The 52,285-nt window shown below is 47.8% G+C and carries 56 protein-coding genes (1 of these 56 running past the window's edge); 27 read left to right on the plus strand and 29 right to left on the minus strand.

The annotated features are described in order from the left end of the window. From ACOI06_RS09700 to ACOI06_RS09725, 6 genes are all read left to right on the plus strand, one after another. Positions 1 to 547: the final stretch of an adenylosuccinate synthase gene (locus ACOI06_RS09700; protein ID WP_420662370.1), read on the plus strand. The gene continues 749 nt to the left of window position 1, outside the view; only the last 547 of its 1,296 coding nucleotides appear in the window; the start codon falls outside the window, past its left edge; its stop codon occupies positions 545 to 547. A 7-nt stretch (positions 548 to 554) separates the two neighbouring features. Continuing rightward, positions 555 to 1,079, plus strand: coding sequence for a phosphoribosyltransferase (locus ACOI06_RS09705; RefSeq protein WP_420662371.1), 525 nt, complete (start codon positions 555 to 557; stop codon positions 1,077 to 1,079). 104 nt (positions 1,080 to 1,183) lie between these two features. Beyond that, on the plus strand, positions 1,184 to 1,396 hold the full coding sequence (rpsU, locus tag ACOI06_RS09710; protein ID WP_420662372.1) for a 30S ribosomal protein S21: 213 nt from the start codon (positions 1,184 to 1,186) through the stop codon (positions 1,394 to 1,396). Between the two features lie 435 nt (positions 1,397 to 1,831). After that, positions 1,832 to 3,685: a DNA primase gene (gene dnaG, locus ACOI06_RS09715; protein ID WP_420662373.1), complete on the plus strand. Its 1,854-nt coding sequence runs from the start codon at positions 1,832 to 1,834 to the stop codon at positions 3,683 to 3,685. A 461-nt stretch (positions 3,686 to 4,146) separates the two neighbouring features. After that, positions 4,147 to 6,573 (plus strand): RNA polymerase sigma factor RpoD, encoded by a 2,427-nt coding sequence (rpoD, locus tag ACOI06_RS09720; protein WP_420662374.1) that lies wholly within the window; start codon positions 4,147 to 4,149, stop codon positions 6,571 to 6,573. A gap of 123 nt (positions 6,574 to 6,696) precedes the next feature. Beyond that, on the plus strand, positions 6,697 to 7,431 hold the full coding sequence (locus ACOI06_RS09725; protein ID WP_420662375.1) for an SIMPL domain-containing protein: 735 nt from the start codon (positions 6,697 to 6,699) through the stop codon (positions 7,429 to 7,431). Positions 7,432 to 7,532: 101 nt separating this feature from the next. Here the strand turns inward: ACOI06_RS09725 and ACOI06_RS09730 are convergent, their stop codons facing one another. From ACOI06_RS09730 to ACOI06_RS09750, 5 genes are all read right to left on the minus strand, one after another. Beyond that, entirely contained in the window at positions 7,533 to 8,120 is a 588-nt protein-coding gene (locus tag ACOI06_RS09730) for an HdeD family acid-resistance protein (RefSeq protein WP_420662376.1), read from the minus strand. 865 nt (positions 8,121 to 8,985) lie between these two features. Then, positions 8,986 to 9,558 (minus strand): FumA C-terminus/TtdB family hydratase beta subunit, encoded by a 573-nt coding sequence (locus ACOI06_RS09735; protein WP_420662377.1) that lies wholly within the window; start codon positions 9,556 to 9,558, stop codon positions 8,986 to 8,988. Between the two features lie 14 nt (positions 9,559 to 9,572). Continuing rightward, positions 9,573 to 10,415: a fumarate hydratase gene (locus ACOI06_RS09740; protein WP_420662378.1), complete on the minus strand. Its 843-nt coding sequence runs from the start codon at positions 10,413 to 10,415 to the stop codon at positions 9,573 to 9,575. Positions 10,416 to 10,447: 32 nt separating this feature from the next. Next, complete coding sequence (locus tag ACOI06_RS09745) at positions 10,448 to 11,605, minus strand: enolase C-terminal domain-like protein (protein WP_420662379.1); 1,158 nt, start codon at positions 11,603 to 11,605, stop codon at positions 10,448 to 10,450. 29 nt (positions 11,606 to 11,634) lie between these two features. Then, positions 11,635 to 12,600: a Bug family tripartite tricarboxylate transporter substrate binding protein gene (locus ACOI06_RS09750; protein ID WP_420662380.1), complete on the minus strand. Its 966-nt coding sequence runs from the start codon at positions 12,598 to 12,600 to the stop codon at positions 11,635 to 11,637. A gap of 158 nt (positions 12,601 to 12,758) precedes the next feature. Between ACOI06_RS09750 and ACOI06_RS09755 the strand changes: the two genes are divergently transcribed. Continuing rightward, positions 12,759 to 13,484, plus strand: coding sequence for a GntR family transcriptional regulator (locus ACOI06_RS09755; protein ID WP_420662381.1), 726 nt, complete (start codon positions 12,759 to 12,761; stop codon positions 13,482 to 13,484). 77 nt (positions 13,485 to 13,561) lie between these two features. Here the strand turns inward: ACOI06_RS09755 and ACOI06_RS09760 are convergent, their stop codons facing one another. The 5 genes from ACOI06_RS09760 to ACOI06_RS09780 all read right to left on the minus strand — a co-directional run bounded on the left by ACOI06_RS09760 (position 13,562) and on the right by ACOI06_RS09780 (position 16,859). Next, entirely contained in the window at positions 13,562 to 14,050 is a 489-nt protein-coding gene (locus ACOI06_RS09760; protein WP_420662382.1) for a DUF2501 domain-containing protein, read from the minus strand. A gap of 212 nt (positions 14,051 to 14,262) precedes the next feature. Continuing rightward, on the minus strand, positions 14,263 to 14,835 hold the full coding sequence (locus tag ACOI06_RS09765) for a YceI family protein (protein ID WP_420662383.1): 573 nt from the start codon (positions 14,833 to 14,835) through the stop codon (positions 14,263 to 14,265). A gap of 93 nt (positions 14,836 to 14,928) precedes the next feature. Further along, positions 14,929 to 15,504: a YceI family protein gene (locus ACOI06_RS09770; protein ID WP_420662384.1), complete on the minus strand. Its 576-nt coding sequence runs from the start codon at positions 15,502 to 15,504 to the stop codon at positions 14,929 to 14,931. Positions 15,505 to 15,576: 72 nt separating this feature from the next. Further along, entirely contained in the window at positions 15,577 to 16,131 is a 555-nt protein-coding gene (locus ACOI06_RS09775) for a cytochrome b (protein ID WP_420662385.1), read from the minus strand. 26 nt (positions 16,132 to 16,157) lie between these two features. Beyond that, positions 16,158 to 16,859 carry a pirin family protein gene (locus tag ACOI06_RS09780; protein ID WP_420662426.1) on the minus strand — a complete coding sequence of 234 codons (702 nt, stop codon included), beginning with the start codon at positions 16,857 to 16,859 and terminating at the stop codon, positions 16,158 to 16,160. 153 nt (positions 16,860 to 17,012) lie between these two features. On the opposite strand from ACOI06_RS09780, the gene ACOI06_RS09785 reads away from it, so the two are divergent. The 16 genes from ACOI06_RS09785 (at position 17,013) to ACOI06_RS09860 (ending at position 33,416) form a co-directional block, all read left to right on the plus strand. Next, positions 17,013 to 18,029, plus strand: coding sequence for a LysR family transcriptional regulator (locus tag ACOI06_RS09785; protein ID WP_420662386.1), 1,017 nt, complete (start codon positions 17,013 to 17,015; stop codon positions 18,027 to 18,029). Positions 18,030 to 18,235: 206 nt separating this feature from the next. Beyond that, positions 18,236 to 18,796 (plus strand): NADPH-dependent FMN reductase, encoded by a 561-nt coding sequence (locus tag ACOI06_RS09790; protein ID WP_420662387.1) that lies wholly within the window; start codon positions 18,236 to 18,238, stop codon positions 18,794 to 18,796. 105 nt (positions 18,797 to 18,901) lie between these two features. After that, positions 18,902 to 19,348 carry a D-aminoacyl-tRNA deacylase gene (dtd, locus tag ACOI06_RS09795; RefSeq protein WP_420662388.1) on the plus strand — a complete coding sequence of 149 codons (447 nt, stop codon included), beginning with the start codon at positions 18,902 to 18,904 and terminating at the stop codon, positions 19,346 to 19,348. A 282-nt stretch (positions 19,349 to 19,630) separates the two neighbouring features. Further along, positions 19,631 to 19,858, plus strand: coding sequence for a hypothetical protein (locus tag ACOI06_RS09800; protein WP_420662427.1), 228 nt, complete (start codon positions 19,631 to 19,633; stop codon positions 19,856 to 19,858). Positions 19,859 to 19,878: 20 nt separating this feature from the next. Next, on the plus strand, positions 19,879 to 21,573 hold the full coding sequence (locus ACOI06_RS09805) for a hypothetical protein (protein ID WP_420662389.1): 1,695 nt from the start codon (positions 19,879 to 19,881) through the stop codon (positions 21,571 to 21,573). Continuing rightward, positions 21,570 to 22,427 (plus strand): hypothetical protein, encoded by an 858-nt coding sequence (locus ACOI06_RS09810; RefSeq protein WP_420662390.1) that lies wholly within the window; start codon positions 21,570 to 21,572, stop codon positions 22,425 to 22,427. Before ACOI06_RS09805 ends, ACOI06_RS09810 begins: the two co-directional genes overlap by 4 nt. 23 nt (positions 22,428 to 22,450) lie before the next feature. Further along, positions 22,451 to 23,140, plus strand: coding sequence for a hypothetical protein (locus ACOI06_RS09815; RefSeq protein ID WP_420662391.1), 690 nt, complete (start codon positions 22,451 to 22,453; stop codon positions 23,138 to 23,140). A 14-nt stretch (positions 23,141 to 23,154) separates the two neighbouring features. Continuing rightward, positions 23,155 to 23,997 (plus strand): Flp pilus assembly protein CpaB, encoded by an 843-nt coding sequence (gene cpaB / locus ACOI06_RS09820; protein WP_420662392.1) that lies wholly within the window; start codon positions 23,155 to 23,157, stop codon positions 23,995 to 23,997. Between the two features lie 32 nt (positions 23,998 to 24,029). Then, positions 24,030 to 25,544: a type II and III secretion system protein family protein gene (locus ACOI06_RS09825; protein WP_420662393.1), complete on the plus strand. Its 1,515-nt coding sequence runs from the start codon at positions 24,030 to 24,032 to the stop codon at positions 25,542 to 25,544. After that, on the plus strand, positions 25,541 to 27,178 hold the full coding sequence (locus tag ACOI06_RS09830; protein ID WP_420662394.1) for an ATPase, T2SS/T4P/T4SS family: 1,638 nt from the start codon (positions 25,541 to 25,543) through the stop codon (positions 27,176 to 27,178). The genes ACOI06_RS09825 and ACOI06_RS09830 overlap by 4 nt, the downstream gene beginning before the upstream one ends. A gap of 2 nt (positions 27,179 to 27,180) precedes the next feature. Continuing rightward, on the plus strand, positions 27,181 to 28,041 hold the full coding sequence (locus tag ACOI06_RS09835) for a type II secretion system F family protein (RefSeq protein ID WP_420662395.1): 861 nt from the start codon (positions 27,181 to 27,183) through the stop codon (positions 28,039 to 28,041). A 23-nt stretch (positions 28,042 to 28,064) separates the two neighbouring features. Continuing rightward, positions 28,065 to 28,928 carry a type II secretion system F family protein gene (locus ACOI06_RS09840; RefSeq protein ID WP_420662396.1) on the plus strand — a complete coding sequence of 288 codons (864 nt, stop codon included), beginning with the start codon at positions 28,065 to 28,067 and terminating at the stop codon, positions 28,926 to 28,928. After that, complete coding sequence (locus ACOI06_RS09845) at positions 28,915 to 29,307, plus strand: DUF192 domain-containing protein (protein ID WP_420662397.1); 393 nt, start codon at positions 28,915 to 28,917, stop codon at positions 29,305 to 29,307. The genes ACOI06_RS09840 and ACOI06_RS09845 overlap by 14 nt, the downstream gene beginning before the upstream one ends. Before the next feature lie 190 nt (positions 29,308 to 29,497). Then, on the plus strand, positions 29,498 to 30,478 hold the full coding sequence (locus ACOI06_RS09850) for a tripartite tricarboxylate transporter substrate binding protein (RefSeq protein WP_420662398.1): 981 nt from the start codon (positions 29,498 to 29,500) through the stop codon (positions 30,476 to 30,478). Between the two features lie 30 nt (positions 30,479 to 30,508). Next, a complete protein-coding gene (locus ACOI06_RS09855) occupies positions 30,509 to 32,611 on the plus strand; it encodes an acetate--CoA ligase family protein (RefSeq protein WP_420662399.1) in 2,103 nt (700 codons plus the stop codon). 28 nt (positions 32,612 to 32,639) lie between these two features. Then, positions 32,640 to 33,416 carry an enoyl-CoA hydratase/isomerase family protein gene (locus ACOI06_RS09860; protein WP_420662400.1) on the plus strand — a complete coding sequence of 259 codons (777 nt, stop codon included), beginning with the start codon at positions 32,640 to 32,642 and terminating at the stop codon, positions 33,414 to 33,416. On the opposite strand, the gene ACOI06_RS09865 is transcribed toward ACOI06_RS09860, so the two are convergent. After that, positions 33,413 to 34,231: an IclR family transcriptional regulator gene (locus ACOI06_RS09865; protein WP_420662401.1), complete on the minus strand. Its 819-nt coding sequence runs from the start codon at positions 34,229 to 34,231 to the stop codon at positions 33,413 to 33,415. The genes ACOI06_RS09860 and ACOI06_RS09865 overlap by 4 nt on opposite strands. Before the next feature lie 142 nt (positions 34,232 to 34,373). Here ACOI06_RS09865 and ACOI06_RS09870 point away from each other — a divergent pair, with 142 nt between their 5' ends. Beyond that, complete coding sequence (locus tag ACOI06_RS09870) at positions 34,374 to 35,378, plus strand: Bug family tripartite tricarboxylate transporter substrate binding protein (protein ID WP_420662402.1); 1,005 nt, start codon at positions 34,374 to 34,376, stop codon at positions 35,376 to 35,378. A 218-nt stretch (positions 35,379 to 35,596) separates the two neighbouring features. On the opposite strand, the gene ACOI06_RS09875 is transcribed toward ACOI06_RS09870, so the two are convergent. After that, positions 35,597 to 36,388 carry a BPSS1780 family membrane protein gene (locus ACOI06_RS09875; RefSeq protein ID WP_420662403.1) on the minus strand — a complete coding sequence of 264 codons (792 nt, stop codon included), beginning with the start codon at positions 36,386 to 36,388 and terminating at the stop codon, positions 35,597 to 35,599. After that, a complete protein-coding gene (locus tag ACOI06_RS09880) occupies positions 36,388 to 37,365 on the minus strand; it encodes a homoserine kinase (RefSeq protein WP_420662405.1) in 978 nt (325 codons plus the stop codon). Before ACOI06_RS09880 ends, ACOI06_RS09875 begins: the two co-directional genes overlap by 1 nt. Before the next feature lie 303 nt (positions 37,366 to 37,668). Here ACOI06_RS09880 and ACOI06_RS09885 point away from each other — a divergent pair, with 303 nt between their 5' ends. From ACOI06_RS09885 to ACOI06_RS09895, 3 genes are all read left to right on the plus strand, one after another. Then, complete coding sequence (locus ACOI06_RS09885; protein ID WP_420662406.1) at positions 37,669 to 37,881, plus strand: heavy-metal-associated domain-containing protein; 213 nt, start codon at positions 37,669 to 37,671, stop codon at positions 37,879 to 37,881. Between the two features lie 362 nt (positions 37,882 to 38,243). Beyond that, positions 38,244 to 38,903: an ATP-binding protein gene (locus ACOI06_RS09890; protein ID WP_420662407.1), complete on the plus strand. Its 660-nt coding sequence runs from the start codon at positions 38,244 to 38,246 to the stop codon at positions 38,901 to 38,903. Between the two features lie 8 nt (positions 38,904 to 38,911). Then, positions 38,912 to 40,285: a hypothetical protein gene (locus tag ACOI06_RS09895; protein WP_420662408.1), complete on the plus strand. Its 1,374-nt coding sequence runs from the start codon at positions 38,912 to 38,914 to the stop codon at positions 40,283 to 40,285. Positions 40,286 to 40,382: 97 nt separating this feature from the next. On the opposite strand, the gene ACOI06_RS09900 is transcribed toward ACOI06_RS09895, so the two are convergent. The 16 genes from ACOI06_RS09900 to ACOI06_RS09975 all read right to left on the minus strand — a co-directional run. Continuing rightward, positions 40,383 to 41,909 (minus strand): catalase, encoded by a 1,527-nt coding sequence (locus tag ACOI06_RS09900; protein ID WP_420662409.1) that lies wholly within the window; start codon positions 41,907 to 41,909, stop codon positions 40,383 to 40,385. A 172-nt stretch (positions 41,910 to 42,081) separates the two neighbouring features. Further along, entirely contained in the window at positions 42,082 to 42,954 is an 873-nt protein-coding gene (locus ACOI06_RS09905; RefSeq protein ID WP_420662410.1) for a F0F1 ATP synthase subunit gamma, read from the minus strand. Positions 42,955 to 42,965: 11 nt separating this feature from the next. Then, positions 42,966 to 44,510 carry a F0F1 ATP synthase subunit alpha gene (locus ACOI06_RS09910; RefSeq protein ID WP_420662411.1) on the minus strand — a complete coding sequence of 515 codons (1,545 nt, stop codon included), beginning with the start codon at positions 44,508 to 44,510 and terminating at the stop codon, positions 42,966 to 42,968. After that, positions 44,482 to 45,273: a F0F1 ATP synthase subunit delta gene (locus ACOI06_RS09915; RefSeq protein WP_420662412.1), complete on the minus strand. Its 792-nt coding sequence runs from the start codon at positions 45,271 to 45,273 to the stop codon at positions 44,482 to 44,484. Before ACOI06_RS09915 ends, ACOI06_RS09910 begins: the two co-directional genes overlap by 29 nt. Positions 45,274 to 45,279: 6 nt before the next feature. Continuing rightward, complete coding sequence (locus tag ACOI06_RS09920; protein ID WP_420662413.1) at positions 45,280 to 45,558, minus strand: F0F1 ATP synthase subunit C; 279 nt, start codon at positions 45,556 to 45,558, stop codon at positions 45,280 to 45,282. After that, positions 45,555 to 46,250 (minus strand): F0F1 ATP synthase subunit A, encoded by a 696-nt coding sequence (locus ACOI06_RS09925; protein WP_420662414.1) that lies wholly within the window; start codon positions 46,248 to 46,250, stop codon positions 45,555 to 45,557. Before ACOI06_RS09925 ends, ACOI06_RS09920 begins: the two co-directional genes overlap by 4 nt. A 12-nt stretch (positions 46,251 to 46,262) precedes the next feature. Beyond that, positions 46,263 to 46,586 carry an ATP synthase subunit I gene (locus ACOI06_RS09930; RefSeq protein WP_420662415.1) on the minus strand — a complete coding sequence of 108 codons (324 nt, stop codon included), beginning with the start codon at positions 46,584 to 46,586 and terminating at the stop codon, positions 46,263 to 46,265. Then, positions 46,583 to 47,029 carry an AtpZ/AtpI family protein gene (locus tag ACOI06_RS09935; RefSeq protein WP_420662416.1) on the minus strand — a complete coding sequence of 149 codons (447 nt, stop codon included), beginning with the start codon at positions 47,027 to 47,029 and terminating at the stop codon, positions 46,583 to 46,585. The genes ACOI06_RS09930 and ACOI06_RS09935 overlap by 4 nt, the downstream gene beginning before the upstream one ends. Next, positions 47,026 to 47,454 (minus strand): F0F1 ATP synthase subunit epsilon, encoded by a 429-nt coding sequence (locus ACOI06_RS09940; protein WP_420662417.1) that lies wholly within the window; start codon positions 47,452 to 47,454, stop codon positions 47,026 to 47,028. The genes ACOI06_RS09935 and ACOI06_RS09940 overlap by 4 nt, the downstream gene beginning before the upstream one ends. Continuing rightward, positions 47,444 to 48,832 carry a F0F1 ATP synthase subunit beta gene (atpD, locus tag ACOI06_RS09945; protein ID WP_420662418.1) on the minus strand — a complete coding sequence of 463 codons (1,389 nt, stop codon included), beginning with the start codon at positions 48,830 to 48,832 and terminating at the stop codon, positions 47,444 to 47,446. Before atpD ends, ACOI06_RS09940 begins: the two co-directional genes overlap by 11 nt. A 164-nt stretch (positions 48,833 to 48,996) precedes the next feature. Then, positions 48,997 to 49,581, minus strand: coding sequence for a DUF937 domain-containing protein (locus ACOI06_RS09950; protein ID WP_420662419.1), 585 nt, complete (start codon positions 49,579 to 49,581; stop codon positions 48,997 to 48,999). Further along, positions 49,581 to 50,015, minus strand: a complete 435-nt coding sequence (locus tag ACOI06_RS09955) for a DUF3597 domain-containing protein (RefSeq protein WP_420662420.1) — start codon at positions 50,013 to 50,015, stop codon at positions 49,581 to 49,583. The genes ACOI06_RS09950 and ACOI06_RS09955 overlap by 1 nt, the downstream gene beginning before the upstream one ends. Positions 50,016 to 50,191: 176 nt before the next feature. Further along, positions 50,192 to 50,959: a Fic family protein gene (locus ACOI06_RS09960; protein ID WP_420662421.1), complete on the minus strand. Its 768-nt coding sequence runs from the start codon at positions 50,957 to 50,959 to the stop codon at positions 50,192 to 50,194. Between the two features lie 57 nt (positions 50,960 to 51,016). Further along, entirely contained in the window at positions 51,017 to 51,244 is a 228-nt protein-coding gene (locus tag ACOI06_RS09965; RefSeq protein WP_420662422.1) for a Fic family protein, read from the minus strand. 102 nt (positions 51,245 to 51,346) lie between these two features. Then, complete coding sequence (locus ACOI06_RS09970) at positions 51,347 to 51,898, minus strand: Bug family tripartite tricarboxylate transporter substrate binding protein (RefSeq protein ID WP_420662423.1); 552 nt, start codon at positions 51,896 to 51,898, stop codon at positions 51,347 to 51,349. Next, positions 51,867 to 52,285, minus strand: a 419-nt coding sequence (locus tag ACOI06_RS09975; protein WP_420662424.1) for a Bug family tripartite tricarboxylate transporter substrate binding protein, incomplete at its 5' end; no start/stop codon positions are given. The genes ACOI06_RS09970 and ACOI06_RS09975, both read right to left, overlap by 32 nt.

The raw sequence follows: 52,285 nt of genomic DNA on the forward strand, positions 1-52,285 counted from the left end.
AACTGGAACAGGCGTGGGTCCGCAAGCTTTGAATTACGTGCTTGGAATTACTAAGGCTTATGCAACCCGAGTGGGTTCAGGGCCTTTCCCAACCGAACTGCACGATGAAATCGGTGCGCGTTTGGCTGAAGTAGGTAAAGAATTTGGTTCTGTGACGGGTCGTGCGCGTCGCTGCGGTTGGTTTGACGGTGCAGCACTGAAGCGTTCCGTACAAATCAACGGCATTGATGGTCTGTGCATTACTAAGCTGGATGTGCTGGACGGGATTGAGACTGTGCGTTTGGGTGTGGGTTACCGCATTGACGGCGAGTTTACAGAATTGCTTCCTTATGGTGCAGAAGCTGTAAGTAAAGTCGAACCAATCTATGAAGAAATGCCTGGTTGGACAGAATCCACCGTGGGTGTGACTGAGTTTGATAAACTGCCTGCCAATGCGCGACAATACCTAATGCGAATTTCAGAAATCTGCGAAGTGCCAATCGATATCGTGTCGACAGGGCCTGAGCGTGATGAAACCATTATGTTGCGACACCCATTCAAAGGTTGATTGAAGCATGAGTGATACGGATCGTGATGTCTGGGTCTCTTGGGACCAGTACCATGCGCTCATTGAAAGTCTGGCGCTAAAGGTGTATGAGTCAGATTGGAAGTTTGACCAGATTATTTGTCTGGCCAGAGGTGGAATGCGCGTTGGCGACGTGTTATCACGCTTATTTCGCATGCCGTTAGCCATTCTGTCGGCCAGTAGTTATCGAGAAAATGCAGGACGTGATCAAGGTCAGCTTGATATTGCTCCCTACATCTCAATGGCTTATGGCAAGCCTTCAGGACGGGTTTTGCTGGTCGATGATATGGTGGATAGCGGTCTGACCTTTGGGAAGGTTCGAGGGCACTTGCTTTCTTCTTATCCGCAGATTACTGAAATGAGAACCGCTGTGATCTGGTGGAAAGCTCGTTCAGTTGTGACACCTGATTATTATGCGCAGTATCTGCCAACCGATCCGTGGATTCATCAACCTTTTGAGAATTACGATGAAATGACGCTTGAAGAGCTGCGTCGACTTCATGATGTGAAGTAAAAAGCATTGTTTTTGTTGTGTAATACCGTTAGTTTGTATTAAAACTTTTCGTTCCATGCTATAGTGCATGGCTAATCTAACCATAATTAGAGTTGTGATTTTATATGCCAATTGTCCGTCTGAAAGAAAATGAGCCCTTTGAAGTGGCTCTGCGCCGTTTCAAGCGCACCATCGAAAAAACTGGTTTGCTGACCGAATTGCGTGCTCGTGAATTTTACGAAAAGCCAACGGCAGAGCGTAAGCGTAAGCATGCCGCAGCGGTCAAGCGTCACTACAAACGTCTGCGTAGCCAACAGCTGCCCCCACGGATGTACTAATTGATTGTTCATCTGTTTGTTTTATCAGGCAGGTGATGATCAATTCAATCAAAACACAGTCAAGGTCGTCGCTTGACGACCTGTGTTTCTGACGCTGTATTTCGCTGAGTGTCACTAGCAGTTACAACAAGTCTCTAAATCAGATTCGTCTGATAGGATGGATTGTCTGCTTATTCTTACTACCTTGTAGTCATCATTTCCCGTCAATAGTCTACTAAACCGACCTGCGTTTAAGATTGTGTGGTGTTTCTTTGTGCGTCATGCATACGTGAATTCACATGTCACGCAGTTCCTGCTAATGTGAATGCGGTGTCTTGCCAAGTAGACAGAAGCGTCCGTCCGAATACCCGAGTGTCTGATAAGCTATCTAGCGTTGTGTGCAAATGGATACAGCGTGCCATGATGCCTGTGTACTGATTTCAAGCTGAGACGATTTTGATTCCAGACGACTTTATCCAGACCTTATTGTCCCGAACCGATATTGCCGATGTCGTCGGTCAGTATGTGCAGTTGCGCAAGGGTGGCGCGAACTTATTGGGATTGTGTCCGTTTCATAAAGAAAAGTCCCCATCATTTACGGTAAGTCCGACTAAGCAGTTTTATCATTGTTTCGGTTGTGGCGCACATGGCAGTGCCATCACGTTTCTCATGGAGCACACGGGTGCGAGTTTTCCGCAAGCAGTCCAAACGCTGTCCCATCGGCTCGGTCTGTCTGTGCCGGAATCACCTAGATCGGCGAATCAGCGGGAGCAATGGGCACAGCGTCGTGATGAGCGTAAAGTTCACACGCAAGCATTAGAGCTTGCTCACGAGTTTTATAAGAAACAGCTTCGAACCTCTGAAGATGCGATCAACTATTTAAAAGGTCGCGGTGTTACAGGTGCCATTGCAGCGCGATTTGGATTGGGTTGGGTGCCCGATGACCGTCGTGCACTAAGTCGAGTCGCAACGAATTATGACGAAGCTGTTTGGGTTGAGGCTGGTCTGGTTGTTGAGCGTGAGGATGGCACGCGATATGATCGTTTTCGGGGTCGTGTCATGTTCCCGATTCATAATCAGAAGGGCGAGCTTATTGGCTTTGGGGGGCGTCTCATTGCCAAAGGTGAACCCAAGTATCTGAACTCGCCTGAAACCATCTTGTTTAGCAAAGGGCATGAGCTTTATGGTTTGTGGGAAGGGCGCCAGGCCATTTCACGTGAGCGTGAAGCCATTGTGGTGGAAGGCTACATGGATGTTGTGGGTCTTGCGCAGCAAGGTGTTGAAAACGTCGTAGCCACGTTGGGTACGGCGACCACACCCGATCATTTACGCAAACTGGTGCGTTTGACAGATCGTATCGTTTTTAGCTTTGATGGTGATGCAGCAGGCCGCAAGGCCGCGTGGCGTGCGTTACAAGCAGCATTGCCAATCTTGCGTGATGATTTGTCTGTTCGTTTTTTGTTCTTGCCAGATGGGCAGGACCCTGATAGCTATGTGCGAAGTTTTGGTCAGGCCGCATTTAAAGCGAGCGTCAATGAATCCCTCGCACTATCGACATTCTTCTTGCAAGAATTGTCGTCTCGACACCGAATGGAAGAGCCAGAAGGGCGCTCTGCATGCTTACATGAAGCTGCACCCCTAATTGCGCAAATTGCACCTGGTGCTTTTAAGAGCCAATTACTCCATGCGTTGGCTTACGAGGTGAAGCTCACTCAACAGGAGCTAGAGGCATCTTTACAAGCGACTCAGGTACGAATTGTCAAAACGATGGCTGCACCAGCAGGGGCACATGCGACCCAGAATGGTTCACAGCTACAGTCGGGTGGTGGTCGTTTTGGAGGCGAGCCGAGATTTCCTGATCGGCGGAAAAGCAATCGGTTTGAGCGTTTACATCATCGTTCAGTCACTCCCATGGCGCGACGCTTGCTCTTATTGCTGCTAACACACCCTGATTTGGCACAATCTGTTGGAGAGCAACAACTTGAAACTTTGGACAAAGGCCCCCATCTATCTTTAGTCCACGATTTTATTGTGCTCGTGCAATCCAATTCTGCCACGCACCTCGGTGCATTGTTGGAAAGTGCAGATCCTGATAGTGAGTTGGCTGAAGTGTTGCAACGCTTATCAGCCGATTTGATGACAGGTGTTGAATTGCCGGATCCACAACAAGAATGGGATGATGCGTTACGTCGTATTGAACTTGAAAGTCTGAGGATGGAGCAAGCGGGTTTAATTGAGTCTGGCTTGCAATCTGATGATGCTCGGCAGCGTTATATGGAACTTTCACAACGGATTCGGAGTCTAAGCTAAAAGGCCCGGTTCAAGTGAGTGCCATAGACGACTGAAGTCAGCTACAATAGACGGGTACTTTACGCATTTGGAATTTTTGCATCCATGCGATTCGAACTCGATAAAGTTTATTAAGATTGGGACGTTTGGTGATCTCTCTGTCAGATCCGTAAAAACACGCCCACCGACTTCATAGTCAACAGCGACAGTTCGAATAAAAAGTGTCAGTATGTCAGCGACATTTCAAGTCATTTCCGTGATGAGCGGGGATGTGTGGGTTGGTTTTGCATATCAACGAAGGATCTAAGCAGGAATTGGCTTGCCACGCAATCGCATGAAAGTTATATAAGTCGACAAATCAATTTGCGCTGAGTGATCTCAGCTAGCAATGAATTTGTCGTGATTTCGATGATGACAAACAGGGTCGATCCTTTTTCCATAATCGATCAAAGTTAAACCATAAAGGACCAGTTAGGGACACTATGAAGTCAGAATCTACGGATACGTCAGAAAAGAAAACAAAAGTAGCGGCTAAGAAAGCGGCCAAAAAGACGGTCGTGAAGGCTGTAAAAAAAGCTGCAGCAAAAAAAGTCGCTAAAAAAGCCGTTAAAACAGTTGCTGAAGTTGAAACTACGGTTTTAGACGAACAAACCGCAGTGAAGGTTGCTAAGAAGGCTGCGAAGAAAGCCGCCAAGAAAGCAACTAAAACTGTTGCGAAGAAAGCTGCTAAAAAAGCTGCCAAGAAAGCTGCAGCCAAAAAAGCAGCTACGAAAGCTACGAAATCAGCGGCTGCTGCGAAGAAAGCGGCGGCTCGTCGTAAAGCAAAAGCTGGTGAAGACGACGAAGATTTCGATGATTTTGATGATTTGGACGATGAGGTTGAAAGTAAGCCTAAAAAACGGGCTTCTAAATCAACAGGTCGCCGTCCAGGTCGTCCAGCCAAAAGCAATGACGGCGATATTGATTTCGATGATGATGTCGATGATGAAGATGGCGAAGAAATTCCAGATATTAAGCCACCTCGCCGCGGTGCAAAACGTGCTAAAGGTGAAGCAACTGAACGTTCATCAAAAGGTCCATTGACCGCTGAGGAACGCGAAGTCCGTCGTAATCAACTCAAACTTTTGATTCGTTTGGGTAAGGAGCGGGGCTACCTGACTTATGGCGAAATTAACGATCATCTGCCGGATGATTTAGTGGATGCCGAAGCTATTGATGGCATTATTTCGACCTTTAGCGAAATGGGTATTTCGGTCTATGACCAAGCCCCTGATGCTGAAACACTCTTGATGAGTGACAGTCCACCCGTGAATGCTGATGATGATGTGGATGATGAGGCAGATGCCGCATTGACCACCGTGGACTCAGACTTTGGTCGTACGACCGACCCTGTGCGCATGTATATGCGTGAAATGGGTACAGTCGAACTGTTGACTCGTGAAGGTGAGATTGAAATCGCAAAACGTATTGAGGATGGCCTCAAACATATGATGATGGCGATTTCTGCATGTCCGACCACAATTAATGAAATCTTGTCGAACGTTCAGCGTGTTAACGAAGGCACAGGTCAAGTTGAAGATATTGTTGACGGCCTGGTTGACCCCGATGATGGTTCTGAATATGCAGGCGCAGGTGCAGGCGCGGATGCAGGTGATGGTCCTGCCGGCGGCATGACCACAAAACAAGTCGAATTTTTGCGGGCTGAAGCACTCAAGAAATTCGAAAGCATCAATAAGCAGTTTGACAAGATGCGCTTGGCGTATGAAACGGATGGCTATAAGTCAGCTGGTTACATAGACGCACAAGAGAAAATCCAACGCGAGATGATGGGTATTCGTTTTACTGCCAAAATGGTGGAAAAGCTGGCCGATACGCTGCGTGAGCAGGTGGCTGAAGCTCGTTCGCTGGAACGTGCAGCACTGGCCACATGTGTGGACCGTGCCGGTATGCCGCGCTCGCACTTTATCAAATCATTCCCAGGTAATGAGACCAATCTGGACTGGGTGTTGAATGAAGTGGCAGCAGGTCGTCCTTACTCTGAAGTGCTTGAGCGTTACGTACCTGATGTCCAAGAGTTGCAACAAAGCCTGATTGATTTGCAGGCGCGTGTGGTGCTGCCGTTGAAAGACTTGAAAGAAGTCAACAAACGGATGGCAACCGGTGAAGCCAAAGCACGTAAAGCCAAACGAGAAATGACCGAAGCGAACTTGCGCTTGGTGATTTCGATTGCAAAAAAATACACAAACCGCGGCTTGCAGTTCCTAGACTTGATTCAGGAAGGCAATATTGGTTTGATGAAAGCCGTTGATAAATTTGAATACCGTCGTGGATACAAATTCTCAACGTATGCGACTTGGTGGATTCGTCAGGCCATTACGCGTTCGATTGCGGACCAAGCCCGAACCATTCGTATTCCAGTTCATATGATCGAAACGATCAACAAGATGAACCGAATCAGCCGTCAGATTCTTCAGGAAACGGGTGCAGAGCCAGATCCAGCCACATTGGCCGCAAAAATGGATCTGCCCGAAGAACGTATTCGTAAGATCTTGAAGATTGCGAAAGAGCCTATCTCTATGGAGACACCGATTGGTGATGACGATGATTCACACTTGGGCGACTTTATTGAGGATCTGAACACACTGGCACCCGCAGAAGCTGCTTTACACGGTTCGATGCGTGATGTAGTGAAAGAAGTCCTTGATTCACTGACACCTAGAGAAGCCAAAGTGTTGCGGATGCGATTTGGTGTGGAAATGAGTTCTGACCAAACGCTGGAAGAAGTTGGACGTCAGTTTGATGTGACCCGTGAACGGATTCGTCAGATTGAAGCCAAAGCATTGCGTAAGCTTAGACATCCAAGTCGTGCAGACAAGCTTCGTAGCTTCTTACAAAGCAACGAGGATTAAGGGGGGCTTGAAATTGTGTAAGCCGATGGTTAGGTGACTACACAATTTAAAAAACAACCTGAGCGCATATTGACAGATTAAGGTAATCTGGCGATATGCGCTTTTTTCTTGGAGGGTTATTCCATGAGTATCGGTAAATCAACGGCCTGGGTGGCAAGTCTTTTAGTGGCGATCGGTTTAGCTGTCGGTGGATGGTTTGTCGGCCAAGGCATTGAAGGTTTTAGAAAAGCAGACCGTTTTATTACGATTAAAGGCTTGGCCGAACATGATGTGAAAAGTGATTACGCGATTTGGGTGATTACATTTCGGCGCGCGGGTAGTGACTACGGCATGCTACAAAAAGAGCTGACTGCCGATCGCGACAAGGTCATTGCGTTTCTAAAAACACAGGGGTTTGATGGGAGTAGCGTTGAACCACGTTCGTTAAATATTACAGATTTGCTCGCACGTGAATATGGACAGCAGGATAATTTGGCTTTTAGATACACAGGGCAAGGTGCTGTTGTGATTAAAACCGACCAAGTGGATGCGGTTGCTGCTGCCGTCAATCATCAAGATGCCCTGATCCAGGAAGGGGTGCAAATCTCATCGGACGGACAATATTCAGGTCAACCCCGATATTACTTGCGTGGCTTTAATGAGATTAAGCCACAACTATTGGCACAAGCGATTGGTAATGCCAGGGAACAGGCAGAAAGGTTTGCAAAAGATGCAGGCGCTCGTCTAGGTCAATTGCGCCAAGCCAATCAAGGCAATATTCAGATTCTGGATGATGATGGTGGTGATCAATATAGCTCTGGGACCACCATCGGTAAACGTTTACGAGTAGTCAGTTCGTTTATATTTTCGCTGGATTAAGTGTCAGAATGACAAAGAATCAGTGTGCGAGTGATTTTTACCGTAATTCGAAATAAAACTCCACCTCGGTGTGCAATGCGCTGAGGTGGAGCTTGGGATGATTAGAGGTTTTTTTGATCACCACGCTTTAACGCATTACCTAAAAAGACCAATGCCCACCCCTGTAAAATGAGTTCGATGGCCAACAGCATGCCAGGCACCCAGAGACTGGACTCAGGCCAACCGTTCATGATCATAATGCCCAGTAAGATGGAAATGACACCTGAAAGCAGTGTCCAACCTGCCTGTCCTAATGCCCAGTTCTGGATGGCAGCAATAATCCGTAAAAAGCCCGTAAAGAAAAAGAGAAATGCGAGCCAGATGGTGAGTCCTTGGAGCGCCTCGATCGGGGAGAGCCAGATATAAATCCCCGCCACAATGTACACAACAGTTAGTAAGGTTTGGATGAGAAACGTTTTCCAGACACGTGTTTGGAAAGCATGGATTCCCATCAACACACCGGAGATGATCGCCGCAAAACCAAGTAGCTTAATTGTGATGATGGAGAAAGCCACTTCGGCCAAAATGCCAAATGTACCCAGGATGAGCATTAACACACCAATCCAGACGAGCTTATTGGCATGAGGTGCAACCTTTTTAAGCATTTGCTGTTGCATGTCTTTGAAATTTGAAAGTGGATCTTGAACCATTACGGTATCTCCGCGAGCGTTAAAATTTAATTTGAAATTAATATTTCACATATGCGAAGTGTACCGCGAAGTAGTGGCCAGGAAACTCAAAATTTAAGTTGAATTTGGTGCAATCAGTGCGCGAAGAAAACACAGTCTTTTGTGATGTACAATAGCGCCCAGCAAAGTTTGCTCAGTTTGAATTATTCATTGAGCGAGTTTGACGGGCCTCTAGCTCATGCTTGGTTAGAGCAGCGGACTTAAGGGCAGATAACCTAAAATCATTTTTAAAACAGATGGTCATGGTTGTTTGCAAATGGGTTGCAAATTGGTAAGTTCACTCTGCCTTTTTGTAGAACTACTCAAATTCGGGGAAGCCTCTGTGTCAACGTGGTAATCCCGAGCCAAACCAGGTCGATTTCAGATATCAATCTGGGAGGTGTAGAGACTGTACGGGTAGATCGTAAAGATAAGAGACAGTCCAGACCACAAACCGGAAACGGGCAGTGAAAACTGAAGTGGTAAGCATAATCCGTTGGTGCGGGGTTCGACTCCCCGGGGGCCCACCATTTGTACCGTTTAAATTATTAAGAAAATCAAAGAAAACGGTATATAAATCACATAATTTATTGATTTTTATACAAGGTTTTCTGATGTTGCTCATGCGAGCATTTGTTTCTCAATCTCTGTAAATGCGCCATAGCGCAGTAAAAAATGTACACCCTGATGTACAAAAATCATTTACCGAAAATAAAGTATACAAAAACTGCTTTGTAAGAGTTCATCCAAATAATCACGCCGAAGATGATCTTGCGGTATGTATTTCACACCAATTTCACCTTCGGCATGGTTGGTCTGTCGGTTAAGTACCAATTAAACAGTTTGTTTATAGTGCTTTTTGCGCCAATTGTTGTCTGTATTTTTCGACCTCTTGCTCATACATATCGACGCCATGCGCATCATTGGTCACAATCAGCGGAAAGTCCTCAATTTCTAACCGTTGGACAGCCTCTGTTTTGAGATCTTCGTAAGCGACGAGCTCACGGCTTTTAATACATGAGAAGAGGGTGGCTGAGATACCGCCGACGGCAGAAAAACAAACTGCTGTATGGTCTTTACAAGCTTGGCGAATGAATTCGCCACGATTCCCTTTACCAATGGCGCCTTTGACGCCATATTCAAATAAACGAGGTGTGTAGGGATCCATCCGGTAAGCTGAGGTCGGTGCCACCACACCGATCACATGACCGGGTTTGGTGGGGCCAGGGCCACCATAAAAAAGAATTGAGCCTTTAATGTCTACGGGTAGTGGTTCGCCACGATCTAGTGTGTCAACGAATCGTTTGTGCGCCGCGTCTCTGGCCATATAAATAGTGCCACTCAGAAGCACTTCATCGCCTGCTTTGAGTTTAAGAATGTCTTCGTCACTAAGTGGTGTAGTCAGGTGATAAGTTGTCATAATGATTTGTTCCTTCAGATCGTTGCTGTCTGGCGACGTGCAGCGTGACACTGGATGTTGACGGCAACTGGCAGGGCAGTGATGTGACAGGCGTATGTTTCAATCGAAACCCATAGAGCGGTACTGATGCCGCCATAACCTTGTGGCCCAATGCCTAGCTGATTGATCTCTTCAAGTAGTTCTGTTTCAAGTTCCGCAATATGGGGTTCGGGATGGTGCTCACCGATATCTCGAAGAATTGCTTTCTTAGCAATTTCAGTGACCTTGTCAAAACTACCACCGAGACCCACACCGACTGTTAATGGGGGACAGGCACTGCCACCAGCCGCTTTAATGGCGTCAATAACAAATTTTTTAACACCTTCTTTGCCTTCACCAGGTAGCAGAAATTTCATGGTGCTCCAGTTTTCACTGCCACCACCTTTTGGTACGACTGTAACTTCAATGTTGGTACCAGGCATGATCTCCGTATGGATGACGGCAGGGGTGTTGTCGTTGGTATTGACCCGTAATAAAGGATCACCCACCACTGACTTGCGCATAAATCCTTCTTCATAACCTTTTCTGACACCCGCGTGCACAGCTTCTTCATAGTCTCCGCCCACTAAGTGAACGTCCTGACCGACTTTGACGTAGACGATGGTGAGTCCTGTGTCGTGGCAATAAGACACATTATTTTCTCGTGCGATTTTGTCGTTTTCAATGAGTTTGATTAAAACGGATTTACCCAGAGGAGAGATCTCTTGTTCGGCTGCACGATGAAAGCCATCAATGACGCTTTCAGGGAGTTTGTGACACGCATCTATACAAAGCTGCGCGATGGTGTCAGTCAGTTCTTTGACGTGTATTTCTCGCATTTCAAATCCTGCCAGCAAAAAATTAAGAAAAATTAAATATCAAATTGTTTAAAAAGTTCGGACTTCGCTTCAAGACCAAACCCAGGTGTTTCAGGCATATGAACATATCCATCTTCTATAGTCATGAAATCACCTAAACCACCAAGTGGTGCAAAAATTCCAGGATAAAGCTCACAACCACCGAGTCCTAAACCTGCCACTACGTGTAAAGCTAAAAGTTGTCCGCCGTGAGGAAATGCCATCGTTCGATCAAAGCCTTTGGATTCCATGATTTCTAGCATACGGACGTATTCTGTAATGCCGTATGAAAGGCCTGAATCCATTTGAAAAATATCAAGGCCTGTGCGCATGCCTCCATAGGCCACGAGGTTACGAACATCAGCAGCAGAAAATAAATTTTCGCCCGTTGCAACGGGATGTGAATAGTTTTCAATAAGCGCTTTGTTTAACGCAAAGTCCAAAGGATCGCCTGCTTCTTCAAACCACATTAAACCGTAGGGCTCCAAGGCTTGTGCATATTCAAGCGCTTCTTGTAATGAGAGTTTTCCATTGGCATCAACAGCAAGTTTGTTTGCACTGCCAACGATGGTGAGTGCGGATTCTATTCGTTGAAGATCGAAATGCAGTGGGGCGCCTGCAATCTTTATTTTGTAGCGATTAAAGCCTAAATCCTGATATCGCTGAAGTTCATCTTTGAGTTGCTGTGTGGATGATTGATCGTAATAGTAGCCACCAGCCGCATAAACACCGATTGTTGACTTAGGATCTAAACGCCCATAGTGATTGGCAATGGTGCGATAAACAGGTTCTTGATTTAATTTGGCATTGATATCCCAAATGGCTAGCTCAAGTGCGGCGGCTGCATGTGCGCGATCACCATGGCCGCCAGGTTTTTCATTACGCATTATGCAAGCCAGAACTTGCTCTGGACAGAAGTTTTTGCCACTGCTTTGCAGCAAGGAGTCTGGTTCAACGTCCAATAGTCGGGGAATCATCCGATCACGCAAAATACCACTTTGTGCAAATCTTCCAATCGAATTGAAAGCGCGTCCAATGACGGGTTTGCCATCTCTGAGTTGATCCGTATGGATTGATACCAATGAGACGGTGTGTTGTGAAAAATTGACCAATGCATTGGATATATTGCTTTGCAGATAAATTGGTTTTTCTGTGATTTTGGTGATCTTCAAGATAATCCCCCGCTAGAAGATGGCGTCAATTAATTGATTTTTGCATCTGCGTTATCAATCACTTTTTTCCACTTGCTGACTTCATCGTGGATGTATTGATTAAATTCATCCGTTGTCTTCGGTTTCGCAGCGGTCAGCGCCAGTTTGGCGAATTGGTCCTGTGTCTCTTTTTCAGCCATGATTTCGTTCATATGCTTGTTGAGTGTGTCAACAATGTCTTTGGGTGTGCCTGCTGGGGCCACCAAACCAAAAAATGCGAGTGTGCTAATGGGTGCATAACCTTGTTCGGTGTAGGTTGGGATATCGGGCACAAAAGTAGAGCGTTCTGTATCCACAATGGCAATTCCTTTGAGCTGTCCTGCTTTCAATTGTGGGAGGATGGCTGGCAGAGAGTCTGAGGTGACAGGTATGAGTCCACTCACAACTTGAATTTTGGATTCAGCACTGCCTTTGAAAGGGACGTGTAGCATGTCAATATCAAGCTCTTGCTTGAGCAGTTCCATTGTTAAATGCTGCGTTGAGCCGGCGCCGGCGGACGCATAGGTCATATCACCTTTTTTAGCTGCTTCGACGAGTGATTTGATGTCGGTAATTTCTGAATCCCCTGGAACCGCAATGATCTGGGGAGTCGTTGCGGCGTCAGCAATGCCAACAAAGTCATTAAGGGAGTTGTAAGGAAGGTTTGAATAAAGTGATGGGGCAATGGCAAAAGGTCCGGTACTGGTCATCAACAGGGTGTAGCCATCATTTTTTGCGCGTGCTGCATGTGCGGTACCTACTTGTCCGCCAGCACCGCCACGGTTATCGATCACAAAGGGTTGCCCAAGTCGTTTTGAGAGTTTTTCACCGACTTCTCTAGCAACTAAGTCACCAGTCTGTCCAGCAGGAAAGGGCACAACAATGGTGACAGGTTTTTCTGGATAAGCTGCATGTGCTGCACCAGCCAAGGTCAAGCTTGCTGCAAGAATGCATAAAGAGAAGGTTTTTTTCATCATGTCGATCTCCTAAAGTACAAATAAATATAATGGTACGAACTAATAAATGGTCCGTACTATATTAATAACAAGGTCGAGCAGATGTCAAAAGAGGTTTTATGCTGAAATACCCCTAATATGTCAGGATTGTTTCGGAGGGAATTTTGCGATATACACGGTTGGCAAAACAAATAATCAAGATGATCACAGAAGGTGAAATGCCAATTGGTGCGCGTTTTCCGAGTGAGCTGGCCATGGCTCAACAATATGGTGTGAGTCGCTCAACAGTGCGATCAGCATTGTCGATTGTTGAAGATTTGGGTCTTGTTAGTCGCAAACGTCGGGCAGGTACCGTCGTGATTGCACATCAGACTGAGCAACGCTATACACGCACGATCAATAGTCTGGATGACTTAATCGAGTATGCACATCAGACAGAGCGTCAGGTGATGAATGTCGTTAGTGTGATTGCAGATGAGCAACTCGCAGCGGTTCTAGACTGTAAGCCTGGTCAAAAATGGTTACATGTTCCGATGTTCAGAACCGAGAAAAATGCTGAGCGTACGCCCGTTTGTTGGACAGATGCATACATTCGCTCTGAGATCGGTGAGCAAGTGATTGACTCAATTCAAGATGGCTCAGGGCTTCTCTGTCATGTGATTGAAGAGGTGACCGGAACGTCATTGTGGAGTTTGCGACAGGAGGTGGCTGCTGTTTTAATTTCAGACAGTATTGCGCAATGGTTGCAAGTGAAATCGACTGAGCCAGGGCTTCAAATTACAAAGCATTATCTGGATTACGCGCGTCAAGTTTTTTTGATTACTGTGAGTGTGTATCCGCCTGATGGTTATAAATTTCGTTCATGGTTACATCGCACGATCGTCAATCGTTCATCCGAAGTTTGAAGTGATGCGATACGCGAACAATCAAATACGAGTCGTGTCAGACACGACCCGCGCTCTGTTGCACCTTCACTGATTAATTAAAGCAGTGAAGGTGCATTTTCTAGCACGTAATCACATGCCTTGCTCTTGATGTCCCCTTTGATTTTGTTCAAATCAAATGAATTGCCATCACCACCTGACAGAATGCCTGTGAGACCTTGTTGGTAGCCTTGCTCCTGTTTAGGTTCAGGCTTTTGTCCTAGACCGACTTTATCCATCAGTTGATCTTTGACGTTATCGACATTAGCTGCACTCAAGTATTTCTGTTCAACGCAATATTGAAGAACACCTGCGACGTTGCCCATCATATCGCCACTCAGGCTAGGTAAGCCTAAGCTAGAGGCCAATCCAGTGTTGGCTGCGCCACCCATCAAACCACCCAAACCAGAACCCGATGTCGCTGTGGAGGCTTCGGAACCAAGTTGACTTTTTAAGCCGCCCATCAGACCGTTGGCCATCGCAAGACTGGTCGTGCCAAGTAGTAGGGCAGAAGCGATAAAGGATGTGCGTAAGAATGAATGTTTCATGTGAGCTCTCGTATGTTGTTAAAAATAACTGCGACTAAATGGGATTGTTTGATCATAGCTTTTTTAAGCAAAGTTTGATTTGAAACTAATCTTGTTGACATCTGTATTGTGATGGATAGCTCAAAAGAAAAATCCACTGTCTGCATTTCAGCAAGACAGTGGATTTGGTTAGGTCGCTTGGGTAATTCGATCGAATCACCCGAGTTGAACGATTACTGCGCAATGGCTTCGATCGCCACATTAATGCGGACATCGTCACTAACGGCGGGTGCGTAAGCGCCTGCGTTGAACTCTGAACGCTTAATGTTTGTGTAAGCATTGGCACCGATCGCTTCTTTTTTCAGCATGGGGTGTGCTTGCTGATTAAAAGAGGTGATGGTCAATGTGACAGGCTTGGTGATACCTTTAATGGTGAGTTCACCCACGACTTTTTTGGGAACATCGTTCTCAAACAGCACTTCGTTCGATGTGAAAGTGGCTGTTGGGTATTTCTCTGTATCAAAAAAGTCTTCACCCTGAATGTGCCCATCAAAAGGTCCAAACCCTGTATCCACTGACTTCATATCAATTTCAATGTTGACCGAACCCGTTTTGGCGGTGGGATCGTAGGTCACTGAACCAGTGGTTTTGTTAAAGCGCAATGTTTGCTCTGTAAAACCCATGTGGTTATATGAAAAGCTTGGAAATGTGTGGCTGCTATCGATGGTGTAGGTCTGTGATTGCGCAAACGCACCGGTCGAAGCGGTCAGTGTAATAAATGCGAGGGCTGCGAGTTTGGTTTTCAAGTTGAACTCCTTTAAATTATCAAAAAATTAAAATTAAGAATTAAAAAACATAAATCGAATTTGAGGATCTGTTTTCTGTATGAAACTCAGACGTTATTGCGCGGTGGCAGCAAGGTTAAAACGCACCAGAACGTCGTTTGCCACAATGTCAAATGAGGACCAGCTGCCTTCACCGATTTTGAAGGCGGCGCGTTCAATTGTGAATTCACCACTGAACAAGCCTTGATCAGCTTTTTGTTCGAATTTGGCATCAAACGTCACAGGTTGTTGCTCACCTTTAATCGTGAGTACGCCTTGAACTTCATACAAATTGTCGGTTTTGCTGGCGATTGATTTGGATTCAAACGTGGCATCCGGAAATGCTTTGGTATTGAACCAGTCTGGTTTTTGTAATTCCGCATCAAAATCAGGTGCACCTAAATCGACACTACCTAAATTGACCTGAAAGCTTGCTTGTGCCTGATCCACTTGTGCTGGATCAAAAGACAAGGTGGCGGTAAATTCACGGAACTCACCATCCATACGTACGCCCATTTGCTCATAAGTAAAGCCAACGCTGCTGTCCTGAGCGACAAGCTGGTTATAGGTTTCAGCTTGTGCGGATGAAAGGCCGATTAAAGCGGTTGCCAGAGCAGCACCTGTAAAACGAAGGTAGTTAGAAATTTTCATACAAATGATTCCTTAAAGTCTTATTTAGATCAAGGATAATCCTAGAAGTTCAAATCGATCCTGCCAAGGCAGTTATCTTGTTTTAGGTAACATGCGACGCAAGACAGGATCTTTGTCGATGTAATGGTGTTTAACAGCTGCGGCAATGTGAAGTACCAGAATTGCAATGAGCAACAAATTCAACGCCCAGTGGACTTGCATGAGAATGTCGCCAAGCGGCAGATTGCGACTCACCAGATCAGGCAGTTTCCACAGGCCAAACAGCACCGTGGGCACGCCTTTGGCTGAACTCATGACCCAACCAGATAGCGGAATGACAATCATCAACAGATACAACAACACATGGGTCACTGAGGCGCCTAACTGTTGCCAGGGTGCAATCGTTTCAATGGCTGGCAGTGGCTTGCGAGTTCCGCGCCACAATAAGCGGATGACAACCAAGATCAGCGCACAGATGCCGCCCCATTTATGCCAGGAAATAAGTTTCAATTTTTCCGGGGAAAACGGCAATTGCTCAACATACATGCCCAGCACCATCAGACCGATGATGAGCAACGCCATGAGCCAGTGAAACCATTTGCTCAACGCATCATATGTTTGCAGGTTAGACGCATCTGTGCGACCCATTGTGTTCTCCGTTAAATTTGTCCGATTCATGGTTTCAAATCAAAGACTAAGATTTCAGCCTCTTTGGCATCATGTAAGTGCACTTCAGAGACTTGTGCCAGTTTGACGCCATCGCCCGCTTGTACGGACTGTCTATTGACCCTTAAAGTTCCTTTGATCACTTGAACCCAGGCTAGACGGTTTGGATTGAATGGCAACCGAACTTCATCACCATCACTGAGCAGGCTGCCGTAAATTTTGGCATCCGCATTAATTTTGACTGAGCCTTGTGCACCGTCTTTAGAGACAAGCAAACTCAATTGACCTTGTTTATTGGTGTTATCAAAAAACTTTTGTTCGTAACTGGGTTGAATGCCCATTTCATCGGGCTCAATCCAGATTTGTAAGAAGTGGGTGGTTTCGTCTTCAGCGTGATTAAATTCACTGTGTGTGACGCCGGTTCCAGCACTCATGCGTTGCACTTCACCGGGGACGATGCTTGCACCGTTATTCATATTGTCACGATGTGCCAATGCACCAGAGATGACGTAACTCACGATTTCCATATCTCGGTGTGGGTGGGTTCCAAAACCAGTTCCTGGTGCAATACGATCTTCATTAATCACACGTAAATTGCCCCAGCCCATCCATTGCGGATCGTAATAATTCGCAAATGAAAATGTGTGTGCACTTTTGAGCCAGCCGTGGTCTGCGTGACCACGCTCAAGTGAAGGTCTGACCTCGATTATCATAATGACTCCTAACTGCGTATCTCTATGTTTGTATTTAGTTTCAGAAGCAAACCGATGTGTTTGTTCCGACATGACTCTAATTTAACTTTTGAGTCGCACAGTGTGGGAGAATGTATTTAACGATTTCATTCAAAATATTTGAACTTGGGTATGGGCACAAATCAGATCGAGCGTTCAGGTGATGTTCTGACACCCGAAACTTTTCGGTTAATTCGAAAGATATCGGAGTTGGGCAGTTTTGCCGCAGCGGCTAGAGAAATTGGTGTTGTACCGAGTGCGTTGACTTATCGAGTGCGTCAGATCGAAGAGCGTCTCGATGTGTTGCTGTTTGATCGACGATCTCGTCAAGCTAAGCTGACAGCAGCCGGTCAAGAGCTGCTTCGTGAAGGTGATCGACTGCTGGCAGATTTAGAGGGTGTGGCAAATCGTGTCAAACGGGTGGCAACTGGTTGGGAGCCGCAACTGACGATCGCGGTGGACAGTATCGTGAATGAAACAACTGTTCTCGAGATGTGTGAAGCTTTCTTTGCACTTGATGCGCCAACAAGATTGAGGATTCGTTCAGAAACTTTGTCAGGAACGCTGGAAACATTGACGCACGGTCGGGCAGATTTAGCGATTGGGATCGTGTCTGATGTGTCGACGATTTCCGGACTGGAAAGTCGAGAGCTGGGAACGCAACGTTTTGTGTTTGCGGTTGCACCTCACCATCCTCTAGCGAGTGCACCTGAGCCCATTACCGACGACGTTATTCGACACCACCGAACAGTTGTTGCTGCCGACTCCGTACAGCAAGGGCCAGCCATGAGCGTGGGCGTTTTGCAATCACAGAATGTTTTTACGGTCACGAATATGGAAACCAAACTACAAGCGCACGTTCGTGGTTTGGGATGTGGGTTCTTACCATTAGAAATGGCACGCCCTTATCTGAATGTCGGTCGATTGGTTGCGCGCGATGTTGTGCGTCAACTGCCGATGGTCAATGCGCTATATGCCTGGCGTAAAACACCCGGCATGGTTTATGGTCGGGCACTGCAATGGTGGCTTGAGCAACTGAAAAAACCAGTCACACGGGCTGCACTCATGAATATGAGTGTTGGGCCTGACCGACTCTCTGAGACATCGGATGAAGCTGCCCAGTCTGATACCACTGAACATAAAAATTAAAAGTAAATCTAGATGGTTCAAATTATTTGAATGATTTGTTGAATGTGGTTCACACATGTTCATCGTTGTGCGCGGCACAATAGAATTCATCAAATCAGAATTTATTGAGCTTTAAAAAATGAAATGGACGCGAGGCTGTCACTGAGTTTGAGTGCTTAGCCTTACGTACCAATCTGAATGAATTAAGGAATATGGAGTTCTATCTTATGAAAAAATATAAAATTGCTGTTCTAGTCGGTAGCCTCAGAAAAGAATCCTGGAATCGCCAGTTGGCCCGTGTTCTCATGGGTATGATGCCCGAAGAGTTTGAGTGTGAGTTTGTGGAAATCGGCGATTTGCCACTGTATAACCAAGATGACGATTACACACCTGCAGAACCTGTGGCTCGTTTACGTGCACAAATTAAGGCGGCTGATGGTGTGCTATTGATCTCCCCAGAATACAACCGCTCTTTGTCCGGTGTACTGAAAAACGCATTGGATCATGGTTCACGTCCTTGGGGCGAAAGTGTCTGGCGTGATAAGCCTGCTGGTGTGATTGGTGTGGCAGGTGGTGCCATCGGAACAGCAGTTGCACAACAGCACATGCGCACGATTATGGCCGCATTGAATATGCCCACCATGGGACATCCAGAAGCTTTCCTGCAGTATCAGGAAGATTTGTTCTACGATGACAACACACCTGGTGAGCGTAGCAAAGATTTCTTACAGAACTGGGTTGACAGCTATGTGCGTTGGATTAAGTTGCACAATAGCGATCTTGTTTAAGCACGTTGGTTTAATCTGCTAGTAACCTTGATCCCAGTGATCTTTAAAAGCGACCTATGAGGTCGCTTTTAATATTTGAAGTGAATGCCACAAGAGGAGTCAGACATGCGTGCCATTGTGCAACGAACTAAACGAGCCAGTGTTCAGGTAGATGGTGAGATTGTGGGTGAAATCGGTCAGGGATTGCTTGTGTTTCTGTGTGCAGAGCCAGGTGATACCCAAGCTCTGATGGAACGCATGTTGCAGAAGCTACTTAAGCTACGTATTTTTGAAGATGATGTCGGCAAAATGAACCGTAGCGTCCAAGACATTGCTGGTGGTTTATTACTGGTTTCGCAATTTACGCTGGCTGCAGATGTTAGTCGCGGCAATCGACCAAGTTTTACACAAGCAGCGCCACCTGAGCAAGCCAAGCCGCAGTTCGAATGGTTTGTTCAACGGGCTTCCCAGTTGCACCCTCATGTACAGAGTGGCGTATTTGCGGCCAATATGCAGATTGAGCTCATCAATGACGGACCGGTCACGATTCCTATCCATATGTCTGCTGATTAATTTTTACCCACATTTCCCCAATCGGATAGATACCAAGTCGGTTTCTCCGAATTGAGGCGATTTCTGAATCGATGCACACTTCTGTTTCATTTTTACGGGAGTGTTCATATGTCATCGGTTTTAATACCTTCCGACGTTCCTTCAACTGTTCGTCATCGTCCACTCAATGTGTTGCGCTGCCCAGCGCGCCTGCCATTATTCCAGCGTGTCCTACGGCCCGAGACAGGTCGACGTCTGAATTCTCTTTCACTGTATAGATTGAGCAAACAGCGTGGTCAGGCGATGACTGAGTATCTGATCATTGTGGCGTTGATTGCGGTTGCGGCAATTGCGGTGTATCAGTCGTTTGGTCAGGTGATTCGTTCACAAACCGCTGGTCTGGCTAAAGAATTGGCAGGAGAAAGTGCATCACAAGCTGTTTCAGCGGCCAAGTCTGCCTCCAATACGGCGATGAAACAAAAAGATCTTAAAACCCTCAAATCGTACGGATCCAGCGGTCGTGGCCAATAAGCGAGGTTTGGGAGATAGCGGTGCAGTATGTCCCAAAGCGATGTGCCCCGAATCAGGGTGCCTTGGAGCGATGTGCTCAGAAACGTCATATCTCGGGACAACGGGGTGCCGTGATGATATTGGGTCTGATTGTGCTCGGCGTCGTGATTGTGGCTTGGCAACATCGTGCATCGTTGTCGCAAACCATTCTTGCGCAACAAGCGCTCGATCAAGCCACTGTGGCAGCAGCGGTCGGGGTTGCGCAGCTACAGGCACGCACACTCAATGCACACGCCATGCTCAATCGAACTGAAATGGCCCATCAGGTGGCGATGGCGCATCTCATGACCATGGCGTCAGCCTGGCAAATGCGCGAGACCACGGGTCGCCAGGCACGGATTAATAATCCACCAATCTGGTTGATTGGGGCAAATTTTTTTCCGGTTGCGGCGGCGATGTATGAATCAACGCGTGTGGGATCGAATCCACAGATCATTTCCAAGTTGCGAAAAGCTTTTGAAAAACACGATCAGATGCTGACCGGTCGTTTGCGCCGCGCTAGAGCCAAGTTGAATCAACATTTTAAAGTGCGATCTCAGGCATTGGCACAAGAGATCGTTCGACGAAATCTAGCGGCGGGTGAGTGGGCTTATCCACAGGTTTCAGTCCTGGTTCAAAACGCAGACGGATTGTTGAAATCTGTGCGACCGATTAATGATCGTGAGCGTAGGCAAAACTGGATGGATAACGTGATGGAAGCACATGCTTATCTGAAAAGTCGCTGGAATATCCGACCATCCTTCGAGCCGTTCTATCCCAATTGTCCATGGATGAAACACACGCTGACCCGTGGAGGTCATACGTTGTTAAGTGTGGATGGCAATTGGGAAGCAAATGACAACATGTCCTTTCATCAGGCCAAGTCATTGGTGATAGAGGCTCTTTGTTATTACAGGGAGTATCCCATGGGCTGGGCACAAGTGGATGTCAATACACTCAAAGACCGATCGGAAAGAAAATCACTGCCGTTTGAAGTGTTGGACAATTTAAAGGGCACAACTTTTCGTAAATGGGCTAAGACGCTGGGATGGGGGCTCTTGAGCCCTGTCAATCCGCTGAGTAATTCCTGGGCTGAATTAAAAGCCCTAGCAAAACCTATCCGTTGGAAACGCCGTGCAAATCTAAAGCCATGGGGTTTAAATGTTCAAGGACTTGATCCAGTTGTGACCGTGAATACTTGGTTGCAGTTGTCTGCGATGGGGCGATCAAGTTTACGGATTCGGGCCAACCAACCAGGTTTGTTATCTGTCAATCGCGATGCATGGCCTAAAAAACTCAAAGCCAGTGCAGCGGCCAAAGTGCATTTTGATCCGCTCGATCGTCTTGTTAAACCGCAAAGTCTCAAACCCGGACTCTTGCAGCCGTTTTGGACGGTTCAACAAGTACCTGTGCGTGAAGAGGGTTGGTTCGGAAAATTTCAAAGTGATTTTCTGCGCTCGCACGGCAATGGACTTACCCAGACTCGTAATCGTCTGGAAGGTCCAGCACTTGGGAGTGAGATGCGTCGTTTTCCAGAAAATCGAGTGCCAAACCGAGCATCAAACCCAGATCCAAAGAGTATCCGTAAAACACAACCACCCATTCGTGTGAATGTGCAGACACGTGCGCCTGTGAATGCGCGAAAAGCACCCGCACCTACATCTCAGAAGTTACCAGCTCGTTGGACTAAATCATGAGCAGCGGGGTTGCTTTCATGGGTTTGAAGAGTCTTCAAAAAGCACCGCTTAGGCACACTTTAGTTCGACAGCAAGGGCAAGCATTGGCAGAAGCGGTGGTGATGCTGGCGGTGGCGGGCGCGTTTTTGGTTGGTATCACGACGACTGCACGGTTGCAACTACAGTGGCATGAGGATTTACTGCACAGCCATTTAGTTGCCAAAGCGGTTTCTCTAGGACATAAGCCTAAAAGCATGGGTGCGCAAGACTGGCTGGGATTGGGGCGCAAACTTCAGTTGCCTAAGCTTGGGTCGATTCAGAATGGTTTGGCCAAAGGGCGTTCCTTACTCAGCGAGTGGACTAGTGGTGCACAACGCTTGGGAGCTGATCGGTTGGTGAGCAGTGTGCAAAAGCGTTTTATGCCTGCGCATCAGAACAATCGGCGCTCCCGTGCACGGCCTGTGCACTGGAATGAGTTTTCCGAAGTGGTTGAGCAGCCAGTTGTCGCACTAGCAGGTGGGCAAATGTCGACAGATCCTTTGCTAGATGGCCCCGTCAAGTGGATCCATGTGCAGTCTGACTCGACGTTTGCAAACCAAGCTTGGCATGTGCGTGGCACAGGTGAGGTTGCGCAATCGGTGGAGACAATTGATCGAATTGATCAGGCGCACACTCTCTGGCAAAGCGCAGCTACCCCAAGTCGCGCATTAACGAATTCAATTAAAGCTCAATTGACGTCTATGGATGCATTCTGGGGACGAGTGAGTCCACCATCAGACTGGTTGTCTAAATGGCATGACATCAATGACGAAGAGCCAGGGTTTTTGCTGAATACGTTTCGGAAAACGACAAACTTTATTAGGGAAATATTTTGAAGTTGAATCTATGGATGAAATCGATGTTTTTACACGTGGATGAGAATGCTTTCAGACAGATAAAACGTCATTGGCATCTGAAGTGGTGGTTGCTGCTAATGCCTTGGATTGGTTTGTCGCCTGCTTATGCGATTGAACATGACATGCAGCGATTGTCGTTTGATCGAGAGTTGGCTTTAGAAATCAGTCGAACGTGCGAGGCGAGCGATTTTGCGAATCTATTGCGACATGGTGGGCTTGTGCCATGTTTGCAAGCAAAGACGGCGGCCGCCGTGGGTCATTTATGTGTGACATTTCAAGTCTTTTGTTTAGATCGTCCTTGGGGCGCGTGGCTTACACAGTTTTTGAGTGCACAAACCGATCTGACGGATGTGATGTTCGATGAAACGGGTGTGTCTTTGTTGGGTGGATCGCAAGCCGAGTCGTGGCAAATTCAGAACTGGCCACCAGGTTCTCAAATAGTTCCGAAGGCTGTGATTTTGTCCACTATGCGCCATTATCGCCAAAATCTTCAAAGTGGTTTAGCACAGATAAATGACGAAGAGGGTCGTGCCCAGATAGAAGACCTTTTGTTCGAGGTCGATCGTGAAATTACCAAAATGGAAAACCATGGGCCTGAAACGTTTAAGACCCCATTGGGTGAGCTCAGCCAAGGCTTTTCTGCGATGACGCAACTTTTGGATGATTGGGATTTATTTTCAACGGACAAATAAAGACATATTTTTCTATGAAAACTCCAACACCTAAACCGACTGGTACGCAAGCCTACAAACGAAAAGGGTTTGCAGGATTTAAGCGCTGGGCGACGAAGCTCGCAGCGCCTATCATTTTGGCTGTGGTGACGATTTATGCCGTCAACCAGTATTTGACGAATCACAGTTCGTCAGAGACTGAAAAAGAACAGGTGCTGCGAGAACAATTGGTTGTGAACCAGACGCTGCCTGCTGCCACGGTGATTGACATGGAGCATTTGGCGATTCGTGCATTGCCTGAATCTTGGTTTGGTCCGGATTCTTTAAGCCCAGATGATGTGGATCAAGTACTTGGTTTGTCTCTGACTACCGAGCTCACAGCGGGTGCCCCATTGAATCGATCGGTTTTAAAAGCCGTCGATCCTCATGCGTATCTTGAACAGCTTGGACCTGATCGACGGGCGGTTACCTTGCCCGTTGAGCAAATTAGCTCGAGCACTGGTTTATTAAAACCCGGTGAACTGATTGATTTATATGTCACATTTGATCACAAAGGGCGTCGGATTACTTCGTTGCTTGTGAGTGCGATTGAGGTGCTCAAAATTGTCAGTGTGAGTGGAACCGAACAAAGCGCTACTGGACAAGATGTGCTGACACTCAGTGTGTCGCCGCAACAGGCTGCTAAGTTGATTGCTGCGCAACATGATGGGGTGTTAACGGCGGTTCAGATGTCAGTTCAGCAGCACAAGTCTAATGTGGTGCCTGAAGCCAATCATCTCGCAGGTTATGCCGGGATTGAAGATTCATTTGAGCAAATCCGTATGCCAGATATTATCTATGCGGATATGGCGACTGGACCAAGGCAGCCGCAACCATGATTCAAAGGCGTTGCCTGATTTTTGAGTACAGAGTGTCCGCTTTACGAAAATCTGTTTTGTTGGGCGTGGTTGGTTGTTTGATGATTGGTGTTTCGGAGCTGTCACTAGCGGCATCGACTGGGCAATTGATCAATCAGACCCAGGCAGTCTCTACGCCGATCACATCTGGTACCACACAACACGCTGCAGCCCGTACGCCACCCCATACTGCACGTTCTGCAAAGTCTGAATTGAGTGTGGGGTTGAAGCAAACATCGATTGTGCTGGAGGTTGGGCATGCGCACATTCTGACACTGGCCGACGCTCGTCAGGTGGCTGTAGGGAATAGTCATACGTTGCAGGCCAATGCAGCCAATGCGTCTGAAGTGATTTTGTTTGGCAAACAGGCAGGCACGACTACGGTGGATGTCTGGGATGACAAGGGACATCGACGTTCATTTCAAGTCGAGGTTCGGCCTGCAGGACGAGAGCAAGTTCTTGAGGAGATTCAATTCTTACTCGGTGACAATTCACCAGTCAAGGTTCGTAGCTCAGGTCAGCATATTGTGTTGGAAGCTGAGACGCTGAGTAGTTCACAGCGAGCACGCATTGGGCGGATTCTGGGGCGTTATCCGGAAGTGTTGGATATGACACCGAGTATGAACTGGGACCCGATGGTCATGATGGATGTGCAGGTGATTGAATTGCCCCGGCATCGTCTTCAAGAGCTTGGAATTCGTTGGCAGTCGGGTGAAACCACAGGGCTAGATACTGGAGTGTCCTGGCATGCGGGTCAAATACTTGCCGATGGGGTTGACAGCATTCTGTCGGGTGGTGCTCAAGCGGTTGGGTGGTTGGGTCTTGGAAGTTCCATTCAGGCGCGTTTACAAAGCATGGCCGATCGGGGTGAGGCGGTTTTACTGGCGCAACCACAATTAACGACCCGAACGGGTAAAGCGGCCACGTTTCTAGCAGGTGGTGAAGTGCCTTATGCCATGACCGATGAAAAAGGTAGAGGCCACACAGAATTTAAAAAGTACGGGGTGGCGTTGAGCGTCACACCGGAAATCGGGCTCGATGAACGCATTGTGGCCAATGTGGAAGTGGAGGTGAGTTCAGTGGACCCGTCGATCACGACGGCTGCCGGACCTGCCATGCGGATGCGTAAAACCAGTACAGAATTTAGTGCGCGTGCTGGTGAGACAGTGGTGCTCGCAGGTTTTATGTCAAGCGAACATGCGATGGGTTATCAGGGTGCACCAACCAAGAAGCATGCGTTTTTTGACAAGCTGACGGGCGTGGAACAACAGCAGTCGAACCATACGGAGTTAGTTATTTTAGTGACCCCCGTGATTATGAATGCACAAAAACCATTGATGCAGGATCAGGTTCGTAAGGCACGTGCCTATGCGGATGCAGCCGTATTTGAACAACGGCGTCTCACACAGTCTCTGGATCGCTCGAGTGGCTCAGATCGATACGATCCAGATGAAAGCAATGGCTGGGAAATGTTTACCCCTTTGACACTGCCTTCTCAATGGCAACATACTGCGGCACCTCCACAATGACGACGTCTTGCACATCCATTGAATTGCATCTTGATTTTGAAGATGGCACACAGGTGATTGAACGTGCACAACTGCCTTGCACAATTGGTCGCGACCCCAGCTGCACTTTAAGGGTGATTCATTGGCGAGTAGGGCGTCAACATCTCAAGATTCAGCTTTTAGGTGATTTCTTACAGATCGAAGATCTGGGACGTTTGGGTGGGACAAGAGTTAATGGCGTGCGTGTGGCACAGCATTTCCCCCTGCTACCCACAGATGATGTGGTGTTTGGGCCTTGCCGCATGCGTATACATGCAGTTGGTCAAACACCCTCCTTTGAATCTGCGACTGAAGAAGGCGATGGTTCGTCAAGCTCGCAAGGATCACATGGGCAGAATACGGATTTGTCACTCAGAGCCATGTTGCACGCCAACTTAGTTCGTCAGATGGATGTGCGTAAACATGACTTGGCCAATTTGCCAGACGATGTGTTGCGGGAGCGTTGTGAAGGTTTGGTCCGTGATTTGATCGCACAGCATGCGTTTGATCTCAGTCCACAGCGTCAGGATCAGATGGTCAGTGCCGTGGTGTCAGATGCCGTGGGTTATGGGCCTTTACAAACTTTATTGGAAAGCCCAGAGATTAGTGAAATCATGGTGAATCGACATGACCGGATTTTTGTGGAATCGCAAGGCAAGCTGCGTTTACACAATGCCGTGTTTTCAAGTGAAGCGGCTGTGCGTTCTGTGATTGAGCGTATTATTTTTCCGATTGGGCGACGCATTGATGACGCCAGTCCCATGGTGGATGCTCGGTTGCCTGATGGGTCTCGTGTGAATGCAGTGCTGTCACCGATTAGTGTGTCGGGTTCTTGTGTAACCATCCGAAAGTTTCCAGCTCACCCACTGAGTCTGAAGGATTTGCAGGCGCGAGAATGTATTACACCCTGCGTGGCTGCATTTTTATGTCGTTGCATTGAGCAGAAGGTGAGTTTGCTGATTTCAGGTGGAACGGGGTCCGGTAAAACCACGTTGCTCAATATCTTGGCGAGTCAGATTCCATCGGATGAGCGCTTGATCACGATCGAGGATGCGGCAGAATTGCGAATTGGCCATCCCCATGTGTTGAGTTTGGAAGCTCGACCAGCCAATGCCGAAGGGCGAGGCGACATCACAATCCGTGATTTGGTGAAAAATGCACTGCGTATGCGGCCTGACCGCATCATCGTCGGGGAGTGTCGAGGTGCTGAAGCACTAGACATGCTGAGTGCGATGAACACTGGTCATGAAGGTTCATTAAGTACGCTACATGCCAATAGTCCCCGTGATGCGGTTTCTCGTCTAGAAACGATGGTGCTGATGGCCTCTGCACAGTTGCCATTGCAAGCAATCCGAGAGTTGATTTCACGCTCCGTGCAACTGATTGTTCAAATTGCACGTTTGCCCGACGGGACAAGGCGTTTAATGGCTGTCGATGAAATCACAGGGTTGGAATCTGGGACGGTGCAGATGCAAAGTCTCGTGCGTTATCACCGAGGTCAACGCGTGTTGCGCTGGATGGGGGTGAGTGCAACCTTTACCGAAGCTTGGCGTGAACGTGGTGTGCCAGTTGACCCTGAGTGGTTTATGCCTTCGGACCAAATAGATATGGGCTGAACATGGATCTGTACAGAATGGCCATTTTGTCGGGCTCAGGTGTTTCCATGGGATTACTCACTTGGAGTCTGCAACGCAGTTGCATGGTGGCGATGCAACGCTATCAAGCTCGTTACACACATGATGCGCGTCATGGTTTACGAGATTTGTATTTGTTTCTCGATGTCAGTTTGTTGTGGCCAGTGATGATCTGGTTGGGGGTGACTGTTTTTCTGTTGTCGATTTGGTTTGGTGCAGGATTGTTTGTTGCTACGTTCTTGAGCGCGATTTGTCTGACAACGCCTAGCGTCTTGATTCGGTATGCCAAAACTCGACGTTTGAAACTCTTTGAAAATCAATTGCCTGATGCCTTGCAGTCACTGGCTTCGTCCATGGCAGCTGGGACGAGTCTGGTATCAGGCCTGCAAATGCTGGTGCAGTATGCACCCACTCCACTGGCGCAAGAGTTCTCCGTGGTCGCCCGTGAAATTCGACTGGGTGTGGGTTTAGAAAACGCACTGCAGCATCTCATGGTGAGAATGCCTTGCGATGGTGTGCGGGCCGTGGGCGCAACACTCATGGTAGCTATTCAGACGGGAGGTCCGATGGCCGATATGCTGGCACAAACCGCAAGTAGCCTAGTGTCTTCGTTTCAAGTTCAACAACGCGCGCGAGCATTAATGGCTCAGGGTTGGATGCAGGCGTGGGTGATGGGTTGTTTGCCCATCGGCTTGATGGTGGTGTTGGGACAAATGGATGACAAGTTTTGGCCTGCTGTGATGGATACTTCTATGGGGCATCTGTTGCTCGGAGTCTTATTTGGTTTGGAAGGGCTTGGTTTGTATTGGTTGCGCCGAATTGCTAAGGCGGTGGCCCATGGTTAAACGCAGCGGCTGGATTTGACACGATGAATCTTCTGGAGGCTTACTTTCCTTGGGTGTTGGCGCTGACTGCCGGTGTGGGTGTGGCGTGGTTGTGGATTGCACTTTTGTCGATGAAAGACAAGGCCTCAGGAAGTGAGGATCTGTCCTCACGGGTGGCCGTGCAGGGAAGTGCAACGTCTGTGACTAAAGTGCGCTTTAGAGATCGGTTGCTGAGGTTTACAAGCTGGTCTCAACGGATGCATCTCGAGCGTAAGTTGCAGCATGCTGGCTTGTTTCGCTGGCAGGTGAGTGATTTGTTGTTGTTGAGGTTGGCCGTCTCAACGGGTTGTGCAACCTGCACGCTCCTCGTGACGGGTTCGTTTCTTTTTGCCGGATGTGCAGCGTTCGTTGGGCTTGCTCTGATTGGGCAGTGGATACAACAAAAACGACACACCTATAGCAGTCACATTGGCAATCATTTACCTGGTTTTTTAGATTTGTTGTGCTTGTGTTTGTTTGCAGGGATGAGCTTTAACAATGCGCTTCTCGTGGTGTTGCGCTACATGAATGACGGTCCGTTGCGTGTTTTATGGCGAGACTGGTTGTTTGATGTGCGTGCCGGCAGTACACGTACCCAAGCGTTAACGCGCTTGTTGCATAAGAGTGAACAAATGTCGTTGCAGCGTTTATGTGTGGCCATGATTCAAGCAGAAAAAACCGGAGCTGCCTTAGCACCCGGATTGCAATCACAAGCTAAACAGCTGCGCACAGAGCAGTTGTTGAGTGCCGAACGACGGGCTGCACAAGCGCCAATGAAAATGTTGCTGCCACTGATCTTGTGTTTCTTTCCCAGTACTTTTCTGGTGCTGGCTTTTTCTATCTGGGTAGGTGTGAATGAAATCCTTTGAAGTTTCGTCGACAAATGATCAGCCAAATAATGCTTCCGTAGAGGCATCTTCGTCTGAACCGTTGCAACTGAAACAAACAGCCCGATGGTGGGATCGGTTGATTGGGCTTTTACAGCACGATGGTTTAGATCCGAATCAGGCGTTGTGGATTAAGCCGTGCTGCATCGTGCATACCTTTGGGATGCGTTTTGCGCTGTCATTGCACTTTTTGGATAGACAAGGGCAGATTGTTCACTCAGAACCCAATGTGGTGCCCAACCAAATCCGCTGGTGCTTCAAAGCCCATTCGGTGGTGGAAATGGTGGCTACAACAAACGATGAGGCCTTGGAGTTTCAGAAGCAACGATTGAGCAAAGCGTTGTCTTTATCCACCGTTTAGTTGTGCACTAGATTTAGCGAGCGAGTTTGGTGAGTTGTCAGTACCTTGTGTGTCATTTTTGTTTAGGCAAGATTTACTTATAATTTCAACTAATGAAATTGAAAATGATTCTCAAATAAAAATCCATCTAGAATAAAACGAATCTTTCAAAGTAAAGATTGGTCAATTTAAAAAAGAATGGAGAGACATCATGGTGCGACATTTTTTAATTCAGTCGGTGAAATGCACGGTCCTCGTTTTAACATTGTCTTGTGCAGGCATGGGCAGTGCGTTAGCCGACTTTCCGAATAAGCCTGTGAAGCTTTTTGTACCGTTTTCACCGGGCGGTGGAACCGACATGATCGCCCGTGGTTTGGGGCAAGAGATGGCGAAAGAACTCGGCCAACCCGTTGTTGTCGAAAACAAACCAGGTGGTGGCACGATGATCGCGACCAATGAGGTAGCGCGCAGTGCGCCCGATGGCCATACTGTGGTGGTCTCTTCTTTTGCACACGCGGTGAACCCTTCTTTACAAGAGAGTTTGCCTTATGGCAGTAACGATGCCCTGGCACCGGTGATGTTGATCGCTCGTGGACCGAACGTACTTGTCGTTAATGAAAACAGTCCTTACGAGTCATTGGAAGCACTCTTAGAAGCTGCCAAAAAAGAACCTGAAAAACTAACGTATGCCTCGCAAGGTGTTGGTACATCGGCGCATCTGGCAGGGGAAATGTTCGCAAATTTAGCTAATGTGAATTTGGTGCATGTGCCGTATCGCGGTGCGGGTCCCGCCATGACTGATCTTTTAGGAGGCCATGTGGATATGATGTTTGCGACAGCGGCCACTGCTTCCAACTTTGCAAATGGTGGAAAGTTGCGCTTTCTGGGTGTGACAACAGCTGAGCCCTCGGCTGCATTTCCGGATGTGCGTCCGATTGGCGATGTTGTGCCGAATTACCGCGTCGATAGCTGGTATGGGCTCCATGTTCCGGCCGCAACGCCCAAGAACGTTGTGATGCGTTTGAACGAAGCAGCCGTCAAAGCGGCCCACTCGCCAGACTTTTCAGGCCGCTTGCAATCAGAAGGTCTAAAAGTGGTGGCAAGCACTCCACAAGAACTCGGCGAGTATGTCAGTTCTGAAGAAAAACGTTGGGGCGATCTCATCAAACAAAACAATATCAAAGCCAAATAAGCTTGTGAACACGTATAGGAACCACCTCGAATGAATTCGATTCAGAAGTTAATTAACCCCAAACATGTCGCCGTTGTGGGTGCTTCAAGTGATCCCAAAAAGATATCGGGAAGACCTGTTTATTATCTTCAACAACATGGTTTTTCAGGAACGATCATGCCAATTAATCCACGTGCAAGCCAAATTGGTGGTTTGCCGTGTTATCCGGATATTGAATCTTTGCCTGTGACACCGGACGTTGCGATCGTTTTATTGGGGGTGGATGGAGTTCCTCAAGCTTTACGGGATCTTGCAAAAAAGGGTTGTGCAGCCGCTATTGTGTTAGGTAGCGGGTATGCAGAAACGGGTGAAATTGGCGCACAGAGACAGACGGAATTACTCGAGGCTGCGGGTGAAATGCGTATCCTTGGACCCAACACCATTGGCTTGATCAACTTGACACAAGATATTGTGCTGTCCCCCTCAGGTGCATTGGCACTGAGCGAGTTTCCCAAAGGTCAAATCGGTGTGGTTTCTCAAAGTGGTGGCATCGTTGGTGCGTTGCTATCGAGAGCCGTGGCACGCGGAATTGGTTTGTCGACGTTGGTCTCGTCTGGTAACGAGGCTGATTTAGAACTCTCTGATTTTATTGAGTACTTGGCTCAAGATCCGAATACGAAAGTCATTGCGCTCTACATTGAAGCAATCCGTCATCCTGATAAGTTCAGGCGCGCCTGTGAAAAAGCACAAGCGAATGGTAAACCCGTTGTGGTCTTTAAGATTGGCCGTTCAGAAGCTGGTGCGCAGGCAGCGGTTTCGCATACGGGTGCGATGGCGGGCAGTGATCGTCTCTATGATGTGTTTTTTGAGCAGATTGGTGTCATTCGCGTCAATGATATTGATGATTTGCTGGGTGTGAGCGCAGCACTTGCGACCACCCGGAACATGGCGGGTAACCGTGTCGCAATTTTGACCTCAACTGGTGGTGCCGGCACATTGGTGTCTGATGAACTGGGTGTCCTAGGTTTAAGCACCCCAGCACCTGAGGAGGAAACATCTATTCGTTTGCGCAGTTTGCAGATCGGTCCGGAAACCGTTTTGGATCGCAATCCGATTGATGTCACGTTGGCTGGTTTAAAACCCACGCTTTTACGAAATACGATTCAAACCTTGTTACAGAGTTCGTCTTATGATGCTTTGGTCATTATTGTCGGCGCATCGGGCTTGACCATGCCTGATTTGATGGTTGATGCGATAGGTGCCTGCTTGCCTGAATCCGATAAGCCGGTTATGGCCTATGTCAGTCCGCATGCACCGGATATCGCACGACGTTTGACCAACATGGGTGTGCCCGCGTTTACGACGGCATTTGGTTGCGCTGTGGCATTGCAGGCACTTTGGAAAGCACATCAGACAACACCGTCGGATGAATCGCAGCCAGTCGTACACCAAAACCTTACAGATGAATATGCAGTATCAGGACTTTTGGATGAGGCGCAATCTAAGTCCCTGTTTAGCCAGTTTGGAATCCCCGCTGTACCCGAGCGTATTGTCTCGAATGTGGAACAAGCCATCGAGGCGGCACATGCGCTAGGACCTCGGGTTGTTTTGAAAGTGTTGTCTTCACAAGTGGCCCACAAAAGTGAAATTGGGGGCGTCGAGGTCGGGATCGTTCCAGAAAAAATGCAGGATTCGTATACTCGAATGGCAAGCACTTTGGAGAAGAACACTCCAAAAAATGCACAGCAGTTTCTTGTGCAAAAAATGATCGATGCTGGCGTAGAGATCATCTTAGGCTCCTACCGTGAGCCTTTAGGCACTGTGGTTTTAGTTGGCATGGGTGGGGTAACTGCAGAGCTTTTTAACGATACAGCGATGCGAGTTTTAAATCGCCATCAGAACGGTCAGCTACAGGCTCTGACCCAATCGCAAGCTTTAGTTATGCTCAAAAAGCTCACGATTTGGCCTTTGCTCCAAGGATACAGAAATCAGGTTGGTGTCGATATTGACGCACTGACACAGGTCATCGTTGATTTTTCAGTTTTTGTGGCGCAGTTCGATGATCGATTGCTTGAGGCTGAAATTAATCCGTTGTTCGTGCTGCCGCAGGGTCAAGGCGTGTTTGCAGCCGATGGCTTGGTTTTGTTGAAATAATGTTGAGTCTAAAAGAAAGAGGGGAGACATGTCAGAGGTTATTTACAGTCAGACAGATGCCATTGCACGCATTACGCTAAATCGTCCAGAACAAAAAAATACAGTGAGCGCGACCATGCGTTCAGAGTTGATCAGGCTTTTTGATCAGGTCAATGAAGATACATCCGTGCGAGCTGTTGTTTTGGAAGCGGCGGGGGATACCTTCTGTGCTGGTGGTGATGTGAGTCAAATGGGCAAACTCAGTAGTTTTGATGATCGTAAACGGATTTTGCTCCACAGCCATGGTTTGATTAAAAGTCTTTATCGCTTAGAGAAACCTGTCATTGCTGCTGTACAGGGTGCTGCTGTTGGTATGGGTTTTTCACTTGTTTTGGCGTGCGACTTTGTGATTGCGAGTGAAAGTGCACGGTTCTCGACTATTTTTAGTCGCCGTGGCCTAGCACCCGATACGGGCAGTGCGTATATGCTGAGTCGTGCTGTTTCACCGATGAAAGCTCGTGATCTGTTGTACTCGGGTCGGTTCGTGGGTGCGCAGGAGGCACTGGCTTTGGACTTGGTGACTGAGGTGGTGCCTGAAGCATTGTTAAAACAAAGTGTAGATGCTTTGGCAGAAAAGTATGCGGCGATGCCAACCCTGTCAGTTGCGATGTCTAAGAAACTATTGCAATGGTCACAAGAACCCGCTTTGGACAGTTTTCTAAATTACGAGGCTTTTATTCAACCTCTGATGAGAACCACAGAGGATTTTCAAGAGGGTGTTGCGTCATTTCGTGAAAAAAGATCACCAGAATTTAAGGGGCGTTAATAGGGTGGCATGAATTTAGGCTTGTTTTTGATCTCTTGTTGAACGCTTGCAATGATCTGGTTTCGAAGTGTTAATAATGGTTTATGAAAACTTAGTGCTTCAAAATTAATGGGCTCATTGATCGTTGTGCTGCAATTCAATGCGTAAATACTTTGATTAATGAGAATTGGTGTCGAAACGGCGACCACACCAGGAAGCCAGTTGGCGTAACAATAACCTTCTGATTGAACTTTTTCGATGGCGTCATTGAGGCATTTGGAAATTTCAGACCATTTGTTCATCCAACGTTTTTGAAAAAGCTGTATGAGGTTGTCTCTTTGTGTGTTGTCGAGAACGGCTAAATAAGCTTGACCCAAAGACGTGGTGGGCATCGGGATCTTTTGACCACGAACGATGCGGCGGTGACTGATTTCCGGAAGATACCGAATTGAATCAAGGTAAATCATCTCGCTACCATCTGCTGTGGCCAAACCGACATTCAAATGGTGGGTGTCAGACCATTTCGTCATTAAAGGTGTGGCAATTGTTAGTAAAGTGGATCCTGTCCACATGGTGTGTGCGAGACCTAAAACAGCAGGCGAAAGTCGGTAAGCTCGTTGCGAAGGATCGAACTCCAACATGCCGGTTGTGACCAATGTTTGTGTGAGTCGGGATATGGTCGGTTTTGATAGTCCGGTTATTTCAGCGAGTTCACTATTTCCTAAAAATTCACAACCAGGATTAAATGCACGCAGAATTTGAATGCCCCGTTTTAAAGAACGGTTTTCTGGTGAACGACGTGGCTTTTGAGGTTGGAGTTGAAAGAGGCTAACCATACATTGTTTGGTTTTTTTGTTCTGTAACAGCGCATCTCGAATACTGTTAGGCGCAGTGATGCGCTGAATGTAGCATGCGGTGAAAGTAATAGGCAATCAGCCTATGTTTTTAAACGTTTTACGTAATAAGTAGGAGATAGTAATGACAACACTTATGAAAAAAACCGTCCGTGCACTGACCGGTGTCAGCGTCGCTATGACGATGGCAGGTGTATTAACGACAGCAAATGCTCAAAAAGCAGATGTGGGCAAGTATCCAGAACGTCCAGTACATATGATCGTGGCGTATGCCCCCGGTGGCGCAACCGATATCGTTGCCCGTTTGGTGGGTGCTAAATTGCAGGAGCGTTTAGGTCAGCCTGTTGTGATTGATAATAAACCTGGTGGTGGAACTAATATCGGAACCGGAGAAGCGGCTCGTTCAAAACCGGATGGCTATACACTCCTAATGGCAACTGTGGCACAGGCTATTGGCCCCGCCATTTATGAAAAACTACCCTATGACACGCTGAAAGATTTTGATTTTGTCACCATGACGATGACCTCTCCAAGCGTACTCGTTGTCAACAAAGATGTGCCCATTCACAGCGTGCAGGAATTGATTGAGTGGGCGAAAGCACATCCTGGCGAATTGTCGCTGGCATCATCTGGAACAGGTGGTTCACCCCATTTGGCTTCTGAGTTATTTAAGTTGCGCACAGGCATTGATTATTTGCACGTGCCTTATAAGGGCGGCGGTCCAGCCATGCAAGACGTATTGGCCGGTGTTGTGATGGGTGGATTTAAAACAGCAACCAATACGATGCCTCAAATTCGTGCAGGGCTTGTGCGACCCTTGGCTGTTGCCGCACCAGAGCGCTTAAAAGACTTGCCAGATGTGCCCACTATGGCTGAGGCTGGTGTGGCTGACTTTAATGTGTCTTCTTGGAATGGTCTGATGGTTCCCAAAGGAACACCCGAGCCAATCATTGACCTCATCGCAAAAGAAACACTTGAGGCTTTGAAAGATCCGGAAGTCATTGCCCAGTTTGAAAGCCGAGCATCGACACCCGGAAATATGTCCAAAGAGGAATTTACGGAGTTTGTTAAAAAAGAACTCCAAACTTGGAAAGAAGTTGCAGATGCAGCAGGTGTCAAAATTAATTAATTAAGTTTTCTGCGCACACCCCCACCTGAAATCCTATGGTTTAGGTGGGGGTCAAAAGTCGAGGCAGAAACTGTTTTCGAGCAGAATAAAGCAAGAACCAAACCGCAATCATCAGCGGAGTTGTGAGTTTGCCGTGAGGCGCTAACTACGTATCACGCTCTTAACTGTGAAGCGGTAAGTTCCAGCCTGAACTCATTTAAGGCAGATTAGAGTGGAGGTTATTCATCGTTTTCGTTGTCAATGTCTTGTTTGCGAATGCTTCGAAAAACTGTGATGTAAGTCGGATAGAAACTGCAGTACAGCACGCTGGCAACAAACAAGTTGGCGGGTACCTGTAAGACAGCAGCGACTTGCAGTGACACCAGATTGGCGATGACACCAAAAATGACATCGACTGCATTGAAAATTCCAAACCAGATGAGCGCGTATAGCGCCAATGACCATTTGTTGCGCCAGCAAGCCACTGCGCTATAAAACAATGAGCGAGTCACTGCAATTCCGTGCCAACCCACAAGGACAGGGGCGTACCAAAACAAGGCAGCCAAAATGAAATACAGCACCGTAAAGATCATCACGGGTTTATTCAGAATCTGGCTAAACTGAGTTAGATCTTGAGCCTCATCTAAGGATTGCAAAGCCATCGAGAGCTCAGTATGAAATGGCAAGAACGCCACCAATGCTGCGAGCAAACTAATGGCCATGTACAAACCACCTAAACGAAGTAGTTTGCCAAACAATGCTTTCTCTTTAAGAGGTTTGAACCATTCAGAAAAGACTGGACGTTCGCCATTGTGAATGCGACGACAGGCGGTCAAAGTCAAAAAAGTGATCGTTGGAACCAGCGTGATAAAAATCATGGGTCCAATCGGGGCAATCAGCATGGCTAGGATTAATCCCAAGCTGATCATCATGGTCCATGTGAATAACACAGCTGGCTGCGTGCGAAACAGAATCCAACCCATGCGGATCCATTGCCAGCCAGCTAGTATCGGTAGTCGTTGAGCTTGCATCAGTTCGCCTCTAGCAAGGGTTCAATGACGCCATGCACGCGTTCGTGCAAGATTCGCTCGAAATGCGTGGGGTCGTGTGGCTTGAGTGATTGTGCTTCACGCGGAAAATGAAAATCATTCAGGCGTGAAATCCAAAATCTCAGTGCGGCTGCTTGTAAGACGGAAGGCCACAGGGTTGCTTCTTGCGTTGTGAATGGACGTAATTTCTTATAGCCGCGCAACCAGGCATGAACACGAATAGGATCCAAAACACCTGTTTTCAGATCAATGCACCAGTCATTCACAGCCACTGCGACGTCAAACAACCATGTGTCGACACCCGCAAAATAAAAATCAATGACGCCGCCCATGACAGGCTCTGTTTCAGTCCCTGTAAAAAGCACGTTGTCTCGAAAGAAATCACAATGTGCTGGGCCGCTGGGTAAATCGGCATAGGCCCCGTTTTGTGTCAGGCGAATTTGCTCAGCCAATGTGTTCTCTAATAGTGTGCGTTGCGCATCATTTAAGAAAGGCAACACTTTTGGGACGGTTTCTTCCCACCAAGGTAATCCGCGCAAATTAGGCTGATGAATGGTGAAGTCTTTTGCGGCGAGATGGATACGGGCTTGCGTATAAGCGGCAATTTCACAATGTTGAGCAGTTGGTGCAGCCACCCATTGGCCGGGTAATCGAGTCGCAATGATGCAAGGTTTGCCATTGAGCATGCCTAGACGTTTGTCATCGTGACGGGTTTGTGGCATAGGTACCGCCACACCATGATTGGCCAAATGAAACATCAGTTCGACATAAAACGGCAATTGCTCAAACGTCAGCACTTCAAAGAGCGTGAGTACAAAATTTCCCTGGGTTGTATTCAGAAAAAAGTTGGAGTTTTCAATGCCGGCTGAAATGCCTGTGAGACTGATCAGTTCTCCGAGATCATAGTGAGACAAAAGTTCGCGGGCGTCGGCCTCGCTAACAGGAGTAAAAACAGCCATTATTGTGTATTCGACGAAAAAACTGTTGATCGTATGTGGACGTTTTGCCACGGGTCTTATGATTGTAGACTACTCGGTCACACAACTGGGTGGAGCGAATGACTGTCTTCATGAACATCCGTCTGTTTGCGCGGGTTGATTTACTATTTTTGGTTAATTTCTGACTAAAAATGTGCAGTTGTCTTATTAAAATATAAAGTGTTGCTATGATGCAGACATGATGTCGGCGCAAGACGTTGCAGTGATTTTTACGTCATTTCGACAACGAACATTATTTAAGTTTTATTTCAACGGAGAATCCATATGAAATTTCACGTTCCAGATATGAGTTGTAATCATTGTGTCTCCAGCATCACCAAAGCTGTGCACACCCTGTCGCCCGATGCGAATGTGGTGTGTGATCTGACTGATCGCGTGGTGCAAATTGAGGGGTTGGATACCCAAGGTCCTGATGTCGTGACGCAAGCACTGTCCGATATCGGATTTGATTCGACACTGGTGCAAGCACAAGCTTAAAGCATTTAAGGGTTTAAAGCGCTGCAAGAAGTGTCTCTTTTGTTCGTTTTACCTCTCTCGAGGCTCTGGTGAAAACCACAGTATTCCCGCTGTCTCTAAAGTCGAGCTTTAATCGATTCTAAAGATAGCGGGATTTTTTATACCTCATTGTTTTTATGCCCTACAGATTGGATTTGATGAGCTGGGGAGGTTAAAGTTTCAATATGAGAGCTAAGAGATTCTTTTGTGCGAGTGTTAGAATTGTGCAATTCGGGTGTTGATACACAAAAAGCTGACCAGATCGCCGACAGGAAATAGTGTTCGAAATGGTGACCCGGCCACGATCAGGCTGCTGCGATGGTGTGCATGTGCCACCAAGAACTTTGAAAGCCAAGTTTGATGCCCTGTGTGTCAACATAGACCTGAGTCATATCAATATCAAGCGTGTTGTCGAAAATATTCGAGCGAACACGACCGTATATACGCCAGTTGTCGAGATGATTGTGAATGCAATTCAGGCAATTGATGCGACAGCACGCCATGATGGAAAAATACAGATTCGTGTGCGACGTAGTACTCAAACTAAGTTGGATACAGGCTTGCCGCAGGTCACAGGTTTCGAGATTATAGATAACGGCATTGGTTTTAATGATACGCAGCGAAACTCATTCGATACGCTCTATACCGATTTAAAAATTACTGAAGGTGGTAAAGGGTTTGGTCGTTTTACTGGTCTGAAATATTTCAACAATGTGTATGTTCAGAGCGTATATCGGGATAGTGATGTCTTCAAAGATCGGTGCTTTTCAATGGGAAAAACGCACGAGATCATCGTCGCTGAAAAAGTCACCTTAAGCGATAAGCAGGAGACAGGAACGGTGGTCACGCTCGAGAGTTTAAAGACGGGACGAGTCTTTGACAAGAAGTTAGCGACCATCGCTCGCAGTCTCGTGGAACGGTTATTGCCTTATTTCATCACACACAATTACATTTGCCAGAAATTATTCTCTCTGAGCAAGATGGGCATGACACGATTTGTTTGAATAATTTTGTGAATAACGAACTGTCAGCAGTCATTCAAGAGTTTGATATTGGTCGCAATTCCTTTACGCTCAAGGCGTTAGATACGCAAGAGACTTTTTTGGTGCGAGTCTTTAAGTTCTATTCACCGCGAAACCAAAAAAGCCGAATTAGCCTTGTTGCACACAAGCGCGAAGTCGCTGGATCAGTAATTCACAAATATATTCCAGAGTTTGTCGATGAGTTTTTTGAAAACGATCACAACAACGAAATAGAGGCTGTACGCAATTACATCGTCAAAGCGTATGTTTTTGGTTCTTATCTTGATAACAACGTTTCATTGGAGCGCGGTGGTTTCGAGTTTCAGATGGAAAATGACCTTCTACTCGGGATCGGGCAGGCTCAGATTGAACAAAAAGCAGCTGCGATCGCTCGTGAAGCGATGGGGGTCGACATTACGGTACGACAGGCGAAAAAAGTAGAGCGTGTGCAGTCTTATGTCGACGAGTATGCGCCGTGGCACAAAACCATCATCGGAAAGATTGATCTGAGCTTGATGCCTTATGATCCAAGTCCCGAAGAGATTGAAACCAGATTGCAAAAAGAGAAGTTTGCACAAGAACTTGCTATCAAACGCGATGTAGCGAAGCTCATGACACAGGTGAATTTCGAGATCTCCCAAGCATGCGTGGTCGATATCGTCAATAAGATGTCTGACACCAGCAAAAACGATCTGATTCACTACGTTGCATTACGCCGACAAGTGTTAGAAATTTTTGGTAAAAGCCTTCAAATAAATGAATCTGGTAGGTACGCCTGCGAAGGGGTGGTGCATGATATTATTTTTCCACTCAAAGGCGATACCGATAACACGTCATTTCAGGATCACAACCTCTGGATTATTGATGAGCGTCTAAATCTCACAACGTATGTTTGCTCTGATCGGCCACTTAACGGTGCGAATACTGATCGCCCAGATCTGCTGGTCTATAACAAACGGGTTCTGTTCCGAGGTGATAACGAAGTCAGTAACCCCATGACGATCTTCGAGTTTAAAAAGCCGCAGTGTGATGCTTTTGTGAATCCATCTTCTCGAGAAGAACCTGTCCAACAAATCGTGCGCTATGTGAACGATATTCGAGATGGCAAATACAAGACTCCCGAAGGTCGCAAGATTTTAATTTCGGACAACACACCGATCTATGGCTACGTTGTGTGTGATCTGACAAGCAAAGCCGAAACGTGGCTTGATCGTGAAAAAAACTTTACGCACATGCCTGACCGACTTGGCTGGTTTCAGTGGGTGGGGAATATTAATCTCTATGTGGAAGTGATCAGTTGGGATAAGGTGCTGCAAGATGCAAAGAAGCGCAGTGAGATTTTTTTCCAGAAATTAGGTATTTAATGTAATCGCCATTTGGAGCGCTCATTTGTAGCTGCCATTCACAGGCGTAATGTGTACAACTGGGACTTGATCTATGACCAAGTCCCAGCGTGATCCGTTAGGCGGGGAGTGCGACCAACGGATTACCAAACATAGGATCATCTTTCTTCGAAGCCAGTGCTTTATCCAGATCAATGCCCAATGCTTTGGCGACACCTGCACCGTATGCTGGATCAGCTGCGTGACAGTTACGGATGTGGCGGAATTTCACAAACTCCACGGCATCACCCATCGCACGGGCGGTATTACCGAACAAGGCTTCTTGCTGCTCCGGGGTCATCAGTCGAAACAGTTGTCCGGGCTGATCGAAGTAATTGTTGTCTTCTTTGTCGAATGACCAGTGTTTTGCTTCACCACTTAAACGCAGGGGTGGCTCAGTAAATTCAGGTTGTGCTTGCCACTGATTAAAGCTGTTGGGCTCGTAATGTGGGCGTGAACCGTAGTTAGAATCCACACGACCATAACCGTCACGGTGATTACTAAAGACCGGGCAGCGAGCTTTGTTCACTGGAATCTGCTGGTAGTTGGTCCCCAAACGGTAGCGTTGTGCATCGGCATAGTTAAAGAGACGAGCTTGCAGCATGCGGTCTGGACTCACACCGATACCTGGTACGAGGTTGCTGGGTGAGAAGGCAGATTGCTCGACATCCAGGAAGAAGTTTTCTGGATTGCGATTGAGTTCAAACTCACCCACTTCGATCAGTGGATAGTCTTTGTGTGGCCAGACTTTGGTCAGGTCAAATGGGTGGTAAGGCACTTTTTCAGCTTCGAGTTCAGGCATGATCTGAACATACATGGTCCATTTTGGATAGTCGCCACGCTCAATGGCATCAAAGAGGTCGCGTTGGCTGCTTTCACGACATTCGCCAATCAACTTGGCGGCTTCTTGATCGGTCAGATTCTGAATGCCTTGCTGTGTCTTAAAGTGCATCTTGACCCAGAAACGTTCGCCTTTGCTATTCCAGAAGCTATACGTATGGGAGCTAAAGCCGTGCATGTGGCGATAGCTGGCAGGAATGCCGCGGTCGCTCATGGTGATGGTGACTTGGTGCAAGGATTCAGGCACGAGCGTCCAGAAGTCCCAGTTGTTGGTGGCGTTGCGCAAGTTAGTGTGTGGATCACGCTTGACGGCTTTGTTCAGATCTGGGAACTGGCGTGGATCACGCATAAAAAAGACGGGTGTGTTGTTGCCAACCATGTCCCAGTTGCCTTGTTCTGTATAAAACTTCAGCGCAAAACCACGGATGTCGCGCTCTGCATCGGCTGCACCACGCTCGCCTGCGACTGTGGTGAAGCGGGCAAACATTTCAGTCTTTTTACCCACTTTGCTAAAAATATCTGCACAGGTGTATTGAGTAATGTCGTGAGTGACGGTAAAAGTACCGAAAGCGCCTGAACCTTTGGCATGCATACGACGCTCAGGAATGACTTCACGCACAAAACTGGCCAGTTTTTCGTTCAACCAATTGTCTTGTGCTAGTAAAGGCCCACGTGGACCAGCGGTTAGGCTATCGCGGTTGTTGGCGACGGGTGCGCCAAAATCTGTCGTGAGGTGTGTGACGGGACATTTGGATTTGTCTGTCATGTTGGTGCTCTCCTTGTTTTAATTCATCAGCCATGCGTGACTGATTCAACGCCATAGACGCTTTATTGATTCGGAAAGTGTCTATGGCACAATGTAGTGAAACCGTTCTTAACCACAGTATTACATGAAAAGAATTCTGAGTGACTTGATTCAGGTTTTGTTGGAAGCATTCTCATTCAGGCGTATGACCAATCAAGATATCCATCAGTTCCTGAGTAATGGCATCTTGACGTTGATTCGAAATCTCACGTTGTACGGCTTCAAGTCGTTCATCGACACTTTGTTCAGCCTGCTGCATGATGGCCAAGCGTGCTGCATTTTCTGTGACCATGGCTTGAGCTGCCGCCTGAAAGATACTGGCAAACAGATGGTTTTGCAGTAAAGCACTGAGCAGTTTGGGTGGCGTTAAACCCAGTTTGGGTAAAGAGCGTGAAGGCCAGCGCTGCGGGGCTTGTAGCAACGATGGATTGAGGGGCAGCAAAGCTTGCGTAATCGGCTCACGACCGGCATGTTCGATACGGTGTGTATAAATCAGATCCACCGTGGCAGTTTCAAACCCTGTTTGTGCGGTGAGTGCTTGAATACGAGTGACGATTTCACTGGCGAGTCGCCCTAAACCATCAACTGAAGCCGGTGGCGTTAAGCGCTCCAAAATGGGAATGCGATGCTCATATAGAGCGTTTTGTAATTTGGCACCGATACACAAGATACTGAGATTGTCTGCATCGCGTTGCGTGCGGTAATCCTGAATCTGATTGGCCACAAGCTCGTTGTAGTTTCCACAAAACCCGTGATCCGAACCAAATGCCACGAGGATGTGACGACTCTGGGCGTTGATACCCCGGTTTTGTTGTTGGGTCGGTGCACACCACGCGTAGGCCTGTAATCCGGCACGCACGGCATCATGAAACGCTTCAATCGAGACGGCAGCTTGCTCATAAGGTGGTGCATTAATGGCTGCAAGCGTTTTCATGGTGCGCACAATCCCTCGGATACTACTGAGGACTTGCGCTTGCCGGGTGAGTTGTTCCAGATTCTGAGACACCAATGAGCCTCTTAATTTAAATCTTCAGGGGGTGTCACGCCTTCTAGCGCTTGGCGAGCCACATCTAACAAAAGGACTTGTGCCTCTGAAGACAGTTGCGCATTGTCGCGAACCTCTTTACCCAACGTCTTAAGCTCACGGCGTGCGGCTGCACGAATCGTATTCATGGCTTCAATGATTTCAGATTCGGACAAATCATCAAAGAGACCTTCGAGGGCAGACTGCAACACAATGAGCTGCTCTAGCGTCGACATGGGATCACGTTCGCCCTGACGCAGTGCCTGACGCACGGCGTTACCGCGTTTCAAACGGGCACGCACGTTGTCATCAAGTCGGGTTCCAAATCGTGCAAAGTCTTCTAATTCCTCGAACTGAGCCAGCATGACTCGCAGGTTTCCAGACAAAGTACGCAAGCTTCGGTTTTGTGCTTTACCACCCACACGGGAAACAGATAAACCTAAATCGACGGCAGGAAACTGATTTTTATGAACCAGGGCAGGCGATAGATAGACTTGGCCGTCGGTGATGGAAATTAGGTTGGTGGGAATATATGCAGAGAGGTTTTCTGCTTCGGTTTCAACAATGGGTAAGGTGGTGATGGAACCTGCGCCCAGAGCGTCACTCCACTGACCTGAGCGCTCTAGTAAACGCGCGTGAACATAGAAAATATCGCCAGGAAAAGCCTCACGACCAGGTGGGCGACGCAACAATAAAGACAGTTCCCGATAAGCACGGGCATGGTGTGTCAGATCATCGATCACTAATAAGACATCTTTGCCTTGCGCCGCAAAGTATTCCGCCATCGTCATCGCGCAATATGGTGCAATGTGCGCCAGACCTGGCGCTTCTTCATCACCAGTATTGATGACAATGCATTTAGACAAGACATCGGCATCAGTCAACGCTTGAATGACGCGTGCCACAGCATCTCCCCGCTGTCCGATGGCACAGTAAATACTGATAATGTCGGAATGCTTTTGATTGAGGATGGTGTCCACTGCCAGCGATGTTTTACCCGTCTGACGGTCGCCAATAATAAGCTGGCGTTGTCCCAATCCGATTGGGATCGCCGCATCCACAGCTTTGATACCTGTTGCCAGGGGTCTGGAGACGGGTTTGCGTTCCAACACGCTAGGCGCATTGACTTCGACGGGTTGGCGCATAACGCGCACAATTGGGCCAAGTCCGTCTAGCGGTTTTCCGAGGGCATCGACCACACGACCCAGCAAACCTTCACCCACAGGTGTGCTCACGACTTGTTGGGTGCGATAGACATGTTCACCCACTTGGATGCTCTGGGATGGACCTAGCAAAATTACCCCAAGACGTCCGGGTTCAAGATCAAGCACAATACCTTGCGTGCCACCCGCAAAAACCAGCAATTCATCCGCCAGTGCACGTGCTAATCCGGTCACGATGGCGACGCCATCGGCGACTTCGGTGACGATGCCTGCTTCAGTTAAGACAGGTTCAGGCGCGGGAGTCTTTAAAAGTGCGTCTCGCCATTCATCAAAGGCGATTTGTTTGTCATCGATCATCAGATGTGTTTTCTTCATTCGTCGCAGATGAGGGTACGGTGACATTGGCCACATGGCTTTGGGCGATCATCTTGTCGAACTCATCCATGTAACTGTCGAGTGTCCAGTCGATTCGTGCACCACCCACTTGCAAAATGATGCCGGGGGTTTGCTCTGCATCGGTTGTAAATTGCCATGTCAACCCGGGCAACAGCTGATTGAGTTGAGCTTTGAGTTCAGACTGTGTTTGACCATTGAGTGGCTCGTGAGTAATCAAGTGCCCCTCATGATGAGAGCCAGCGGCTGCACGCAATTCATCTGTCAAAGTATTTAACTTGTGCGAAAAATGGCGGGCAATGGCATTTTCTAGGCTTTGATCGGCCAGATCACGCAGAACTTTGCGAGTCATTTCGCTGAGCGTTAAAGCACTGGCTCTATGTAAGCGTTGCAAAAAGTCTTGGCGCTCCGCATCCATTTGACTGCGCCATTGTTGCTGTTCGCTTTCCATGGCTTTACGAGCTTGCGCCATGAGCTGATCGCGTTCTTTGCGGGTGCTGGTGAGGGCGTCGCTAATTGCTTGATCACGTTCCTCGGAAACCTTGTGATAAAGGCTTTGGTAACGTTTTTGATCTTCCAAAGCTTGTTGGTGTGCTGCATCGGCATCCTGAATACGCTTGGCAATCTGGGCTTCACGGGCATCGATGCCATCCAGAATAGGGCGGTACAAAAAACGGCGTAGCAACCAGATTAGGACTAGAAAGTTAATCAGTTGCGCAATGACTGTAATCCAGTCTATCGACATGAATGATTACCCCCCAACTGCCTGAACGACGCTATCCCAGAAAGGATTGGCAAAAATCAGAATCAGAGCCACCACAAAACAGTAAATCGCTGAAGACTCCACCATCGCCAAACTCACAAAGAGCGTGCGGGAAAGCGTGGGCGCCGCATCAGGTTGCTGCGCAATGGCTGACATGGCAGCCGCCGCAGCACGACCTTCACCCATGGCCGCGCCAAATGAACCGATGGCGACCGTCAGGCCGGCCGTCAAAATAGAAATTAATGCAATCAGACTAAGTTCGCTCACAAATGTTCCTCCGCAGGTGAGTTGTTTTCAGATTCGGTCATGGCTGCGGCAATATAAACCGTTGCCAGAATAGAAAAAACGTAGGCTTGGATGATACCGACCAGTAAACCGAATAAATCCATAATGATCGGAAACAAAAAGGGTGTCACGCCCAACAAAATCGCCGCAATCATGGCGCCGCTCATGATGTTTCCGTAGAGACGAATCGATAAAGACAGTGCTTTAGAGACTTCACCGATTAGATTGAAAGGCAAAATCACAATTGAAGGTTGCACAAATTTAGCGAGATATTGGCGCAAACCCCCATGAGCTACCCCAAAAAGCGGGACTGCCAATAAAACCGCGATAGTCAGTGCCGCTGTCGTGGAGAGTGAACCGGCTGGTGACTTAAATCCCGGCACAATAGACAAGATGTTAGAAGCGGCAATAAACAAAAATAGGGTGCCAGAAAAATACAGAATCTTTCGGGTGCCGGTGTGGGTGATTGATTTGATTTGATCTTCAATGAGTAAAACAATCACTTCAAGGGCGTTACGCCAGCGTCCTGGGGCGACATCGCTGCGTAAGCGACGGGTGATCAACCAGCTACCGACTACAAGGATGGCCATGACGATCCAAGTATAGAAGATCGTGGCATTTAGGCGTAGCATGCCGAGTTCAAAGACGATGGTTTTGTCTGGGGTAAGTTCCATACGGTGAATCCATCAAATGCGTTGTGTGGCAACGTGCTTCGCGCGACGTACCATCACAAAACGTACTATAAAAAAAGCAATCGCATACCCTAGTAATGCCCAAGCAGGTTGAAAGACTTGAATCAAACCCCAACCGAGCCCGAGTAAAACCAGGGTGCGAATTAAAAAACTTATCAATAAAATAGGTGCAGGTCGTGACGACTGCAAAGCTTTTTGCATCCCAAAAGCCAGTCCTTTAAAAAAAACAAAACTGGCAATTAAACCCACCAATAAACCTACGATAAGCGCAGGCATCATGCTGGCCAATTGGAAGCTTTCAGACATGGACACATTCATGATTTGAGCTCCTTGCCTGCTTTTTCTTGAGAGTTTGTTTGTCTCGCAATGATGACTTCTGAAGCAGCGTCTTTAGAAGCCGAGGTTTGTTTCTGCGCTTCAGAAGTAGATCGTATGTGTTGCGCCTCTCGTTCTTCTTCACGTTGTTGTCTGGCGATCCATTCCCAAGCCACCATCACGCCCAGCACAATCCCACCTAAAATAAGTGCCACTGGCCAGGAGAAGGATTGTGGGTAGGCCTTGTCGAGCCAGATTCCGAGTAAAGCACCGGCCACGGTTGGCACAGCCACTGACCAGCCAATCACACCAAAAGCCCCCAGTCCCCGTAAAGGACTTAATGTGGGATTCGTTCGACTGTGATGCAGGCGTTGCGCTTTGCGGGCAATTTCTTGGACCGACGAATTGTCTGGCTGGGATCTTTGGGAAGTGTTATCGGTCTTCATAGGCTCGATGTTCCAAGTTGACCCAGTTGACGCACGATATTGACTTCTAGACGTGACAGTGCAGTGCGTGCAACGCGCTCTTCCTCATCGACGGCCTTAAAAATCGTCTCAATGGTACGTGTGAGCTCATCTAAATCATGACTCATGGCAGCCCGTGCAACCACAACATCGACAATCTCATCTCGTTTGACTAACAAACCATGATCAATCCCAAAAAACACTGCTTGATTGGAGACATCAGTCAGCATAAGGACGCTGGGAACGAGTGCTGTGACGTAATCCGTGTGTTTGGGCAATAAACCAAATGCACCTTCTTTGGCCACACCGTAAAGGCTAACGGCCTTGCCATTGAAAATTTCTTTGGTTGGTACGCGCACCCGAACATTCATGGATGAGACCGTGTTGTCAGTGGCTCTAAGCACCATGACGAACACCTCCAAGTGATTCGGGTAAAGCACCGATCATGTAGTAGTCGGTCTCATCATCTTCAAAGAAGTCTTGTGCCAGAATGTGTTCACAACCTGCCAGTGTGAGTTCCAGTGGCACGCGTTCACCAGCAATGCCACTAAATGTGTGTGCAACGTGAAAGGGTTGTGTCAAAAAACGTTCTAGACGTCGTGCTCTGGCGACCACAGCGCGATCCGCAGAAGACAGTTCTTCAAGACCCAGCATGGCGATAATGTCGCGCAACTCTTCGTATTGTGCGAGGGTGCTGCGAACATCACGCGCAATGTCGTAGTGACGCTGTCCGACCACGGCAGGTGTCAACATGACCGAGTTAGACGCAATCGGATCGACGGCTGGGTAAAGTCCTTCACTGGCGCGTTTACGGGACAACACCACTGAGGCTGATAAGTGAGAAAAGATATGCACAGCGGCCGGGTCTGTAAAGTCATCCGCTGGGACATAAACGGCTTGTACAGAGGTGATTGCGCCATTTTCTGTAGAGGTGATTCGCTCTTGTAGTGAAGCAAGTTCTGTGGCCAGAGTGGGTTGGTAGCCGACTCGAGAAGGCATTCGACCGAGTAAGCCAGAGACTTCTGAACCAGCCTGAACAAAGCGAAACACGTTGTCTATGAGTAAGAGCACGTCCTGATGCATCTCATCCCGAAAGTACTCGGCCATGGTGAGCGCTGACTTACCCACCAGAAAACGAATACCTGGAGCTTCGTTCATCTGCCCAAAGAGCATGACGGTTTTATCGAGAACACCGGCTTCGCCCATCTCGCGATACAGCTCTTCGGCTTCACGAGAGCGCTCTCCAATCCCACAGAACAGACTGACCCCTGCGTGGTGTTCCACCGTGTTGTTGATGAGCTCGTTAATGAGGACGGTTTTACCGACCCCGGCACCGCCAAAGAGTCCGGTTTTGCCGCCTCGTTCAATGGGTGAGAGCAGGTCAATGGCTTTAATCCCAGTCACCATCACCTCACCGCGAACTTTGCGCTTCTGAAGCGCAGGTGGATCTCTGTGGATAGGTCGTTTTTCTGTGCCCACGGGGGCTGGCTTGCCGTCTAATGGTTGGCCAAACATGTTGAGCATTCGGCCTAAGACGGCGTTGCCAACGGGTACTTCAATAGGGCCGCCTGTGTTGGTCACGTTGGCACCGAGTGCCAGACCGCGCACGGGGGCTAAGGCGATGCAGCGAACTGTATCTTGTGTCAAAAGTGCTGCAACTTCGAGGGTGATGTCCTGTGCAAGCAAGGCATCCTGAATACGTGGCAATTCCCCTTCAAAACGAACGTCGACCACATCACCGCGGATTCGAATCACCACACCTTGAGGTTGGTTTGCTTGCTTCAAGCTGACTGCCTCCATACCCTGAAATCAAATTGCAGTAGAAATACCTGCACACTTTATAAATTCTACCATTATCCGTTTACACGGCTTTTGGTGGTTTTCTTTTAAAAACAAAATGGTCCGATAGGCGTGTGATGCCCATCGGACCAAGGTCAGTTCAATGCGTTTTAACTTTTGGGTTGTTGCGCGAGATTCAGAATCTCATCGAGCGCATTGCCATTACCCGCGAGTTTCAGCAAAGTCTCTAAACCACCGCCGGTAGCGGCTTGTTGCTGACCACCCATGACGTTGCCTAGCAAACCACTCACCAATCCAGCTGCAGCACCGCCTTTCTGGTTGTCACCGGCTTGGCCTGTGGCAACTTTGCCAACCAGTGAGGTTAACAAGGGCAGTAGTTTGAGCAAAAAACTCAAATCCAACCCTGTTTTGTTAGCGGCTGTTTGTGCAACCAATCGACTGACATCAGCGGAACCAAAGATTTTGGACAAGATTTGATTGCCTTGTTCAGTTTCGTTGGATTGTCCGCCCAGCAAACCTTTCAGGCCGCCTGCAGAACCGAGTAAGCCGGCTGCCATAGAAGCCAAGCCACCAGCAGAACTTTGGTTTTGAAAGAGGTTTTTAAAACCACCCAGAATGGCGGGCAACATGGCATCAGCCCCTTGGGTGACATCCGCTGGTGACGCATTCAATTGCTGTGCAATGTTGTCGAATTGACCAAATTGCGCCAGCATTTCTGTAAGTTGTGTGGCCATTACGAGATCAGATCCTGAGGGATGTTGCCACCATTGGCTGCGATTTTAGCTAGTACCGTTTTGTGAAGCCACATATTCATTTTTGCAGAATCACCCATCAGGTCGCCAGGGCAGCCCAGTTCGTTGGCAAGCTCTTTACGGGCGGTTAGGCTGCTGTCGAGATCCAGAAGCTTCAACAAGTCGACAATGGATGTACGCCAGTTGAGTTTTTGGGGGTTGGCCGCTGCTTTTTTCTCCAAATCAGCCACGACGTCAAACATTGGAACCTCCTGTACGGGCGCTGCAGCGGCTTCAGTTGCAGGCGCTGCGGTGGCTGCTGGTGCTGCGGGTGCAGCAGCTTCAGGTGCGCTGACTGGTGCCGCATCGACTGTTTGCGCGGCTGCTTCCTTGCCGCCAATACCGAGTTTGGTCAGGATTTTGTTAAAGAAACTCATTTGATCTCCAGTTTAATGAAATAACTGATTGCAGAATCAATCAGTCCGAAAAAACAGATCGTTGATGGTGTGTACCCATCAAAACCAATGCATCACGACCTGAAAAAAGATTTAAATCTGCACTAAGTAAATAGTTACTTAGATTCTAACATTGTGTGTAATTAGCCTGACAGTCGCTATGATTCTGTTTGATGATGATCAAGCTGTGTGGCGAATTTTAAATTTGAATTGTGCGCGTAGGTTTGTGCGGCATTGGGGTGGCAGTCGACTAGAAAGATCATCATTTCGGTGGCGTTTTTAGTCAGATAAAATCGCACCATTTTTTCGTTAAAAACATGAGCTTTGTTGGCAGGGATGTTAATCGCGTCAATCCCGTTTGACATCAAGATGCCATTCATCATGAAGCGTGACGTCCGTTTGTTGCCATCGAAAAAGAATGGTTGTAAGGCGCCAAACAGAAAGAAAGCAAGGCTTTTTTCAAAAGGCGGACAGATTTCTAAGACGACCAGCCCCTCTTCAAATACTCGATTCAGCTCTGGTGCTTGAGTAGCTGTGGGTAGCGGTGTGTATCGACCCAACTCGCCTAAACCCACATTAGGCGTATAGTTTGTTTCCTGGCCTTCGCCCCGAAAGACACCCCATTCCAAAGCCTCGTGACAGGCCACAAGATTGTGGAGTTCAACAAATGTTGTTTTGGTGAGTTCGAATTGCTCACCATTAATCAGGCTTAGTAAATATTTTGCGCTAAGGACAAGGTTAAGGACTTGTTCCTGATCTGATGATTGACGGCTTCTTAGGACAACACCAGCCAACAAAGCTTGAATTTCAGGGAAAGTGATCGGATTGTCTTCAAGCACACTAGCATCCCACACGAAGACGGGCAGTATTCTTTGAAAACGAGAGCAAACTCGTTGTTTAGGATGAATTGGGACAAGCGTTGGCATAACCATTCTGTCCCAATGAAAACCCAGAGCATCGAAGAGTTCCATGAATGATCGAAACTATTTTTTAAGTTGTTGAACGACTCGCATGCCATCTGAAGTCAAACGATATTTTTGAAAACGACTGCTAGGCTTGTTAGGAATAGTCATTTCCATTAGGCCACGTTTTAACAAAGAAAGCATGTGCGCTTTTAGCTGACCAGAAATGCTTGCGTGTCCAATCGCTGTGGCTATTTCGATCCGAGATAACTCCCCGCTCGTAAGGCTCAACAGTATTCCTACTTGCAACTTCGACTCGGGCTGCGACTCGGGCTGCGACTCGGGCCGTTCAGATAATTAAGTGATTTGGATCAGAGCAACTGATCTGAGGTTGCTCTGATGCTTGACTTGTTATTCGCTACTGATACCAGCGTCACGAATTGTCTGACCATGTTTTTTGTATTCAGCCTGAATCCATTCATTAAAGGCATCGACCGAATCCATGGGTGCGACACGAAAGCCGAGAGATTCAGCTTTTTTCTGAACGTCTGGATCATTCATGACGGCTAGGATGTCGCGATGAAGTTTGTCCACAATTGGGCGAGGTGTATCCCGGGGTGCCAGCATACCTTGCCAACTTTCGACCACTGTGTTGGGATAACCAGCTTCTGCCATAGTGGGGACATCTGGAAACTGTGGTGAACGTTCTGGTGTTGAAACTGCTAATGGAATTAACTGACCGTTCTTGATGTATTCGGTGACTGCAGCCAAAGTAATGATGAGCGCATCAACGTGTCCTCCTAGTGCGTCGACAGCAGCTGGACCACCACCTTTATAAGGAATGTGGGTCACTTTGATGCCTGCCTCTTTCTCTAACATGGCGTGCGTCAAATGACCAATCCCAGCCTGTGTGGGAATTGCGAGCCGAATTTCATCGGGTTGATTTTTTAGCGAATTGAACATATTCATCGAGCGTTTTTGGTCCGAAGTCTGGATGCACGACTAAAACTTGGGGATTGACCACAAACCGATTGACCCCAATAAAGTCATTCAATTCGTAATTCGAATTTTTGCGCACAATGGGATTCAGTACGACGGCATCGCCGTGGGCGACTAAGGTATAGCCGTCAGGCGTGGCATGAGCGCCTTTGGAAGCCCCAATGGTGCCGCCTGCACCCGCCATGTTTTCAACAATGACTGGAGAGTCCCAAGTTTCGCGTAGTTTGTCAGACACGATTCGGGCAATAGTGTCAGAACTGCCACCGGGCGCAATAGGCACAATGACTTTGACCGGTTTGTTGGGGTAGGCCTCGTTCTGTGCTGCCAGAGTTGTAGTGCCCGTCATTAACA

Source organism: Orrella sp. 11846, assembly GCF_048820935.1.
GTDB lineage: Bacteria > Pseudomonadota > Gammaproteobacteria > Burkholderiales > Burkholderiaceae_B > Algicoccus.

Coding starts and splice junctions, on each gene's coding strand:
- ACOI06_RS09840 (WP_420662396.1), top strand. CDS start 28,065: ATGAATCTTCTGGAGGCTTACTTTCCTTGGGTGTTGGCGCTGACTGCC.
- ACOI06_RS09740 (WP_420662378.1), bottom strand. CDS start 10,415: ATGCGAGAAATACACGTCAAAGAACTGACTGACACCATCGCGCAGCTT.
- ACOI06_RS09955 (WP_420662420.1), bottom strand. CDS start 50,015: ATGAGTTTCTTTAACAAAATCCTGACCAAACTCGGTATTGGCGGCAAG.
- ACOI06_RS09875 (WP_420662403.1), bottom strand. CDS start 36,388: ATGCAAGCTCAACGACTACCGATACTAGCTGGCTGGCAATGGATCCGC.
- ACOI06_RS09835 (WP_420662395.1), top strand. CDS start 27,181: ATGGATCTGTACAGAATGGCCATTTTGTCGGGCTCAGGTGTTTCCATG.
- ACOI06_RS09785 (WP_420662386.1), top strand. CDS start 17,013: ATGGGCACAAATCAGATCGAGCGTTCAGGTGATGTTCTGACACCCGAA.
- ACOI06_RS09845 (WP_420662397.1), top strand. CDS start 28,915: ATGAAATCCTTTGAAGTTTCGTCGACAAATGATCAGCCAAATAATGCT.
- ACOI06_RS09705 (WP_420662371.1), top strand. CDS start 555: ATGAGTGATACGGATCGTGATGTCTGGGTCTCTTGGGACCAGTACCAT.
- ACOI06_RS09870 (WP_420662402.1), top strand. CDS start 34,374: ATGACAACACTTATGAAAAAAACCGTCCGTGCACTGACCGGTGTCAGC.
- ACOI06_RS09935 (WP_420662416.1), bottom strand. CDS start 47,029: ATGAAGACCGATAACACTTCCCAAAGATCCCAGCCAGACAATTCGTCG.
- ACOI06_RS09950 (WP_420662419.1), bottom strand. CDS start 49,581: ATGGCCACACAACTTACAGAAATGCTGGCGCAATTTGGTCAATTCGAC.
- ACOI06_RS09925 (WP_420662414.1), bottom strand. CDS start 46,250: ATGGAACTTACCCCAGACAAAACCATCGTCTTTGAACTCGGCATGCTA.
- ACOI06_RS09910 (WP_420662411.1), bottom strand. CDS start 44,510: ATGAAGAAAACACATCTGATGATCGATGACAAACAAATCGCCTTTGAT.
- ACOI06_RS09940 (WP_420662417.1), bottom strand. CDS start 47,454: ATGGTGCTTAGAGCCACTGACAACACGGTCTCATCCATGAATGTTCGG.
- cpaB (WP_420662392.1), top strand. CDS start 23,155: ATGAAAACTCCAACACCTAAACCGACTGGTACGCAAGCCTACAAACGA.
- ACOI06_RS09880 (WP_420662405.1), bottom strand. CDS start 37,365: ATGGCTGTTTTTACTCCTGTTAGCGAGGCCGACGCCCGCGAACTTTTG.
- ACOI06_RS09830 (WP_420662394.1), top strand. CDS start 25,541: ATGACGACGTCTTGCACATCCATTGAATTGCATCTTGATTTTGAAGAT.
- ACOI06_RS09730 (WP_420662376.1), bottom strand. CDS start 8,120: ATGGTTCAAGATCCACTTTCAAATTTCAAAGACATGCAACAGCAAATG.
- ACOI06_RS09770 (WP_420662384.1), bottom strand. CDS start 15,504: ATGAAAATTTCTAACTACCTTCGTTTTACAGGTGCTGCTCTGGCAACC.
- ACOI06_RS09750 (WP_420662380.1), bottom strand. CDS start 12,600: ATGATGAAAAAAACCTTCTCTTTATGCATTCTTGCAGCAAGCTTGACC.
- ACOI06_RS09725 (WP_420662375.1), top strand. CDS start 6,697: ATGAGTATCGGTAAATCAACGGCCTGGGTGGCAAGTCTTTTAGTGGCG.
- ACOI06_RS09855 (WP_420662399.1), top strand. CDS start 30,509: ATGAATTCGATTCAGAAGTTAATTAACCCCAAACATGTCGCCGTTGTG.
- ACOI06_RS09865 (WP_420662401.1), bottom strand. CDS start 34,231: ATGGTTAGCCTCTTTCAACTCCAACCTCAAAAGCCACGTCGTTCACCA.
- ACOI06_RS09960 (WP_420662421.1), bottom strand. CDS start 50,959: ATGCCAACGCTTGTCCCAATTCATCCTAAACAACGAGTTTGCTCTCGT.
- ACOI06_RS09860 (WP_420662400.1), top strand. CDS start 32,640: ATGTCAGAGGTTATTTACAGTCAGACAGATGCCATTGCACGCATTACG.
- ACOI06_RS09900 (WP_420662409.1), bottom strand. CDS start 41,909: ATGACAGACAAATCCAAATGTCCCGTCACACACCTCACGACAGATTTT.
- ACOI06_RS09970 (WP_420662423.1), bottom strand. CDS start 51,898: ATGTTCAATTCGCTAAAAAATCAACCCGATGAAATTCGGCTCGCAATT.
- rpsU (WP_420662372.1), top strand. CDS start 1,184: ATGCCAATTGTCCGTCTGAAAGAAAATGAGCCCTTTGAAGTGGCTCTG.
- dtd (WP_420662388.1), top strand. CDS start 18,902: ATGCGTGCCATTGTGCAACGAACTAAACGAGCCAGTGTTCAGGTAGAT.
- ACOI06_RS09850 (WP_420662398.1), top strand. CDS start 29,498: ATGGTGCGACATTTTTTAATTCAGTCGGTGAAATGCACGGTCCTCGTT.
- ACOI06_RS09810 (WP_420662390.1), top strand. CDS start 21,570: ATGAGCAGCGGGGTTGCTTTCATGGGTTTGAAGAGTCTTCAAAAAGCA.
- ACOI06_RS09735 (WP_420662377.1), bottom strand. CDS start 9,558: ATGACAACTTATCACCTGACTACACCACTTAGTGACGAAGACATTCTT.
- ACOI06_RS09790 (WP_420662387.1), top strand. CDS start 18,236: ATGAAAAAATATAAAATTGCTGTTCTAGTCGGTAGCCTCAGAAAAGAA.
- ACOI06_RS09915 (WP_420662412.1), bottom strand. CDS start 45,273: ATGTCGATAGACTGGATTACAGTCATTGCGCAACTGATTAACTTTCTA.
- ACOI06_RS09775 (WP_420662385.1), bottom strand. CDS start 16,131: ATGGGTCGCACAGATGCGTCTAACCTGCAAACATATGATGCGTTGAGC.
- ACOI06_RS09930 (WP_420662415.1), bottom strand. CDS start 46,586: ATGAATGTGTCCATGTCTGAAAGCTTCCAATTGGCCAGCATGATGCCT.
- ACOI06_RS09815 (WP_420662391.1), top strand. CDS start 22,451: ATGTTTTTACACGTGGATGAGAATGCTTTCAGACAGATAAAACGTCAT.
- rpoD (WP_420662374.1), top strand. CDS start 4,147: ATGAAGTCAGAATCTACGGATACGTCAGAAAAGAAAACAAAAGTAGCG.
- ACOI06_RS09885 (WP_420662406.1), top strand. CDS start 37,669: ATGAAATTTCACGTTCCAGATATGAGTTGTAATCATTGTGTCTCCAGC.
- ACOI06_RS09760 (WP_420662382.1), bottom strand. CDS start 14,050: ATGAAACATTCATTCTTACGCACATCCTTTATCGCTTCTGCCCTACTA.
- ACOI06_RS09800 (WP_420662427.1), top strand. CDS start 19,631: ATGACTGAGTATCTGATCATTGTGGCGTTGATTGCGGTTGCGGCAATT.